The organism is Lacrimispora indolis DSM 755 (assembly GCF_000526995.1).
Classification (GTDB): Bacteria; Bacillota; Clostridia; order Lachnospirales; family Lachnospiraceae; genus Lacrimispora; species Lacrimispora indolis.
In genome coordinates this window covers 5900684-5958354 of the sequence record NZ_AZUI01000001.1, presented here as the reverse complement: position 1 = coordinate 5958354, position 57671 = coordinate 5900684, and the positions used below count along the sequence as shown (strand labels likewise).

The 57671-nt window shown below is 44.3% G+C and carries 50 protein-coding genes and 1 pseudogene (1 of these 51 cut by a window edge); 46 read left to right on the top strand and 5 right to left on the bottom strand.

Annotated features, from left to right (window positions below):
• The 15 genes from nifE to K401_RS34015 all read left to right on the top strand — a co-directional run.
• A protein-coding gene (gene nifE, locus K401_RS0128910) for a nitrogenase iron-molybdenum cofactor biosynthesis protein NifE (protein WP_024296217.1) crosses the window boundary here: on the top strand, positions 1-802 show its 3' portion. It extends 542 nt beyond the left edge of the window; only the last 802 of its 1344 coding nucleotides appear in the window; its start codon lies beyond the left edge, outside the window; its stop codon occupies positions 800-802.
• Between the two features lie 29 nt (positions 803-831).
• Positions 832-3498, top strand: a complete 2667-nt coding sequence (locus K401_RS0128905; RefSeq protein ID WP_024296216.1) for a nitrogenase component 1 — start codon at positions 832-834, stop codon at positions 3496-3498.
• 14 nt (positions 3499-3512) lie between these two features.
• Positions 3513-3821, top strand: a complete 309-nt coding sequence (locus tag K401_RS0128900; RefSeq protein WP_024296215.1) for a 2Fe-2S ferredoxin — start codon at positions 3513-3515, stop codon at positions 3819-3821.
• 23 nt (positions 3822-3844) lie between these two features.
• Positions 3845-4816 carry a homocitrate synthase/isopropylmalate synthase family protein gene (locus K401_RS0128895; RefSeq protein ID WP_024296214.1) on the top strand — a complete coding sequence of 324 codons (972 nt, stop codon included), beginning with the start codon at positions 3845-3847 and terminating at the stop codon, positions 4814-4816.
• A complete protein-coding gene (locus K401_RS0128890; protein WP_024296213.1) occupies positions 4809-5639 on the top strand; it encodes a hydroxymethylglutaryl-CoA lyase-like TIM-barrel protein in 831 nt (276 codons plus the stop codon). The genes K401_RS0128895 and K401_RS0128890 overlap by 8 nt, the downstream gene beginning before the upstream one ends.
• The gene (locus K401_RS0128885) at positions 5617-7023 is read left to right on the top strand and encodes a TCP-1/cpn60 chaperonin family protein (protein ID WP_024296212.1); all 1407 of its coding nucleotides are present in this window, start codon (positions 5617-5619) and stop codon (positions 7021-7023) included. Before K401_RS0128890 ends, K401_RS0128885 begins: the two co-directional genes overlap by 23 nt.
• Positions 7013-7303, top strand: a complete 291-nt coding sequence (locus K401_RS0128880; RefSeq protein WP_024296211.1) for a PqqD family protein — start codon at positions 7013-7015, stop codon at positions 7301-7303. The genes K401_RS0128885 and K401_RS0128880 overlap by 11 nt, the downstream gene beginning before the upstream one ends.
• A 4-nt stretch (positions 7304-7307) precedes the next feature.
• Positions 7308-7919, top strand: a complete 612-nt coding sequence (locus K401_RS32130; RefSeq protein WP_024296210.1) for a Fe-only nitrogenase accessory AnfO family protein — start codon at positions 7308-7310, stop codon at positions 7917-7919.
• Between the two features lie 15 nt (positions 7920-7934).
• The gene (locus K401_RS0128870; RefSeq protein WP_024296209.1) at positions 7935-8912 is read left to right on the top strand and encodes a hypothetical protein; all 978 of its coding nucleotides are present in this window, start codon (positions 7935-7937) and stop codon (positions 8910-8912) included.
• 51 nt (positions 8913-8963) lie between these two features.
• Positions 8964-9176 (top strand): hypothetical protein, encoded by a 213-nt coding sequence (locus tag K401_RS0128865; protein ID WP_024296208.1) that lies wholly within the window; start codon positions 8964-8966, stop codon positions 9174-9176.
• 389 nt (positions 9177-9565) lie between these two features.
• The gene (locus K401_RS0128860; protein ID WP_024296207.1) at positions 9566-10267 is read left to right on the top strand and encodes a response regulator transcription factor; all 702 of its coding nucleotides are present in this window, start codon (positions 9566-9568) and stop codon (positions 10265-10267) included.
• Positions 10264-11655 (top strand): sensor histidine kinase, encoded by a 1392-nt coding sequence (locus K401_RS0128855; RefSeq protein ID WP_024296206.1) that lies wholly within the window; start codon positions 10264-10266, stop codon positions 11653-11655. The genes K401_RS0128860 and K401_RS0128855 overlap by 4 nt, the downstream gene beginning before the upstream one ends.
• 163 nt (positions 11656-11818) lie before the next feature.
• A complete protein-coding gene (locus tag K401_RS31620; RefSeq protein ID WP_024296205.1) occupies positions 11819-13495 on the top strand; it encodes a VanW family protein in 1677 nt (558 codons plus the stop codon).
• Between the two features lie 257 nt (positions 13496-13752).
• Positions 13753-14013, top strand: coding sequence for a hypothetical protein (locus K401_RS0128845; RefSeq protein WP_024296204.1), 261 nt, complete (start codon positions 13753-13755; stop codon positions 14011-14013).
• A 381-nt stretch (positions 14014-14394) separates the two neighbouring features.
• Positions 14395-15018 (top strand): chorismate mutase, encoded by a 624-nt coding sequence (locus K401_RS34015; RefSeq protein ID WP_084493022.1) that lies wholly within the window; start codon positions 14395-14397, stop codon positions 15016-15018.
• Between the two features lie 223 nt (positions 15019-15241).
• On the opposite strand, the gene K401_RS0128835 is transcribed toward K401_RS34015, so the two are convergent.
• The gene (locus tag K401_RS0128835) at positions 15242-16177 is read right to left on the bottom strand and encodes a LysR family transcriptional regulator (protein ID WP_024296202.1); all 936 of its coding nucleotides are present in this window, start codon (positions 16175-16177) and stop codon (positions 15242-15244) included.
• Positions 16178-16403: 226 nt separating this feature from the next.
• Here K401_RS0128835 and K401_RS0128830 point away from each other — a divergent pair, with 226 nt between their 5' ends.
• From K401_RS0128830 to K401_RS0128795, 8 genes are all read left to right on the top strand, one after another.
• On the top strand, positions 16404-17849 hold the full coding sequence (locus tag K401_RS0128830) for an aspartate ammonia-lyase (RefSeq protein WP_024296201.1): 1446 nt from the start codon (positions 16404-16406) through the stop codon (positions 17847-17849).
• Between the two features lie 252 nt (positions 17850-18101).
• Positions 18102-18410, top strand: coding sequence for a PTS sugar transporter subunit IIB (locus K401_RS0128825; protein ID WP_024296200.1), 309 nt, complete (start codon positions 18102-18104; stop codon positions 18408-18410).
• Positions 18411-18414: 4 nt separating this feature from the next.
• Positions 18415-19653 carry a PTS sugar transporter subunit IIC gene (locus K401_RS0128820; protein ID WP_242837919.1) on the top strand — a complete coding sequence of 413 codons (1239 nt, stop codon included), beginning with the start codon at positions 18415-18417 and terminating at the stop codon, positions 19651-19653.
• A gap of 14 nt (positions 19654-19667) precedes the next feature.
• Entirely contained in the window at positions 19668-20069 is a 402-nt protein-coding gene (locus tag K401_RS0128815) for a PTS sugar transporter subunit IIA (protein WP_024296198.1), read from the top strand.
• Positions 20066-21514, top strand: a complete 1449-nt coding sequence (locus K401_RS0128810; RefSeq protein ID WP_024296197.1) for a glycoside hydrolase family 1 protein — start codon at positions 20066-20068, stop codon at positions 21512-21514. The genes K401_RS0128815 and K401_RS0128810 overlap by 4 nt, the downstream gene beginning before the upstream one ends.
• Positions 21502-22407, top strand: coding sequence for a DMT family transporter (locus K401_RS0128805; RefSeq protein WP_084493020.1), 906 nt, complete (start codon positions 21502-21504; stop codon positions 22405-22407). The genes K401_RS0128810 and K401_RS0128805 overlap by 13 nt, the downstream gene beginning before the upstream one ends.
• Entirely contained in the window at positions 22404-24329 is a 1926-nt protein-coding gene (locus K401_RS0128800; RefSeq protein WP_084493018.1) for a BglG family transcription antiterminator, read from the top strand. Before K401_RS0128805 ends, K401_RS0128800 begins: the two co-directional genes overlap by 4 nt.
• Positions 24330-24337: 8 nt before the next feature.
• Positions 24338-24598: an HPr family phosphocarrier protein gene (locus tag K401_RS0128795; RefSeq protein ID WP_024296194.1), complete on the top strand. Its 261-nt coding sequence runs from the start codon at positions 24338-24340 to the stop codon at positions 24596-24598.
• On the opposite strand, the gene K401_RS0128790 is transcribed toward K401_RS0128795, so the two are convergent.
• Positions 24581-25531, bottom strand: a complete 951-nt coding sequence (locus tag K401_RS0128790) for a helix-turn-helix transcriptional regulator (protein WP_024296193.1) — start codon at positions 25529-25531, stop codon at positions 24581-24583. The two genes, K401_RS0128795 and K401_RS0128790, sit on opposite strands and share 18 nt — an antisense overlap.
• A 301-nt stretch (positions 25532-25832) precedes the next feature.
• Here K401_RS0128790 and K401_RS0128785 point away from each other — a divergent pair, with 301 nt between their 5' ends.
• From K401_RS0128785 to K401_RS0128740, 9 genes are all read left to right on the top strand, one after another.
• Positions 25833-26789: an ABC transporter permease gene (locus K401_RS0128785; RefSeq protein WP_024296192.1), complete on the top strand. Its 957-nt coding sequence runs from the start codon at positions 25833-25835 to the stop codon at positions 26787-26789.
• A 13-nt stretch (positions 26790-26802) separates the two neighbouring features.
• Positions 26803-27717 carry a carbohydrate ABC transporter permease gene (locus K401_RS0128780; RefSeq protein ID WP_084493015.1) on the top strand — a complete coding sequence of 305 codons (915 nt, stop codon included), beginning with the start codon at positions 26803-26805 and terminating at the stop codon, positions 27715-27717.
• 34 nt (positions 27718-27751) lie between these two features.
• Positions 27752-29419 carry an extracellular solute-binding protein gene (locus K401_RS0128775; RefSeq protein ID WP_051464104.1) on the top strand — a complete coding sequence of 556 codons (1668 nt, stop codon included), beginning with the start codon at positions 27752-27754 and terminating at the stop codon, positions 29417-29419.
• A 127-nt stretch (positions 29420-29546) separates the two neighbouring features.
• Positions 29547-30599 carry a glycoside hydrolase family 88/105 protein gene (locus K401_RS0128770; protein WP_024296189.1) on the top strand — a complete coding sequence of 351 codons (1053 nt, stop codon included), beginning with the start codon at positions 29547-29549 and terminating at the stop codon, positions 30597-30599.
• Positions 30600-30651: 52 nt separating this feature from the next.
• Positions 30652-32811, top strand: a complete 2160-nt coding sequence (gene gnpA, locus K401_RS0128765) for a 1,3-beta-galactosyl-N-acetylhexosamine phosphorylase (protein ID WP_024296188.1) — start codon at positions 30652-30654, stop codon at positions 32809-32811.
• Positions 32812-33427: 616 nt separating this feature from the next.
• Positions 33428-35335: a PTS fructose transporter subunit IIABC gene (locus K401_RS0128755; protein WP_027352272.1), complete on the top strand. Its 1908-nt coding sequence runs from the start codon at positions 33428-33430 to the stop codon at positions 35333-35335.
• Between the two features lie 124 nt (positions 35336-35459).
• Positions 35460-36224, top strand: a complete 765-nt coding sequence (locus K401_RS0128750; RefSeq protein ID WP_024296185.1) for a DeoR/GlpR family DNA-binding transcription regulator — start codon at positions 35460-35462, stop codon at positions 36222-36224.
• A gap of 152 nt (positions 36225-36376) precedes the next feature.
• Entirely contained in the window at positions 36377-38647 is a 2271-nt protein-coding gene (locus K401_RS0128745) for a pyruvate formate lyase family protein (RefSeq protein WP_024296184.1), read from the top strand.
• Positions 38640-39542, top strand: coding sequence for a glycyl-radical enzyme activating protein (locus tag K401_RS0128740; RefSeq protein ID WP_024296183.1), 903 nt, complete (start codon positions 38640-38642; stop codon positions 39540-39542). Before K401_RS0128745 ends, K401_RS0128740 begins: the two co-directional genes overlap by 8 nt.
• 182 nt (positions 39543-39724) lie before the next feature.
• Here K401_RS0128740 and K401_RS34140 read toward each other — a convergent pair.
• Positions 39725-39934: pseudogene (locus K401_RS34140) on the bottom strand (transposase zinc-binding domain-containing protein); the annotation flags it as partial.
• A gap of 538 nt (positions 39935-40472) precedes the next feature.
• On the opposite strand from K401_RS34140, the gene K401_RS0128725 reads away from it, so the two are divergent.
• The 6 genes from K401_RS0128725 (at position 40473) to ulaA (ending at position 47464) form a co-directional block, all read left to right on the top strand.
• Positions 40473-41231: an EFR1 family ferrodoxin gene (locus tag K401_RS0128725; protein ID WP_024296181.1), complete on the top strand. Its 759-nt coding sequence runs from the start codon at positions 40473-40475 to the stop codon at positions 41229-41231.
• Positions 41232-41985: 754 nt separating this feature from the next.
• Positions 41986-42699 carry a GHKL domain-containing protein gene (locus tag K401_RS0128710; protein WP_024296180.1) on the top strand — a complete coding sequence of 238 codons (714 nt, stop codon included), beginning with the start codon at positions 41986-41988 and terminating at the stop codon, positions 42697-42699.
• A 617-nt stretch (positions 42700-43316) separates the two neighbouring features.
• Positions 43317-45413, top strand: a complete 2097-nt coding sequence (locus K401_RS0128705; RefSeq protein ID WP_024296179.1) for a BglG family transcription antiterminator — start codon at positions 43317-43319, stop codon at positions 45411-45413.
• Between the two features lie 9 nt (positions 45414-45422).
• The gene (locus tag K401_RS0128700) at positions 45423-45857 is read left to right on the top strand and encodes a PTS sugar transporter subunit IIA (RefSeq protein WP_024296178.1); all 435 of its coding nucleotides are present in this window, start codon (positions 45423-45425) and stop codon (positions 45855-45857) included.
• Between the two features lie 15 nt (positions 45858-45872).
• Complete coding sequence (locus K401_RS0128695; protein WP_242837920.1) at positions 45873-46145, top strand: PTS sugar transporter subunit IIB; 273 nt, start codon at positions 45873-45875, stop codon at positions 46143-46145.
• A 23-nt stretch (positions 46146-46168) separates the two neighbouring features.
• Entirely contained in the window at positions 46169-47464 is a 1296-nt protein-coding gene (gene ulaA / locus K401_RS0128690; protein WP_024296176.1) for a PTS ascorbate transporter subunit IIC, read from the top strand.
• Between the two features lie 64 nt (positions 47465-47528).
• Here the strand turns inward: ulaA and K401_RS34420 are convergent, their stop codons facing one another.
• Positions 47529-47594 (bottom strand): DUF6783 domain-containing protein, encoded by a 66-nt coding sequence (locus K401_RS34420; protein ID WP_496196607.1) that lies wholly within the window; start codon positions 47592-47594, stop codon positions 47529-47531.
• Positions 47595-47719: 125 nt separating this feature from the next.
• On the opposite strand from K401_RS34420, the gene K401_RS0128685 reads away from it, so the two are divergent.
• The 3 genes from K401_RS0128685 to K401_RS0128675 are packed head-to-tail and all read left to right on the top strand — an operon-like array spanning position 47720 to position 50196.
• A complete protein-coding gene (locus K401_RS0128685) occupies positions 47720-48724 on the top strand; it encodes a phosphotriesterase family protein (protein ID WP_024296175.1) in 1005 nt (334 codons plus the stop codon).
• Positions 48721-49452: a creatininase family protein gene (locus K401_RS0128680; protein ID WP_198018293.1), complete on the top strand. Its 732-nt coding sequence runs from the start codon at positions 48721-48723 to the stop codon at positions 49450-49452. The genes K401_RS0128685 and K401_RS0128680 overlap by 4 nt, the downstream gene beginning before the upstream one ends.
• Positions 49453-49455: 3 nt before the next feature.
• Positions 49456-50196, top strand: a complete 741-nt coding sequence (locus K401_RS0128675; RefSeq protein WP_027352273.1) for a sugar isomerase domain-containing protein — start codon at positions 49456-49458, stop codon at positions 50194-50196.
• A 134-nt stretch (positions 50197-50330) separates the two neighbouring features.
• Here the strand turns inward: K401_RS0128675 and K401_RS0128665 are convergent, their stop codons facing one another.
• Entirely contained in the window at positions 50331-51137 is an 807-nt protein-coding gene (locus K401_RS0128665) for a helix-turn-helix domain-containing protein (protein ID WP_027352274.1), read from the bottom strand.
• A gap of 177 nt (positions 51138-51314) precedes the next feature.
• Here K401_RS0128665 and K401_RS0128660 point away from each other — a divergent pair, with 177 nt between their 5' ends.
• From K401_RS0128660 to K401_RS0128640, 5 genes are read left to right on the top strand one after another with little or no spacing between them, the layout of a single operon-like run.
• Positions 51315-52502, top strand: coding sequence for a hypothetical protein (locus K401_RS0128660; protein WP_024296171.1), 1188 nt, complete (start codon positions 51315-51317; stop codon positions 52500-52502).
• A 1-nt stretch (position 52503) separates the two neighbouring features.
• Positions 52504-53862 (top strand): ABC transporter substrate-binding protein, encoded by a 1359-nt coding sequence (locus K401_RS0128655; RefSeq protein ID WP_024296170.1) that lies wholly within the window; start codon positions 52504-52506, stop codon positions 53860-53862.
• An 8-nt stretch (positions 53863-53870) separates the two neighbouring features.
• Entirely contained in the window at positions 53871-54788 is a 918-nt protein-coding gene (locus K401_RS0128650; RefSeq protein WP_024296169.1) for a carbohydrate ABC transporter permease, read from the top strand.
• Positions 54775-55626, top strand: a complete 852-nt coding sequence (locus K401_RS0128645; RefSeq protein ID WP_024296168.1) for a carbohydrate ABC transporter permease — start codon at positions 54775-54777, stop codon at positions 55624-55626. The genes K401_RS0128650 and K401_RS0128645 overlap by 14 nt, the downstream gene beginning before the upstream one ends.
• A gap of 42 nt (positions 55627-55668) precedes the next feature.
• The gene (locus K401_RS0128640; RefSeq protein ID WP_034620066.1) at positions 55669-57441 is read left to right on the top strand and encodes a glycoside hydrolase family 2 protein; all 1773 of its coding nucleotides are present in this window, start codon (positions 55669-55671) and stop codon (positions 57439-57441) included.
• Positions 57442-57671: the final 230 nt, after the last annotated feature.

Here is a 57671-nt window from a genome sequence, read left to right as displayed (position 1 = left end):
CCATAAGACAGAGGTAAAACAGAAAGCCATTAACATTCTGGGAGATTTTAACCTTGCAGGAGAGATGTGGATCATCAAAAATTACTTCAAGAAGATGGGAATCGAAGTGATCTGCGGATTTACCGGGGATGCAGACTATGATGATATGGTGAAAGCGCCTGAAGCGTCCTTAAATATTGTCCAGTGCGCCGGTTCCAGTACCTATCTTGCCCAGCAGATGGAAGAGGAGTTTGGAATTCCATATATGAAAGTCAGTTTCTTTGGCGTGGAAGATACAACCGCCTCCCTGATCCGGGTGGCAGAAGCCCTTGGAGATGAGGCGGCCAGGGAAAAAGCAGTTAAGTTTTGCTGGGAAGAAACGGAAAAGCTGCAAAGCTTTCTGGACAAATACACAAAGAGCTTAAAAGGAAAGAAAGCAGCTATCTATGTAGGCGGCGGATTTAAAGCCATTTCCCTGATACGCCAGTTTGCCGTAGTGGGAATCCAGACGGTGCTGGTGGGAACCCAGACAGGGAAAAAAGAGGAATATGAGGTCATTGAAAGCCTGGTGGATCAGGATACGGTTATCCTGGATGATGCCAATCCGGCGGAGCTTGAGACATTTATGAAGGAAAAGGGAGCAGATATCCTGGTGGGAGGTGTCAAGGAGCGCCCGCTGGCCTACAAGCTGGGTGTGGCATTCTGCGATCACAACCATGAGAGAAAGCATCCTCTGGCAGGATTCGAAGGGGTTTATAACTTTACGCGGGAGATTAACCGCAGTATGAATAATCCGGTTTGGGAATATGTGAAAGTCCTTTGAAAAACTGGCGGCGGAAAGGTGGTATGGTTATGAAAAGTGAAGTAAAACCGCTTGTAAATATGAACGTTAACCCATGTAAGATGTGCATGCCCATGGGGAGTGCAACAGCATTTTACGGAGTAAAAAAATGCATGACAATCCTTCATGGCTCACAGGGGTGTGCAACATACATAAGACGCCATATGGCGACCCATTACAATGAGCCGGTGGATATCGCTTCTTCATCCCTGACGGAGCAGGGAACGGTTTACGGAGGAAGCGCAAATTTGAAAAAGGGACTGAAGAATCTGATAGAACTGTATCATCCGGATGTCATCGGTGTGATGACCACCTGTCTGGCGGAAACGATCGGAGAGGATGTTCCGGGGATCATCGATAATTTTTATGAAGAAAATCCGGAATACCGGGATATTCATATCATCCCCTGCCAATCACCGGGATATGGCGGAAGTCAGTATGAAGGATATTTTGAAGCGCTGTATGCCATTGTATTATCCGTAAAGATGGAAGCTGATAAAAATGACAGAATCAATGTGGTGACGGCTCCTTTAAGTCCGGCGGATACCAGGTATTTAAAACAGGTGTTCCGGATGTTCGGACTGAAGCCGGTTCTCCTGCCTGACATCTCAGACAATCTGGATGGAAGCCATGCAAAAGAGTATAACCGTCTCCCCCAGGGCGGCACTGATATAGGGGAGATCCGGAAAATGGGCGGTGCAAGGATGACACTGGAACTGAGCGGGCTGACACATAAACACTCTGTGGGCGATCTGCTTCTGGAAAAATATGGAGTGCCTTGCAAAAAGCTGAATCTGCCGGTGGGCCTGCGGGATACGGATGCTTTTTTTCACGCTTTGTCAGAACTTGCAGCCATTCCGGTTCCGAATGAAATTAAGTCGGAACGGGGAAGATATTTGGATGCCATGATTGATTCCCACAAATATAATTCTGCCGGACGCGCCGTGGTATTCGGAGAACCTGATCTGGTGCTTTCCACGGTCCGAATGATGTGCGAAAGCGGTGTCATGCCGGTTGTATGTGCTGCCGGCTCTGTCTGTCCGGAGCTGAAAACACTGCTGTTGCCGGAACTGAAAAAGCTGGCGGATATGTACTTTGTGGAAGATTATACCGTTGTAGACCGGGCAGATTTTAAGGATATTGGACAGATGGCTGAAAAGTACCATGCCAATATGATGGCAGGAAATTCCGACGGCAGGAGAGTTGCCGAAGAGGAAAAGCTGCCGCTCATCCGCCGCGGATTTCCCATCCATGACCATGTAGGCGGACAGCGGCTCCGGATGCTGGGGTATGAGGGCAGCATGGAATACTTGGATGAAATCACCAATGCCCTGATTGATACGACAGAGACAACATTCCGTGAACAGCTTTATGATACTTATTACAAAAACTCTCTGATTGATAAGAACGGTCCGGCGGCTTCTGCCGGGGCGGAATCGGATCTGGATATCATGGAGAAAAAGACAATGGAACACCCCTGCTACAACTGCGGCGCTCATAAATATGCCAGAATTCATCTTCCGGTAGCACCGGCCTGTAACGTGCAGTGCAATTACTGCGTGAGAAAATTCGACTGCCAGAATGAGAGCAGGCCTGGGGTTACTTCCAAAATTCTGACTCCCACAGAGGCACTTGAGCGGTACCGGCTGGTGAAGGAAAAAATGCCGAACTTAACGGTGGCAGGTATCGCAGGGCCCGGTGATGCCCTTGCTAACTGGGAAGAAGTGAGTGAAACCTTCCGTCTGATCAGGGAATATGATCCTGATGTGACTTTCTGCCTTTCTACAAATGGACTGCTCCTCCCCTGGTATGCAAAGGAGCTGGCAGAACTGGGGGTATCTCATGTGACAGTGACGCTGAATGCAGTAGATCCTCATCTCAGCGGCCAGATATATAAGTATATCCGGTTCATGGGCCAGAATTATGAAGGAGATGGGGCCGGGGCCATCATGGTGTCCAATCAGCTGGCAGGAATCCGTATGCTGGTGGAAAGCCACATCATTGTTAAAATCAATATCGTAACAGTACGGGGAATCAATGAAGAGCATATACCGGAAATCGTGAGGACCGTAAAGGATATGGGGTGTTATATCACTAATATCATGCAGCTGATTCCGGTAGAAGGAAGTATTTTTGAGCACCTGGAGCCAATTCCATTAAAACAGATTCAGGAGATCCGCAGGGAATGTGAAGCAATTATGCCCCAGATGTATCACTGCCAGCACTGCAGAGCGGATGCCGTGGGGACCCTGGATCATGACCAATCCATTGATTTACGCGGTGCAGTGAAACCGGTGGAGGAAGCTGCCCGGGACTTATCAGAAATAACGAAGCCGGCAAAGGCGGCCGTTCGTTTCGCAGTGGCCTCCAAAAGCGGTATGATTGTAGATACTCATTTTGGCCATGCAAAGGAATTCTATATTTATGATTATGCAGATGGCCAGGTCCGTTTCATTGGAAGGCGCAGCGTGGAGCAATACTGCAAAGGTGTGGAAGAATGCGGTGAAAAAGAAGATCATATTCAGAAGATTATCACGGCCCTGTATGGCTGCAATGGCGTCATTGCCATGAGGATCGGCGCAGAGCCTAAGGAGAAACTGAATCAGAAAGGAATCATGGCGGTCAATACCTATGATGTGATTGAGGATGCGGTAAGAAAAGCAGCATCCAGCATGTAAAAAGGAGGAGCAGGATGGTACAGCCCAAATATCATGTGTTTATCTGCACGAGCTGCAGAATCAACGGAACTCAGAAAGGGTTTTGTTTTCAGAAAGGAAGCGTTGATCTGGTGCAGTCTTTTATGCAGGAAATTGAGGACAGGGAACTTTCCGGTGAAGTGGTTCTTAACAATACCGGATGCTTTGGAATCTGTGACAAAGGACCGGTTGTTGTGGTTTATCCGGAGGGTGTCTGGTATGGGAATGTGACAACAGCTGATGTGGAACGGATTTTCGATGAACATTTTGAAGGAGGGAATCCAGTGAAAGATCTGATGATTTAAATTCCCGAAAGGAGGGAAACCGTATGGTTAGGATTATCGATGGGACACTGACGATGCTTAATGGATACATGGTCACTGCTGCTCAGGCACAGCGTTTCCTGGAGCTGCTGCTGGAAGTCGGAATTGATGCGGCGGCGGTTTCTCCTGAAATATATGAGCTTTTGGGAGGAAGGATGCCGGAACGGATGATAAGTTACTTAGAACAGATGGGAATGCCTGCAGAATATAAGGAATACCCTGGTGTCCAAAATATCATTTCCACATACTGCAGCGGCAGAGGAATCCATATTCGGAATTACCAGATTAATGAACTGGCAGAATTAAGAGGAATTCCCACAGATGACCCGGAGCGGAGATTCCGGCTGACAGGCCTGGATGATTTACTGACCTACGAAAGCGAACGGATTTATGAAAGGGCCATGGAGGAGCTGGTAAAGATTGCACCCATCCTGTATCCGGAGAACGCGTATTACTGCGCAACGGCCATTGCGGTCAGTTATCTGCAGCGTAATAACAGCGGGACAGTGATGACGACTTTTACCGGAATCGGCAGCAAAGCTGCGACTGAACAGGTGATTGCTGCCATGCGGGTGATGCAGCGCCATAAACCCAACCAGGATCTTACCGGGCTTAAAAAGCTTCGGCAGTTATTTGAGGAGATGACCGGCACTGCGGTTGATGCCCATGCTCCTGTGATAGGAGAACGGATTTTTTATGTGGAGTCTGGTATTCATGTGGACGGAGTCCTAAAAAAGCCTTCCAATTATGAATCCTATCCTCCGGAGCTGGTGGGAGCCCGCCGGGAAATCGTTCTGGGCAAACATTCCGGAAAGGCCTCTGTCCGGTATAAGCTGAATGCGCTGGGGCTTGATGAGGCAGAATATGATAAAGCCAGGATTCTTGGTCAGATTAAACGTCTTAGTATAAAGAAGGGGAAGGATGTAACGGACCAGGAATTTCTGGAGATTGCAGGGAGGTGCAGGAACAATGCGTAAGGCGGTCAGTATGGTGGATACCACGCTCCGGGACGGGGAGCAGCGTCCGGGAATCACCTTTTCCATTGAGGATAAAATCCGATTGGCAGGGCTTCTTGACCAGGCGGGAGTCTATGAAATTGAAGCCGGATTTTACGATGCAGGGATGGAGGGGCGTGACTATATCCGGAGAATCATGGAAAAACGGAAGAAAGCGCTGGTTTCCGTATGGTCTCTGTTAAATCCTGAATGTGTTGAGCAGGCTGCACGGCAGAAGCCGGACTTGATTCATATTGGAACCCCAGTGTCATATGTCCAGATTTACCATAAGCTTAAAAAGAACAAAAAATGGGTGGAAAGGATGCTCCAGGACTGTATCCAGGTGGCAAAGGACTATGGTGTGGGTGTAACAGTTGGACTGGAGGACGCTACCAGAGCCGATGTGGCATTTATGAATCATCTGCTCCGGACAATGGAACAGCAGGGCGTGGAGGCTGTCCGGCTGGCGGACACAGTTGGAATCCTGTCTCCCCAAAGGGCCAGAAATATGGTACGGGAACTGAAAGAAGTGGTTCCGCTTAAAATAGAGATACATGAACACAATGATTTTGGAATGGCCGTAGCGAATTCCATTGTCATGGCAGCAGCAGGTGCGGATATGGTTGATGCCACCCTGTTCGGAATCGGAGAACGGGCAGGCAACTGCGATTTGTACCAGTTTGTACATGCGGCAGGCAGAAAGTTTGAGCTGGATATGAAGAAAGCAGAGATCAGACGGGCGGAGATCCTGTTAAAAGAGATGATGGCAGGAGGTAAGAATCATGATACGGCAGATAGCATATGAGGAAACCGGAAGAAAAAAGCTGGCAAAGGGGATCCGGAAGCTCTGCGGCCTACTGGTCTGTGACGGCGGAATCCTTGTGAATGGCTCTTATACCATGTCGGCAGCAGAGACAGCCAGGTATATGGAAGGCGAGGATCTGTACATCAATCAGGGCATTCGGCTGGCAGCGGGAACCATAGGGGAAATCAATGCCAGAACCGGCTGCGGTACGAAAGAGGCGGCTTCCATGCTGCTGGTCCAGCTGACAGCCTGTGAAAAGGCGGCGGCCTCCGGGATCAATCCCGTTTATCTATCACAAAAAATCAGAGAAGCAGCAGATTGGATGGCGGAGATGGCAGAAAAGGCTGCGGTTCATGAGTGGGTCCATCTGAAGGAGGAGCTGGTTAAGATCACGGCCGAGGCAGAACTGGCTGAAATGATTCTTCAGGCATTGGAAGCAGGCGAGGTGATAATCAAGGATTCTGTGCAGGTAAAGACCAGAATGGAAGTAATAAAGGGAATGACAGTCAGCGGGCAGCTTCTTGTGGGAAAGGCGGCAACATTAAAAGAGGTACAGGTGCTGGTTACCAGCCGTAAGCTGTCCTCTTTTTCCGATTTGCTTCCTCTGCTGGAGAAGCTGGGAAACTGTCCTCTTTTTCTGGTGGCAGATGAGATTGAGGGAGAGGTCCTGACCCTGTTAAGAGCCAATATGGAAAAACGCAGAATTGCTGTCTGGGCCGTAAAAGCGCCCGGCATCGGAAAACGGAAGGCAGATATGCTGGCAGATTTAGCAGTACTTACCGGGACTAAGGTATATGGAGAATACGACTTCTTATCATGGGAAGAACTTTCCCCAGACATGTTGGGAAGAGCAGATGCCATAGAGGTGACGGAAGCATATTCCGTGGTAGAAGGCAGAACCGGTGAAGCAGCAGCCCGGCGGATCACTGAGATACGAAAGATGATTGATGACCCGAAGACAAATTTTTATGACCAGCAGGTTCTAAGGGAGCGGATTGCCTGGCTGTCCGGCCGTGTTCCGGTGATTTATGCAGGCGGTGAGACGACCATGGAAGTCAAAGAAGTAAAGCTGCGGCTGGAATATGCAGCTGCCTATGCTCAGTCAGTGAAGAAATATGGGATGCTTCCTGAAAGCTTTGCAAACGGAATTTCTGCTGAAACGGAGGCGGAAAAAATCGTTCTTGCAGGAATCAGAAAAAGTCTGGATGACAAAGAAATCAGCGCCGGGCTTTTTATTCTTCTTTTACTGAAAATCACCAGTCTGACAGCCATGTGGCTGACGGCGGGAGCTGTTATGGTGAGCACCGGCTATGACAGGGAAGACTTAGAGCTGATGAGGAGCGGAGTGGATGTAGAAAGGCTTAAGGGAAGCGATGGATATTAAAAACGTAAAATTAAAGCCTGGCTATATATTAAAAGAGCTGGGGGGAGAATTCTGTATTTTTGATGAAAGGGACAGTCAGAGCGGTTCTCTTGATGGTCTGCCCTCGGTCAATGAGACCTGCATCTTTCTCTGGAATAATTTAGAGCGGGGAGCAGCCCTTTCTGATTTGGTTAAGCTTCTGGAAGAAAAAGATGGGATAGACGAGGATGAGGCCTGGCTGGAGCTGGAGGAATTTCTTGCAAAGCTGATAAATGGAAATGTAGTGGAAGTAGAGAGGTGATTCTATGGCGAAAGTTGCAGTATTTTTAAAAAACGGAAGTCTGGCTCCGTTTATGGAGTGTAACATGGTGTGCATCTATGAAAAGGTGCAGAGTGGCTGGAACCTTTTGGATACCGCATCATTTCCTCCTGTACCGGGGGGAACCATCAGGGAAACACGGATGGGAATGAAAGAAATTCTTCCTCTTGCAGAGGGATCAGATGCGATTTGCAGCAGGGAAATCACCGGGATACCCTTTGCTGAATTCGACCGGGCCGGTTACTGCATCTTTTCGGTTGATGCGGTAAATGACCAGACGCTGGACGGAATTCTGGAGGATATTGAAGCAAGTGATGAAAAGAAACGGCTCCGGGATGAAATCATAAAGAATGCCAGACCGGCAGAGACGGAAGAACCAGGAGTATACGTTCTGGATTTAATCATGCTTCAGAAGGAATGCCCTGAGATATCCTCGAAAAAAGCCCTGCGGGAATTCTTAGATACGGTGCCTTTTCTGGAACTTCGTATAGACTGTGCCCATATCCCACCGTGGCTGGAACGGGAAGACCGGTTTGAACTGAAATCCCAGTCCGGGGATGGAGCCGTGCGTGTGGTCCTGACGAAAAAACAATGCTGATACGGAGGTGGAAGTATGCAAAATTATATGTGGCTTGAGCATGGATATCTGCAGACATCCTATGGCATTTTTGCCGGTGTGGATGGAATCAGTACATACACAGGCGGAGAAGTGGAAAGTCTGCGCTTATCGGAACGCAATGTAATCATGACGGAAATCGGGGAACTGATTCCTGCTTATACGGAAAATAACCGCCGGAAAAATAAGGCATCGGTAGAATTTGACCGCCAGGGCCTTGTAACCGGAGTGCTGTTGGAGGAAATGCAGGAGGTGCAGACACCTATCGGAGAGCTGCCTGCAGAGCGGGTTAAGTTTTATTCCACGGGAGAGCTTTACCGTCTGTTTATCCTGGACGGCCAGATCAGCGGATTCTGGTCAGAGACTGACGAAAGGGAAATGAATATTCCCTTGAGCTTTCATTTAGGCTTTACTTCTTTCCAAGCCATGTTAAATGGCATCTGCTTTTACCGGGAGGGAGGAATCCGCAGCATCACCCTGTTTCCGGGCGAACGCATCACGGTTATGACGCCTCTTGGGGAGGTGGAGACCGGTGTGGGCCTGTCGTTATATGAATCAGGAGCACTCTGCTCGGTGGAGCCTGCAGAGGCCGTGGCGGTTGAGACGCCCATCGGGCAGCTGACCGCTTATGATCCTGAGCAGAACGGACTGAATGCGGACAGCAATTCCCTGGTATTTACAGAAGACGGAAAGATAGGCGGTCTCATTACCTGTGAAAATCTGATCTATGTACAGACGGAGGAAGGGGGGTTGGAGACGTTTACGCCAAAGGTGAAAGTTCATCCATTATATGACGATACCATTACTGTGTCAGGGATGCATGTGGAGTTTGATTATAAGAACGATGAGGTAACCATTGACGGCCATGTATTCAGCCTGTCAGAATGCGGCTTCACAGCGGCACCCTTTGCCAGACCAGGCATGCACTGCACGCCGGCGGACTGCGCAAGCTGTTCTGTTTGCAATAAAGGTTAGGATGTGCCGGTAAAACGGCCGCTGGAAAAATGATCACAGGAGGAGTAAGTTATGACAGAGAGAGAAAAACTGGAAGGCTTAATCGGAGATGTGTACGTGGATACACATGAATTGGAGAAAGAATTAAAGAAAAAGCTGGAGGCCTATGAGGTTTACTGCGAGGGGAAAAGAGTGTTTGTCCTGTTTGAACGGAGGGGAGAAGAGTATGAACTGGAACTGGACGTAAAGGATAAGTATTATCATGTTGTTGCGGTGAAAAAATAAAGAAACAGCAGCTGCCAGGATGAAATTTATTTAGATTTCATCCTGGCAGGCTTTGTCAGGTTCTTCTTTGCAGATTCATGCTGTATTCATATTTGCCGGCTTTGGGTCCGATTATGACATATTCAAATGGGCTTTGCTCAATATAGGTGTTTCTGTTTCCTGGTAAATTGTTTAAACTCCTGCAAGAGTATTAAGAACATGTGGGAGATATGAGAATTGGTAAATAAAAAATTACAAGATAGTCTGTTTAATAGTCATATAATCCTCACATCTCTGTGATAAATTATAATGGAAATGTAATAAACCAATACTTTCTAATAGACGTTTCCTATCATATAATTTAAAGGCAGGACCGGGAATGATAAAATCACAGATGAAGGGGAAAATATATGAAAAAAAACAGAACTATTCTCATTGTGGATGACGAGGAAAAAATAATAGATGTATTGCGGGCATATTTAGAAAAAGAAGGCTATCAGGTATTAAGCGCTTATGATGGAACTACCGCAATGGAATTATTTAAATCCAATGATCTTGCTCTGGTTTTACTTGATTTAATGCTGCCGGATATTATGGGAGAGCAGGTTTGTCAAATGATACGCATGAATTCAAGGGTTCCGATTGTTATGCTGACAGCGAAAACAGAAGAGACAGATTTGATAAAAGGGCTTCAAATGGGTGCAGATGATTATATTTTTAAACCGTTCAGCCCCAGAACTATCGTTGCAAAAGTAGAGGCTATTTTAAGGCGGATGGAAAGTGATGAGCTTACCAGCATTCCGGTCTCATATAATCAAGGATATCTTCTCATTGATTTTCAAAACGGAGAAGTCAGGGTTCACGGTAAGGATGCAGGCCTGACGCCGACAGAATATAAAATACTGGCAACCATGGCCAAGGCTCCGAACCGGATATTTACCAGAGAGCAGCTGATAATCTACGCTCTGGGTGATGATTTTGACGGATATGACAGAAGCATTGATACTTATATCAAGAGCATACGAACAAAAATAGAAAAAGACCGTAAAAAACCGAACTTTATTCTTACTGTTCATGGAACCGGGTATAAATTTGCAGGAGCAGAGTCATGAAAAAAACTTTGAAAGGCACTCTTATCATTTCATATTCCGCCATAGCAGTATTAATTGTCCTGTGCCTGAGTCTTTTCTTTCATGTGACAGCTGACAGTATTTTTGAACATTATGCAAAAACACAGCAGAAGAATCAGATTGATCAAATCATTTCCCAAATCAATCAGCTGTATAATTCCAAAACCGGTTCATACGATTTGAAAGGGATTGAAATTATTGGATATGCAGCCTTGCAGAATGGTATCATTACACATGTGCAATCAGTCAACAAAGAAATTGACTGGGATATCCAAAACCACAGGGCAGAAGAATGCGAGATGGTATTACAGCATGCTGAAAACAATATGAATAAAAAATATCCTAATTTTAGAGGGAGCTATACGGAGGAAGTCTATCAATTAGAGAACGGCGGGAATATTACCGGAACACTGAAAATAGGCTATTACGGTCCATACTCCTTGAATGACGAGGAACTGGAGCTTTTAAAGGAGTTGAATAAGTCGCTTTTGCTGATTGGAAGCTTTTCTCTTTTTGTAGTCATTATTCTGGGTGTACTCATTGCTCGGGCAGTTTCAAAGCCTATTACCGGCGTCATTCAAGTAGCCCAGAGGATAGCAGGCGGTGAGTATGGGGTACAGGCGGAAAAGAAAACTGCTATGGTGGAAACAACGAATCTGGTGAAATCCATTAATGAGATGTCTTTAGCGCTTCGGGAGGACGAAAAGCAGAAACGGCAGATAACCGTAGATGTAGCGCACGAGCTCCGCACGCCCCTTACAAATCTTCAGTCACATCTGGAAGCCATGCTGGATGGTGTCTGGGCTGCAGACGCCGAGCATCTGGAGAGCTGCCATGCTGAGATACTCCGCCTGGTTGAGATTGTGGGACAGCTGCAGGAGCTATATACTCTGGAGAGCCGGAAGCAGACACTGGACAAGGCAGATCTGGAATTTCATGATTTATGTGGGGCTGTATTCCGGGATTTTGAAATAAAGAGGCAGGATAAAAATATCAGCCTTTGTATGGAAATGCCGGAAAAAACGCCGGTGTACGCCGACTATTACAGATTGAAACAGTGTATGGTAAACCTTCTTTCCAATGCCCTGACTTATACTCCGCCAGGAGGAACGATTACGGTGGAGTACAAAAAATCAGACAGTAAGATCATAATCAAGGTAAAAGACAGCGGCTCCGGAATTCCAGAGTCAGATCTGCCATATTTATTTGACCGGTTTTACCGTGTAGACAAGTCCAGAAGTAAAAAAACCGGAGGCATGGGAATCGGACTTTCTATTACGAAAGCAATTGTAGAAAAGCATGGGGGAGAGATTTACGCAGAAAGTGAAAACGGACAAGGGGCTATGTTTACCATGGTATTTCCCGGCTAACGGTGTAATAGAAAAAGTCCAGTAAAAACATTTCAATAAACAAAACAGCACTGCCAGTTATGGCAGTGCTGTTTTGCTGGAACTCATAAAATCCACACATTCTTTTTGTATGATTAATATATGACTTGGAATAAAGGCGGTAATAGGAAGGAGAGCATGAAACATGAGGGAATACAGGAATGGGGGAAGAAGAAGCCGAAAAAAAAAGAGGGTTCATCCCTATAAAGAAAAATGGTTTAACATCAGTATGATTATACAGGGTGCGGTTATTTTGTGTTTCTTAACTGCTGCATTTTTTTATATACCGTCATCCCTCCGAAAAGGAAGAGGAGCCGGCAATGTGGAAGTACAGTCTTCTGTTAAAGAGATGATTGAGGAGACAACTCCCCCGGAAACAGAAACGAAAGCTCCTGAAAGAGTGGTAAGAGACATTAAAATTGATGATATATCTATTATGGGATTAACAAAAGAAGAAACAAGAGAAAAGCTTTTAAATACTTATACGTGGAATATTCAGCTGAAATACGGCGAAAAAGTTGAACCCATAGAAAATCCGCTGCCGCAGAGGGTGGAGGAATTAGTGGAAAAAATATATTCTGAAAATGAGAATAAAGGGAATGGAGTATACCGTTTGGATTTGTCAGATATCGAAGGTGTTATAAGAGCTCAGATAGAAAAGGCAGCTGCCAAATGGGACAAAGCGCCATTAAATGGACAATTAACAGGCTGGGATAAGGAAAATAAAAGATGGATTTACTCGGAAGGAGAGAATGGTGCAGAAATCAATCAGGAAAAAGCAGTTCAGGACATTATGAATGCTGTGAAGAATAAAAAATTTGAAGAAATCATTCTTGTGGACCATAGTAAAAAGGCTCCTGAGCTTTCGGCAGCCGGGGCAAAAAAAGAATATAAAGTAATCGGAACATTTTCCACGGTGGCTACCAGTAACCAGAATCGAAACAATAATATCCTATTAGCAATAAATGCTTTAAATGGATTGGTGATTTTCCCTGGAGAGGAGTTTTCATTTAATAAGACGACAGGTAACCGTACCATTGAACGTGGGTATAAACCGGCCGGTGCTTATCGAAACGGAGAATTTGTTGAAGAGCCTGGCGGAGGTGTCTGCCAGGTTTCCTCTACGTTATATAACGCAATTATCTTTTCAGGTATCAAAACAACAGAGCGTAATCCTCATAGCTTTGAACCTTCCTATGTAACTCCAGGCGAAGATTCCATGGTCAGCTACGATGGTTACAGCGGGCCGGACTTGCGGTTTGTAAACAAACAAAACACATCTGTTGCAATCCGCGCTGTTTTTGAAGATAAAAAACTGACGGTTTCAATTATTGGCATGCCGATTCTGGAGGATGGAGTTAAGGTGTCCATGCGGTCCGAGAAGACGAAAGATTATGACCCGCCTGCTCCAAAGTATGAGGAAGACCAGACTCTGCAGCCTGGGCAGGAGGTAGAAACAACAGAAGGAGTGAAGGGCAGCACCTGGAAGACCTATCTGGTTACATCAAAGGATGGAAAGGTAATCAAAGAAGACTATTTCCATACCAGTACCTATCGAGGAAAGGCTGGTGTTGTAAAGAGGAATACTTCCGGAATTGTGATTCCTGCTGAAACAGAAGCACCTCATACAACAGAACCGCCAGTGGAGTCTGCTGGCGCCGCTGAGACGGTTTCACCCGATGAGAGTGCTGCAGAGACAATACAGGAAAGCCAGGCTCCTGAACATAGTGACAGCAATGGAACGCAAAATCCACTCCCAACACCAACAGAGACGGAAAAAAAGCCGGTAGGGCCCGGAATCGCAGCAAATGAAACAGAGTAAGGAATCTGAAAGGAACTGAAATTTCAAAGAAACCTGAGAACACTGTAACGAAGCGCGTGCAGTACGAAGGCCTGATTATTGGTGAAGAAGGTGAAAGTGTTGAAAGAGTGCAGAGCCTGCTGAGCGAGTTTGGGTATCTGCCTTCTGGGAAATGGCAAGGTGATTGATGCCTCATCAGGTAATGGAAAGGTCGTCTATCGCCAAAGAACGAAGTGGTGGAGAGATAATTTTATAGTGGTATGGAGGATTTTTTTGTTATGCGTGGTGTTTCCTATTATGGCTCATGCAATGAACCGGAACTGGCGGAGGCTATGGATGGATTATGCAAAAAGTATGGAAGTTTAGACAAAAAAGCTTTAAAAGACCTTTATCCTGTGGGGGCGCATGTTGCCTATTATAAGAAATTCGGCAGCAGCTATCATCTGTTACCACAATTGGAATCCGTACTAAAAGGGAGAAAAGACCTGCATTTCAAATCCGGGTTGCTACCGAATCTACAAAGGAAGTTCTTTTTCTAGTTTATGCACCGCCCGGCATCAAAACGGATTACATTGAAAAAAGTCTTATGAAGCTGGAGAAACGCATTAGAAATTTTTCATCTTCTGCAGCAACAGAATTGCTGCGGGTTTATAGTTAAACAGCTTAAACGTTGTTTGGAGGAAAGCAATTAAAATTGCTGATGCCGGCTGGTTTAGTCCGTTCCCTTACCCTGTAATTAAGCCTTATTATGAAATGATGAGGACCGGTTACTCAATTTAATACTCCAAAAGTCTTTTTTAGAACATAATGATTATATTATGTAAGCGGATATATTATTATTTTAAAATAACTAGAGTAAGATCATTCGGTATGAGATTCATCGAATGTGGAGTCTCAAATTTTAAGAAGAGGGATTGTGAATGGTTATAACTACGATGGCAATAAATGAATATTTAGATAACATGGGAGTCAAACATACCTACGCTGGCTACAAATATTTGGTTGAAGCAATCATGTTAGGAGCTGAGCGCACTCATGCAATTGGGATCATGAAAATATATGATCAGATTGCACAAATTCATAATACAAAAAGCAGCTTGATTGAAAGAGCGATAAGGTCGGCTATCACTTCATTCGGATTGAGCAACAAAGAATTTATTTCAAAAGCAATAGATGACATAATTTATAGTCCTGAATTTATTGGAGATTATGAAGAATATGAACAAAAACAAGAAGCAGGTAAAAGCAGAAGCCCTGCTGCAATGGAATGCAGTGGTTTGGATGAGGTTAGAAAAAACGTTGATAGAATTGATAATGAGATAGTCAGGCTTATATATGAGAGGCAAACATACGTTATTCAGGCTTCTGCCTTTAAGAAAAGTGAAGATGAGGTAAACGCTCCTGACCGTGTTGAAGCAGTTATCTCTAAGGTTCGTACAAAAGCGTCAGAGCTTGGAACAAATCCAGATATGATAGAAGCTTTGTATCGTAAAATGATAAGTTGGTTTATTGATGCAGAAAAGAAGGTATTTTATAATGACTGATATAAATGGTTAAAATTGATTTAATCAGGCGTTATTATTGATCCCTTATAATGTGCGAAATTCTACATAATGATATAATTGCATGCAATTTAAGGACAGGGACTGGGTTCAATATACGGTATCCCTGATAAAGTTTTTATTTGGCATCAGAGTTCCGAAAGATAAAGGCAGACGTGTAGGCTCAGCCTCCGTTATATTGAACCCTCCGTATGAAATATAAAATTTACTTTTGCATTGAATTTAAGAACTCTTTCATTGCCCTTGTAATATATTTGCTGGTTTTATGATAAAAGTAAATGTTTCTCACCGTATGTACGCTGTCGATTTTATAATATATGACACGGGGATCTGGTAAGGTTTCTTTTACCAGTGTATCACTGATCAATGTTATTCCCATACCGTTGCAGGCAGTGTGGTATGCGGTCGCCAATTGATCCAATTCCAGTACGATATTGGGTTTGATCCCGTGTTCTTCAAATATTCTGTCCGCTCTGGTACGTGTATCATTTCCGAATCGCAGCAGTATAAACGGGGCGTCTTCAAATTTATCCAAAGGGACTGCAGGAATAGATGAATGTAAATGCCTGTTATTTACAATATCTTCTGTAGTCAGGCAGTATTTTTTTGCATTCTTGTTGTAATGGAATTTCACTGGAACCGCCAGTATCATTTGTTCCTGATAAAAAAAGTGCTTTTGGTAGATAGCTTCATTAAACGGATAATTATCTATAATCAGATCTAATTCACCGGCATGAAGATATTTTTCCAGATGTACGGTATTAGCTTCGATCAAATTAACAGCTACCCGCGGATATTTTGACTTGAATTTTGTAATGATCGGAGGAAGAATATAAGAAGCAAAGAAATTACTGGCCCCAATTGCCAAAGTACCTGATTTCAAGTCACTTAAATCACTTAAATAAGTTTCAAAGCCATTTTCTATATCCATTATTTTCTCGACACATCGTATATATTCCTCACCACAATCAGTTAATCGTATGGGCGTCGTACTGCGATCAAATAATTGAGAGCCAATTTGTGTTTCGACTTTTTTTATTGTCAGGCTTAATGACGGCTGGGTGATAAATAATTTTTCAGCTGCCTTGGAGAAACTTTTAGCTTTATAAACTTCATAAACATACTCTTTATTGGAAAACATATCTGCCTCCTATATCCCATAAATAAAAATTTATATTGTCAGTAAATATATTTATATGTGTTTAATATACTGCGTGATTTATTAATAAGCAAGTAGTAACACGGGTTATTAATTTTTATTTATGATTCTCATATTCATATTTATATTTGTTTTTGGAAAACGGCGACTATATAATGAGGTCTAGAGAAAGCCATAAGCTTAAATAGAATGAAAGAGGTAATTGATAATGGATAAGGAAACGGTAGTTGAGACAAGGCAGGAATATGATTCCATAGGCACCAAGGAGGTTCCTCTTAATGCATATTACGGAATTCAGACACTCCGGGCAGCAGAAAACTTTTATATTACCGGTTTAAATATGCATCCAGAAATTATTAACAGTATTGTGCAGATAAAAAAAGCTGCCGCAATCACAAATTTCGAGGTGGGGCAGCTGGATAAAAAATGTGCAGACGCCATTGTGCGTGCCTGCGATGAAATCCTGTCGGGGAAATTTTATGACCAGTTTATTGTAGATCCTATTCAGGGGGGTGCAGGAACATCACTTAACATGAATGCCAACGAAGTAATCGCCAACCGTGCGATTGAACTGATGGGCGGTAATAAAGGCGATTATACTCTGGTGAATCCCAATGACCACGTGAATCATGGGCAGTCTACAAATGATGTATTCCCTTCCTGCGGACGAATGACGACTTTAAAGCTTCTGAATAAAGCCACTGTGGAGCTTGAACGGCTCTATCATGTTTTATCCCAAAAAGCGGAGGAGTTTGACCATGTCATTAAGATGGGACGGACACAGCTGCAGGATGCGGTTCCGATTCGTTTGGGGCAGGAGTTTCGGGCTTACAGTACGGCAATCAGAAGGGATATTGCCCGTTTTGAAAATGCGAAAAAGGAAATGAGCGCCCTCAATATGGGCGGTACCGCAATTGGTACGGGCCTCAATGCTGATGTAAAATATATGCAAAGGGTCGTGAAAAACATGGCATTAGTTTCCGGCCTGGATCTTATACAGGCATTTGATTTAATCGATGCTACACAAAACTTAGATGGCTACACATTTGTGTCAGGTACAGTAAGAACCTGTGCGGTAAATCTTTCCAAAATGGCAAATGATCTTCGGTTGATGTCTTCCGGCCCAAGAACCGGATTAGGAGAGATTAATCTTCCGCCAAAGCAGCAGGGATCTTCGATTATGCCGGGAAAAGTGAATCCTGTAATTCCCGAGGTTGTCAACCAGGTAGCCTTTAATATCATTGGAAACGACACGACCATCACCATGGCAACAGAAGCCGGGCAATTAGAATTGAACGCTTTTGAGCCGATTATATTTTATAATCTGTTCCAGTCAATCGAAACGTTGACTTATGCAGTACGTACCTTGATTGACAACTGTATTACCGGAATAACAGCCAACGAGGAACATTGCCGAAGCATGGTTGAAAATAGTGTGGGCATCATTACAGCCATCAGCCCATATGTGGGATACAATAAGGCGTCTGCATATGCAAAAGAAGCCATACATACAGGGGTATATGTCAAAGATTTAATTTTAAAAGAAAAGTTGTTTTCCAAAGAGGATCTGGAACAGATATTAGATCCTTATTCCATGACGGAACCGGGAATTTCAGGCAAACTTTTGAGTAAATCTCAAAATGCGGTGGTCTAGGAGTAGGCAACATAAAGGATTTATATTAACTTATAAAGTTAACGCAACTGCTTTGCAGTGCGTACCAGATAAGTGTTATCAGACTTTTAATGGATTTATTCTAAGGTTCGTTTGCCGGAATAGATGCATTAGAAGTCTTTTTGTTTATAATGGAAGGGTATTTTTTTGCACCGAAATGCGGAAAATGCATATTTGAGATCCATTGAAAAAGAATATATACTGACATAAAAAGAGAGAAAGGAGGAAAAAGGGATGAGGAATATTCTGCTTGCGTGCGGAGTCGGTGCTTCCAGCGGCTTTATAGCACAGAAGATGAGAAAGGCGGCTGAGAAAAAAGGTCTGGAGGTAGAAATCAGAGCCGTCAGTGACACGGAGATTCTTGAGAATATTGAAGGGGTCGGAGTTCTGCTTATCGGCCCGCATTTGAAACACAAATTTGAAGAGATCCAGGAAGAAGTGAGCGGTTATAAAGTAAAGGCGGCCATTATTGACCGGAAATACTATGCCACACTGGATGGAGAAGCAGTTTTGAAAACAGCACTGGATATGATGGGGGAATAAACATATGATGGAAAAATTCATGAACTGGATGGGGGATGTTGTGGCCCCGAAGATGGAAGAATTAACTGGAAATGCATGGCTTTCCGCGCTGCAGAAGGCAATTATCAAGACCCTGCCAATGGTTTTGGTGGGTTCTCTGATCACCATTTACAACGTTATTAAAAATTTTATCCCGGCACTTCCTGTATTGACGGATTTAAGAAATTACACCTTTGGACTGATTTCGATTTTCATGGTATTCCTGATTCCATATTATGTTCTGGAATTAAAGAAAAACAATAAGATGAAGCTGACGGCCGGATTTACCGGCATTGCGCTGTTTATGATCATTGTAAATCCGCAGGTGACGGACGCGGGTTACATATATCAGTTTACAAGCTTTGGGGCGGGCGGCATGTTCGTGGCAATTGTGGCAGGACTGTTCACGGCGGCGGTGATGAATCTGTTTGCTTCCTTTACCTTTTTCAAGAAAAATTCCGTGGTTCCGGATTTTGTGAAGGAATGGTTTGATTCCATGATCCCCATTGCGACAGTTGTACTGATCGGTTGGTTTGTGGTGCTTCAGTGCCGTTTTGACATGTACAGCTTTATTGTCAACTTATTCTCACCGTTAAACAGCATTGCCCAATCCCTGCCGGGAATGATCCTGCTTTATCTGATTCCCACCATATTGTACTCCATGGGAATCAGCGGCTGGGTATTCCAGCCAATCTTAAATCCCATCTGCCTTGTGGCGATCACAGCTAACGCGGATGCGGTGGCTTCGGGAATGGCAGCCACACAGCCCTTTACCAATGAGGCGACGTATGCGTGGCTGAGCCTTGGAGGAAGAGGAGCTACCCTGCCATTGTCCATTATGCTGTTTTTTGCGGCGTCAAAGCAGCTTAAGGCCCTGGGCAAGGCTTCCATTGTACCAAGCCTGTTGAATATCAATGAACCCGTTGTGTTTGGCTGTGTAGCATGGAATCCGCTTCTGATGATACCCATGTGGATCACCGCGATCGTCCTTCCGGTCATCACCTACCTGGCTCAGGTCTCAGGACTGGTGGCAATTCCGGCAGAAGTTTTCAATCTGTGGTATTGTCCGGTATTCATCAGTTCCTGGCTGGTTAACCACAGTTTATCTGGCCTGGTGCTGACAGCAGTCAATCTATTGGCGGCAACTATTATATTTTTCCCGTTTTTCAAACTTTACGACAAGAGACAGTCTGAACTGGAAAAACAGGAGGAAGCAAAAGGTTAAAAGGAGAAATCGCTATGACAGCAGAAGACAGACATGAAATATTAAACGAGACGGATAATGACCAAAGAGAACAGACTGCAGCGGTTGCCATGCAGATCGTTATTCGCGCAGGAGATGCAAGGAACCTGATCATGGAGGCGCTTGACTGTATAGGGGAGAGTCAGTTCAGTGCTGCTCAGGAACGGTTAAAAGAAGCCCAGGCTGAGATCCGCCAGGCGCACATTGCCCAGACTGAAGTGATCCAGGCGGAGGCAGGAGGAAAAGAATTTGCCTATTCCATGCTTTTTACCCATGCTCAGGATACGGTAATGACCATCAATACGGAATTGAATCTGGCAAAGAAACTGTGCAGTATGTTTGAAAAGATGGATATGCGTATCTCGAAGCTGGAACATGGCGGAGGGCTGGCAGTATGAAAACTGTAAACCGGGAATTTCCCGACAGCTTCCTCTGGGGAGGGGCAATTGCCGCCAATCAGGCGGACGGTGCCTCCCTTCTGGGAGGAAAAGGTTTTTCCATTGCGGACTATCATCCATATATAAAAAAAGAAATGAGAGACGACAGAAGAGAGGATGCGGCAATCAGAAATGATGAGAACTGCCTGAAAATAGATTCCGGTCTGTATTACCCGAAGCAGTATGGCATTGATTTCTATCACCGGTTCCGGGAGGATTTAAGGCTGATGAAGGAAATGGGAATGAAATGCTTTCGGACTTCCTTTGACTGGAGCAGAATATATCCCAGAGGCGATGAGAATTACCCCAATCAGGAGGGGCTTGACTATTATGATGAGCTGATCGATACCATCCGGGAGTGCGGGATGGAGCCGGTTATGACGATTTCCCACTATGAGATGCCCATTCACCTGGTAAAGGCGTACGGCGGCTGGCTTGGCAGAAAGACCGTGGAATGCTTTGAGCGGTACTGTGATACGCTGTTTAAGCGGTATCACGGAAAGGTCAGATACTGGATCACCTTCAACCAGATCAATCTTCTGACCTTTAATTCCCTGGGGATCCTGGGGGACCGGGCGGATAACTTCAAGGAGGCTGTTTATCAGGGCGTTCACCACCAGTTTGTGGCATCCGCTATAGCAAAGAAGACGGCATTGTCCTATTCCGGTGATCTTCTGGTGGGGACCATGGTCAGTGACAAGATCGCCCATCCGGCCACCTGCAGGCCGGAGGATGTTTTATTCAATTTAAGAAAGAACCAAATGCAGTTTTTATTTTCCGACGTACAGATAAGAGGAGAATATCCAGGCTATGCGGCGAGATATTTTGAGGATGAGAATATAAAGCTCCGGATGGAACCCGGGGATGAGGAATTGCTGAAACAATATCCCATGGATTTTCTGTCGTTTAGTTATTATTATACGAAAATCAATGATTCCAGGAAAAATTCATTTGAAGCCATGGATAAAAGCAGCAATCCTTATCTGGAAAAATCGGAATGGGGCTGGGAGATTGATCCCCTGGGTCTGAGGACCGCTTTAAATACCTATAGCGACCGGTATCCTGGAATCCCTCTTTTTATTACGGAAAACGGTCTTGGGGCCAGGGACAGGCTGGATCCGGACGGAAGCGTTCACGATTCCTACCGGATCTCCTACCTAAAAGCTCACGTGGAGCAGATGAAGGAGGCGATCGCGGATGGGGTAAACCTGATCGGATATTGCTTATGGTCCCCCATAGACATTGTCAGCTGCTCATCCGCCGAGATGTCAAAGAGGTACGGCTGCATTTATGTGGATCAGGATGATGAGGGAAAAGGGAGCAAAAACAGGTACCGCAAGGACAGTTTCTATTGGTATAAACAAGTCATCCACAGCAACGGCAGATCGCTGGAATGGGAGGCATGATGGGAGGCAGAAAGAAAGCGGCGCTCTGGGCGCTGGCGGCAGGAAGCCTGTGGGGAACAATAGGCCTTTTTGTTAAGCTGTTGTCCGGTTATGGATTTTCTTCCATCCAGCTGACGGTGATCCGTTTTGTTGTTTCTGTCCTGCTTGTTACCCTGTTTTTCTGTTGGAAGAACCCTGGAGCATTTCTCATTGCCCCCAAGGATGTGGTCTGGTTTCTGGTGACAGGAGTGTGCTGCATGCTGTTTTTTAACATCTGCTACGCCGTGACCATTTCCAAGTCCTCCATGGCAACGGCGGCGGTACTTTTGTATACGTCGCCTGCTCTGGTTTCAGTGATATCCGTCCCCTTATTTAAGGAAAAACCGTGCAAAAGAAGATTTCTGTCCGTCCTGCTGGCTATCACAGGCTGTGCCTTTGTGTCCGGGATTTTTTCGAGCCAGATGCGGATATCTACGGAAACGGTTCTTTGGGGGCTTGGCGCGGCTTTTGGTTATGCTATGTACAGCATAACCGCAGGAATACTTCTGAAACGATATTCTTCCATGACCGTGCTTTATTATACTTTTGTGGCCGCAGCCCTGGCGGGAATCTTCATTGGACAGCCCCAAAATGCGGCGGCGGTCATCAGGGCTAACCCTGAGACCCTGATCATATTTGTACTGTTTTCGCTTCTTTGCAACATTTTCTCTTATTTCTGCTATAACCGGGCACTGGAGAAAATAGAAGCGAGCAGCGTTTCCATACTGGCCTCCGTGGAACCGGTGGTGGCGGCTTTACTGGGCTTTTTGATTCTAAAAGAGCCAATCACTTTGGCAGGAGTGGTCGGAATCTGCTGTGTCCTGGCGGCTGTGCTGATTCTGAATGGACCTGAAAAGGGAAAGGCGGAGGAATGATGAAAGGGAAGTTACTTGACGTAATCAGGAATTTATTAAAGGAAGATGAGCCGGTTACGGCAAAACAGCTTTCAGCCGTCTTAAAGATGTCTGAAAGAAGCATCAAAAACTATATAAGTGAGATCAATTATTTTGAACCCGGCCTGATTGACGGAAGCAGAAAGGGATATCGGATTAATAAGGAGAGGGGAAAAGCCGCCTTGCTTGGGCAGAATATCCGCATTCCGGAAACACCTGGAGAGAGAATCGGCTTTATTATCCTTAAGCTTCTTGCAAAGGATGGGGAAGAGGTCCGGGAAATGGACCTATATGATATTGGTGAAAAGCTGTTTGTAAGCTATGAAACCGTGAAAAAGGATATGAGCAGGGTCCGGAAAAAGCTGAAGGAATTTGAGCTGTATATTAATACTGATGGAAGCAGGATCACAGTGGAGGGAAAGGAGCGGAACAAAAGGCGTCTGTTAAGCTCCGTGCTGTATGAGGAATTCAGCCGGAATGTGCTGAGCCTTAATGTGGTCCAGAAGGCATTTCCCGATTATGATCTGGAAGTGCTGAGAGAAATCATTTTAAAGCAGTGTAAGAAGTTCCGCTATTTTGTCAATGATTATGCCATGCTCAATCTGATCATGGATGTAGTCATAAGCATGGACCGGATCAGAAAAAAGCGCACGTTCATCACACATATTCCTGAAAAGAGGATATTCGGAACAAGGGAAAAAGAATTGTCAGAAAGCATCATCCGGCAGATCGAAGAAATTTACGATATTGTTTATAATAAGCTGGAAAGAGAGGAGCTGACAGGTATTCTGGTCAGCCATTTCATGAAGGTGGATTTCGGAAGCTTAAATCAGGGCGGGCTCATAGAAACTGTGGGAGCCGAGTGCTATGAGGTGGTGTGCCGTCTTCTGGACTATCTCAAGGAGAATTATCTCATTGACGTGGAGAATGAGGATTTTACCATTAAGTTTACGCTTCATATCAGCAATTTGCTGTCCAGGCTGAAAAATCACTATTCAGCCAGGAATCCGCTGGCGGAGCACATCAAGAATACCTGCCCCCTGATTTTTGACTGCGCGGTCAGTTTGGCAGACAAGCTCCATGAATTGACCGGATACCGGGTAGGGGAAGATGAGATCGCCTATATTGCCCTTCATATCGGAGGAAATTTAACGACAGGAGGCAAAGGGCGGGATCAGCTGAAGTGTATTTTGCTGTTTCCCCAGTATTATGATTTTTCGGAACGCATCATGGAACGCATTAAAGAGGAATTTGGGGAAAGACTGGCCATAATGGCTGTAGTCACTGACCTTTGGGAAATAGAAGGTCTGGAAATACCGGATCTGGTCATTTCCACCCTTCCTGCAGAGGAAGCCGGTACTCAGGAGTGGGTGCTGGTCTCGCCCTTTTTAAATGACAGGGATATTGCGGGGATTAAGGAGAAGATCGAAAAGGTGAAGATGACAAAAAGAAAGCAGCATTTAAAGAAGCTTTTGATACAGATCGCCTCCGAAGAGCTCTTTTGTAAGAATCCGGAAGTGAAGGATCAAAAGGAGGCCCTGAGTTTTATGGTGAATTGCATGGAGCAGGCAGAATATGTGGAGCCGGGGTTTATTGATCAGGTGCTGGAGCGGGAAGAGCACTCATCAACATCTTTCGGACATATTGCCGTTCCCCATTCTCTGAAAATGGATGCCCATAAGACGGGAATGTTTGTCATGCTGTCAAACAGGCCCATACCATGGGGGGAGCACATGGTACGGATCATCCTGCTGTTTTCCGTGAACCGGGAAGACAGGGCTGTTTTTCATGAAGTTTTTGATAATCTGGTTGTCCTGCTTCTGGAAACCATTCATGCGGACCGGATACTGAAGTGTGATTCCTATGAGGAGTTTATTGATACAATCGTTGAATGCTTTCAATAGGAGGGCGTATGAGACAATTTCAGCATAAAATTCTCCATGAAGGAGGGCTGCATGCCAGGGTGGCCGTCAGCCTGGCCGGAATATGCAGGGACTATGAAAGCAGAGTATTCATTCAGAAAGGTCGCTTGGCCGGAGACTGCAAAGACGTATTTTCCATGATGAATTTAAAGGCGGGTCAAGGGGAAGTGCTGACCTTTGTGATCGAAGGAACCGACGAGGCAGAGGTGGAGGAGCAGATCAGTCAGTGGATTCTAATTTTTTCTTTTTAACAGTTCCGCATACATCCAACCATTATATTTTAAGATTGACTGGTCTTTTAAAATAGACATTTGATGCCGCCATTCCCTTGGGGTTGTATTCATTATTTCTGAGAAGTGGCGGTTAAAACTGGAGACAGAATGGAAGCCTACCCGTTCAGAGATATTGACCACAGAGTCTTCTGTCATGCGCAGCAAATCCGCTGCTTTTCGGATGCGTATGCTGTTTAAATGTTCCAGAGGGCTGGTGTGCATCACAGAGGAAAAGAGTCTTCGAAAATGTGTGGGACTGAGTCCGCATAAAGCTGCAAGATATTCCATTTGAAAGTCATCCATATAGTGGTAACGGACATAATTCAGAGCAGGAGCAATGACCAGGGCGTTTTTGGGCTGGTCATTGCCCCTGTTTTTTATGGCGGATGTAATTCTCATCAAGTTAGTAGCCAGCGCCAGGAAGAGGCCGCGGACACTAAGCTCGTACCCATCCTCTTTTTGCTTCATCTCGTCAATAATTCTGATGATTAGGGAGTAGATGATAGGATATTCCTCCCGGCTCATGATCAGACTAAGGTGATGCTCAGAAAAAGACAGGAGATCTATGTTCTGGATATCAGTTCCTAAGAAGAGTGGATATAATAAATCGGCTAAGTTCACAAAAAGGTAGGACCATTTACTGGTGAAGCCTGTGGTGCTGTATGTGGTATGGGGGATGTCGCAGGAAACAACTGTAACATCACCTGCGTGAAAAGGATAAGCGGTGTCCTCGAATTCCATTGTACCGCTGTCTGATTCACAGAAACCGATCTCCAGGCAGTTATGAATGTGGAGGCGCCCGGAAGGAATATCAGAAATCCGCCAATGCTCCCCAGTAAGCAAAAGGACTGGAAAATGCGACGGTAAATGATAATCTCTGTATTCAATGATAGATTTCTTAGGTCTGGCCATGTTACTCCTCCGTCTTTTCCTAGTGATACCTTGATTATATAATATAACCAATTGAATTTTCAACCATTTATATCTTTGATAATAAAAAGAAAGTTTGACAAAATGTTCAAAAAAAAGTGGGAAAGTAACAGATAGTTAACGAAAAAGATAAAATAGTACGGAATATCCAGCGATAAATGGTTGAAAATGAGCAGTTTTCGCAGGGGATCGCTTTGAAATGGGATTGTGATTTTCATATAATGAATCCATAAGTAAAACATTCAGGAAGTAAAAAAGTAATAAAGGGGGATGGAGACAGACTATGAAAAGATCAAAGACGCCTGCTGCCGCAGTACTTTATACTCAGAACAAACAGCATAGTATCGGTTGGTACTTGAGACGGGACTGGCAGTTGTATGCTTTGCTGGTACTTCCCATGCTGTTTATATTGGTATTTAAGTTTTTGCCTTATACGGGACTGTCCATCGCGTTTAAAGACTACAAGGTGGCAAAAGGATATGCAGGAAGTAAATGGGTAGGACTGGATATCTTCGGGAAAGTTTTTAAAAAGAGGGATTTTGGACAGTCGGTTTATAATACCCTGCTTTTAAATGTTCTGGATCTGTTATTCGGATTTCCGATGCCGATTATCCTGGCGTTGATCCTAAATGAAGTCAAAAGTAAATATTTTAAAAAGATAACTCAGACTCTATTATACCTTCCTCACTTCTTGTCCTGGATTATTATCGGAGGTATCGCATATTCCATGTTTTCCTTAAGCAATGGTGTGGTAAATGCTCTTATACAGAATATAGGACACAGTCCGGTTCCGTTTTTACAGGGAAATGGCTGGTGGCTGTTCAGCTATGTGCTGATTGGCGTATGGCAGTCCATGGGCTGGGGAACGATCATTTATCTGGCGGCAATCACTGGTGTAAATTCAGAACTTTATGAAGCTGCCAGGGTAGATGGGGCCGGAAGATGGAAGCAATGTGTACATGTGACGATTCCATGTATCCGGAGTACCATCGTAACCTTGCTTATTATGAACATGGGTAAGCTGATGGGAGGCTCCTTTGAGCGCATCTTTGCTCTCTGTAATGCTAAGGCGACACAGTACACGACTACCATTCCGGTTCTGGTCTATCGTTGGGGAATTGGAGACGGAAAGTTCAGTGAAGCGACGGCACTTGGGCTGTTCCAGTCGGTGATCGGTTTGATTCTGGTGCTGGCGGCAGACTGGGTTGCAAAGAAGCTGGGTGAAGATGGACTGATCTAAAGGAGGATCAAGTATGAGTCTGAATAAAAAGAATCATGACCGCAGATGGATCAATACAAAGACGAAGAATATGGCGATAGACATTATGTTTTATATGGTTCTGACCCTGGTGAGTCTTACTTGTGTGCTTCCATTTATACATATTTTTGCGAAATCGGTCAGTAATGAAGCATTCGTCGTAGCCAATAAGGTATTTCTGATTCCCAAAGGGATTAACTTTACGGCTTATAAAAAGATATTTCAGGATGTGTCCATTGTACGTTCCTTGTATGTATCGGTCATAGTGACTCTTTCTTTTACGGTCATTGGCATGGTGCTGACCATCAGTTCCGCCTATGCACTGACCAGAAAGGAATTAAAGGGCCGTAAGGTGATGAGCTTTCTGATTATGTTTACGATGTATTTTACAGCAGGCACCATTCCCGATTATTTGCTGATGAATGATCTTAAAATGCTGGATACCTGGTGGTGTATGATTTTACCGTTGTCATTTTCGGCGTATAACTTTTTAATTATGATGAATAATTTTCAGTCATCCATTCCCGAAAGCTTGATAGAATCAGCGGTTATTGATGGAGCCGGGCATTTTAAGATTCTGACAAAAATCGTGATTCCGCTTTCCAAGCCCATCATCGCCACCATTGCACTTTTTTATGCAGTAGGACGCTGGAATGCCTATTCCGATGCATTGTTCTATATCAAGCAGAGGGTGAATTTAAGACCTTTACAATTGAAACTATACTATCTGGTTGTGGCAGCCACGGAATCCTTTAAGGCGGAAGGAGTTGTAGCTACAGGACAGATCACGAACCCGGAGGTGCTTAAGGCATCCTGCATTATATTTGCAACATTGCCGATTGTCTGCATCTATCCTTTTGTACAGAAGTACTTTGTGCGCGGGACTATGATTGGTGCAGTCAAAGGCTGATGATAAAGCAAGAATATGAAAAGGAGGAAGTATTATGAGGAGGGCAATGACATGTAAAAGGCTGGCAGCTTTTGGTGCGGCTGTCATCATGGCAGCAGGCGCGGTAACTGGCTGCGGAGGCAAAAAAGAGGAGACGACGGCAACGACGGCAGGGGGCGGTGCCGCCACTGCGTCCACGGAAGCGGGAGGTGTTTCTGAGGCTGGAAGCTTCACGGACTATTCTGCTGGTTTCCCGGAGAATGTGACAATCAAAATTCCGGTTTATGACCGTGGATTTGAGGGCTGGGATCCGGCAAATAATTATTATACGAAATGGATCCAAAAGGAATTTGGGGATAAGTACAATGTCACTTTGAATTATGTAGGTATCAATCGTCAGAATGAAGTGACAGATTATATGCAGATGATCGCTGCGGGCAATGCGCCGGATATCATCTTTCATTATGATATGCCGCAAGCAGTAAACTACAATGGGGAAGGTGCCATGCAGGAGTTGAATCTGGATGAGATTCAGTACTATGCACCGGCCTATTATGATAAATTAGGTGATACCATCAAAAAATACGGACAGTTGGATGGGAAAAACACGTTCTTTTTCGCAGGAAGAAATGCTATTTATTACAACTATGTGCACCTGATCCGTCAGGATTGGTTAAATAAGGTGGGTATGGAAAAGCCAACGACAAGAGAGGAACTGGATGCAGTTATGGCTGCCTGGAAGGAAGCCGGTCTTGGGACACGCGGAGATTATCTGATCAACAAGAGCTATACCTATGAATATCCATTTATCGGGTCTGATCCAGATAAGAATGAACTGGCGTTATATCTGGATCTGAATGTAGCGCCTCTTACCTGGCAGGCGACCAAAGATTATCTGGTAACAATGAATAAAGAATTTAATGAGGGGATTTTAGATCCTGAATTCTACTTAAATACGGATGACGCTGCGTGGAAAGCAGATTTTGTAGCTGGTAATGTGGGGACTTACAGCTTTTATATTGCAGCCAATACGGATGTGATCAGCAGCTTGAAAGCCAACGATCCCAATGCGGAGGTTTCTGTTATGTCTCCAAAGGCTTTAGCCCCTGCGGGTAGTCAGCCATATTATTATGAATATCCGCCTTACGGTATGGTCATGGGAATTAACTCCACTGCCAGTGATATGCAGCGGGCGGCAATCTGGATGTTCCTGGACTGGATGATTCAGCCGGAGAATTTATTCTTCCTGCAAAATGGCATGGAAGGGGTAAATTATACGCTGAATGAAGAAGGCATTGCAGTTCCGGTACCAGATTTTGCAGGGGAGTCTAAGCTTTCCAACAATAACAATAAAGATTACTGGTGCCTGGTAGCCGAGGTGGCTGATTATGGTGACGAAACCAAGAATTTTAAGGCAAACTTAAAGACATTGGCTCCGGCAGGCTATGAGCAGCTGGTTCAGAATGCTTATGATTACGACAAGGAAATTAAAGAATATGGGATCATCAGTCCGATCTTTACAAAAAGTATTGAAGCTACGAATGAATACAAAGCCGATTTAACAGCAATGTGGCAGGAATTCTACGTTGATATGGTTACCTGCAAGCCGGAAGAACTTGAGGCCAAGTATGATGCATACTGCAAGGAATATTTGGATAACGGATATCAGGAAATTCTTGATGAGAAACAGGCATTGATTGATGCCGGGGATTATATCAAATAGTTTGGCAAGGAATAAATGAGACGAAGAATGGAAAAAGGCTGCTGCAAATTTGCGGCAGCTTTTTAACCCCATCAAACAGGTTCGCGGATCGCGATGATCCGATTGACCCAAAAGAAAGGATGAAACTATGGCTGGACTGGTGTATGAGAAAGATAAGATAGAAGTACTTGTAGATCGCATGGTAAAGCGCACCATGCGTATGGATATGACATGGGATTGGCCGTGCGGAGTTGCTTATTATGGTATTTGCAAGGCATATGAAGTGACAGGAAATGAAGAATATATCAATCTGTTGAAAGATAGAATTGATGAGTTCATAGAATTGGGAGTGCCCAAGGTTTGGACAGTCAATACATGTGCCATGGGGCATTGTTTATTAACTTTGTATGAAGTGACCAATGATGAACGGTATTGGAGTCTGGTAATGAGTAAAGCAGAGTATTTACGAAAGGAAGCTCTGCGCTTTGGTGAGAATGTGCTTCAGCATACGGTCTCAGCGGGGAATGATTTTCCGGAGCAGTGCTGGGCGGATACCCTTTTTATGGCGGCATACTTTTTATTGCGGGTAGGGGTGAAGCTTAAAGAGGATGCACTGATCGACGACGCACTGAACCAATATTACTGGCACATCCGTTATCTACAAAATCCGGATGCCGGACTGTGGTATCATGGATATAACAATATCAAAAAAGACCATATGTCCGGATTTTACTGGGGAAGAGCCAATGCATGGGCTTCCTACACCATGTCCCAGGTGGGCATTTGTCTGCCTGAGTGCTACTTATATCCCCGCTTTATGGATGTGGCAGGTTCTTTGAATGAACAGTTGGCAGCATTGAAGCTTCTTCAGACTGACAGGGGACTCTGGCGAACCATACTGGATGATGAAGAATCTTATGAGGAGGTATCGGCATCTTGCGGAATTGCGGCTGCCATGATTGCGAAAGGGAATCCCCTTCATATCAAATACATAAATAAAGCCATTGCCGGAATTGTGAATGAGATCAGCGAAGATGGAAGAGTTCTTCATGTGTCCGGCGGAACTGCGGTAATGAGAGACCGTGACGGGTACCGGAATATATCAAGAGACTGGATCCAAGGCTGGGGACAAGGATTGGCACTTGCTTTTTTCGCAGGCATACTGGATTATGACAACAGCAGAAATGATGGGGCATTATGAGACAGTGCCTGATGGGACCGGCAGAATAATAAAGAGGTAAAAGGAGACAGATATGACGGAAAAACGAACCGGGAGTTTTACGCTGCCAGGGGAATCCGGATATGAAAAATTGACACTGGAGTTAGCACAGCGTTGGGGCGCAGATGTGATCCGGGATAGTGATGGTACTGTGCTTTCAGAAGAAATAACAGATGCCGGTTATGGCATTTATTCCACGATCTGTATCATCAGGGATCATAATGAATGGGCAAAGCAGCATCCGGAACAGCTGCAGCAGACCTTTCTGATGACAGAAGGGAAGATGGCGGCCGGAGAATCTCTGGTATTTCACCTGATGGAAGATTTCTATGAGGATCAGTTTGCAGTTAATGACAGCATGGAAGGCATGAAATACTGGCAGGTTTTTGACCGGACGGATAATCAGGCGGTGCCCCGGGGGTTATGGAAATATGCCCGGGAATCCGGTAATGTGATCCTGAGGAATGCGATTCCATGGCATAAGTATACGGTTAGTTTTCTGGCCTACCGGATCTGGGAAGAGATATCTATGTATAACCATGTGACCAATCACTGGGAGAAAGAGCATTTAATGCCAGTAGATCCAAGACATCCGGAGACCAGGGAATATCTTTACGGTTGGCTGAAGAACTGGTGTGAAACTCATCCGTCCACAACGGTGGTGCGCTTTACTTCCCTCTTTTATAACTTCGTTTGGATATGGGGCCGGGATGAGCGGAAACGCAGCCTTTTCAGTGATTGGGGTTCCTATGATTTTACGGTCAGTCCGAAAGCGCTTGAAGAATTTGAACAGGAATACGGCTATGCATTGACGGCAGAAGATTTTGTCAATCAGGGAAAATTCCATGTAACGCATATGCCTCCGGGAGAAAAGCAGCGGGATTACATGGCATTTATCAATCGCTTTGTTGTTGCTTTCGGCAAAGAGCTGGTGGAATTGGTGCATAGCTATGGGAAAAAAGCCTATGTGTTTTACGATGACAGCTGGGTGGGCGCAGAACCTTACGGTGATGAGTTTCAGAAATTTGGATTTGATGGTTTGATTAAATGTGTATTTTCCGGTTATGAAGCCAGACTGTGTGCAGGTGTTGAAGTGGAGACCCACGAACTGCGCCTGCATCCCTATTTGTTCCCGGTTGGGCTTGGCGGGGCGCCGACGTTTTGTGAAGGCGGAGATCCAGCCGGGGAGGCTAAAAAATACTGGGTGCAGGTGAGACGGGCTCTGCTGCGGGAAAAGATCGACCGGATCGGATTGGGAGGATACCTTCATCTGGTGGAAGGATATCCGGATTTCTGCCGATATATTGAAAGCGCAGCAAATGAATTCCGCCTCATTAAGGAATTCCATCAGGCAGGAGAGGTGTATACGCTGGGGATTAATATCGCTGTGCTCCATTCCTGGGGGCGGCTCCGTTCCTGGACGTTGTCAGGGCATTTTCATGAAACGCATATGCATGATCTGATACATATCAATGAGGCCCTGTCCGGACTTCCGGTACATGTGAAATTCATTCGTTTTGAAGATGTAAGAAATAATGGATTAAAAGGAGTGGATGTATTAATTAATGCAGGTGCGGCAGGAACTGCATGGAGCGGCGGGGCAGCATGGGATGACAGCCGGGTGGTAGAAGCCATTTCTCATTTTGTATTTGAGGGAGGAGTGCTGGTTGGCGTCAACGAGCCATCGGCAGTGGAAGGATACGATACATATTTCCGTCTCGCCCACATTCTGGGTGTTGATGAGGACACAGGTGCAAGAGTGTGCCATGGCCGTTGGGACTATGAGGTGAAACCTGTGGCAGGGCTGATTCCGGAAAAAGCGGGAGTGAAGGGACGCCAGGGGCTTTACTTAACCGATGGTAATACCCGTGTACTGGCGGAAACGGATGGGATGCCAACCATTGCAATGCACAAGACAGGAAACGGTTGGGGAATCTATCTCAGCAGTTTCCAGGTGAATCCCCGGAATACCAGAATGCTTTTAAATCTGATGCTTTTTGGAAAAAACATGCCTTTGAAGCAGAACTACCTGACGGATAATCCGGAAACAGAATGTGCATGGTACCCGGCAGACAAAAAGTTGGTGCTCATCAATAATAGTACATGTCCGCAGAAAACTGTGGTTGAAACGGAATATGGCAGATGTGAAGAGATGCTTGAGTCTTATGAGACCAGGATTATTACACTGGGATAAAGGAAAGCCGTGTACAAAGACAGGGGCGGAAAGGGAGCGGACTGCTTAAGTCTTACAAGGTAAAAATAGAGAATGGCGTGGTGACCGTTCTCTATTTTTGTGCGGAAAAAGAGAGAATCTCTCCTAAGTTATTTTATAGGATGCCGGCCACATGCCAAAAGGTGCTGTGCCGAATAATGCCGTGATAGACGGATAGAGGAGCTATCAGTTTATCCGGAACGAACAGCAGATCCTTTTCTGCCTGTTTCATCAGATCGCAGGAATAATCGTTGATACACCAGTCAATAATCACGCCCGTGCCGGCTGAAAGGGGACACCGTAAGCAGCTGCATTCGTTACGGTTGCCAGCCATTTGATATTTGAAAAACATGCATTACTTTCACCGCTGCCAGATATTGCTGTGAATCGTAAAGAACTAATATGATTCAATATAAATCAAAATGATTGACATTGAATCAAAATAGTGCTATAGTTAATTCATTGAATACGGCGGGGAAGTGGCACCTGAAATTGGGCAAAGGAGGTACGGACAGCAGTATTGAATGGGTGGAGCCGGAACATGATACATAGAAAGATACGAAACCGCAGAAAATTATTATAATCAGGAGGATTCAAAATGGGGGATATAACAAAGTTTCTCTCGCCTAAGCTGATCAAAGTTAACATGCAGGCAGAGGATAAAAATGCGGCGATAGAGGAGTTGGCGGAACTTCTCTATAAGGAACATGTACTGAAGAATAAAGCCAACTATATTCAAAATGTATTGGAACGAGAGGCACAGGTGCCCACTAATCTGGAGAACGGAGTGGCTTTGCCTCACGGAAAATCCGATGCAGTACTGAGGCCGGCGGTGGCAATCGGAATATCCAAACGGGGCATCCGGTTTGAAGAGGGGAGCCAGCCCAGCCATATCATCTTTCTCATCGCAATGCCAAACAATGCGGACGACACGCATATCACACTGTTAAGCGGTATTACTTCCCGCTTGCTGGATTGCGATTGCCTGGAATATCTAAAGGAGGCAAAACGGCCGGAAGATATTCTTGCGGCACTAAGTACAGAAGAGGTACGGACAGAGAACAAAGGGTCAGAACGGTTTTTAATCGGGGTGACCGGCTGTACGGTAGGTGTAGCACATACGTATCTGGCGGCGAAAGCATTGGCAAAAGCTGCTGAAGAGATGGGCGTATCCATAAAGGTGGAAACAAACGGTTCCATTGGCACAGAAAATGTTCCCACCAGGGAAGAGATTGAAAGAGCTGAAGGAATTATCATTGCCAGCGACAAGGAGACGGACATGGAACGTTTCCGTGGAAAACAGGTAATTACCACCACTGTGAAGGAAGGAATCGACCATCCGAAAGAGCTGATCCGAAAGGTTCTGGATGGAAAGGCCCCGATTTTTGGCGGGAGATCCACAGAGCGTGTTCTGCAGGCGGCCAGCGGAAAGGCAGAAGAGCCAGTCAGTGCGCTTGGTGGAAAGATGTTATACAAGGCGTTGATGAACGGTGTCTCCTTTATGATCCCGTTTGTGGTAATCGGTGGTCTGCTGATTGCGGTCGCGCTTGCAGTGGGAGGAAAGCCAACACCCCAGGGGCTTGTGATCCCTGAAGGCAGCTTCTGGAATCAGATTTCTGCAGTGGGAAGCGCCGGATTTACATTGATGATCCCGATTCTGGCCGGCTACATAGCATTTGCTATCGGTGACAGGGCGGCTTTGGCTCCTGGCATGATTGGCGGCTGGATTGCCAACAACGGTTCTTTTTACGGAGCGTCAGCCGGAACTGGCTTTATTGGAGCAATTGTGGCTGGTTTTCTGACCGGATACTTTGTAAGATGGATGAAGAAGCTTCGTTGGCCGGAGATGATCAGGCCGTTGGTTCCGATCATGATTATTCCTATTATTGGATCTTTGTTTATCGCATTTGTATTTATATTTATTATCGGAGCACCCATTTCATCCCTGATGACGGCTCTTTACGCCATGCTGGAAAGCATGTCTGCCGGAAGTATGATTTTACTTGGCATTACAATCGGTCTGATGCAGGGCTTTGACATGGGAGGTCCCTTTGGCAAGGTAGCATTCATGTTCTCGGTTGGTTTAATTGCCGAAGGACAGCCTCAGTTTATGGGAGCACAGGCTATGGCGATTCCTGTTGCACCGTTAGGTATGGCACTGGCTACATTTCTAGACCGTAAGCACCAGTTGTTTTTGCCGGAGGAGACTGCCAACGGCAAGGCGGCTCTGGCCATGGGCTTGGTAGGGATCTCCGAAGGAGCTATTCCGTTTGCAGCGGGCGATCCGCTGGCCGTCATTCCGGCCAATATGATTGGATCCGTGGTGGCCTGTACGATGGGATTTTTATTTGGCATTACAGATTCTGTTGCTCATGGCGGTCCTATTGTGCTGATCCTGGGAGCAGTGAACAAGCCGTTTATGGGACTGATCTGTATGGCTGCAGGCACTGTGGTAACTGCAATTATCTGCATGACTTTAAAGCGTCTTAGATTAAAACAAAGATAAGTACATCAACTGTGGCAAGGATAACCGGAATGGAGCCATTACATCGGTTAAGATCGATCGAAAGAATGATAGATTGACATATGATTTCCTCCTCTGATATGATAATGGCGAAGGAGGTGACGTTATGCTATCACAGCAAAGGCTTTATCATATCATGAGTATCGTAAAAGAACAGTCTTTTGTAACCATAAAGGAACTGATGGAACAGTTAAATGTGTCAAAATCCACGGTAACCCGGGATTTAATTGAACTGGAGGAACAGGGGCTGGTCAGCAGGGAGCGGGGAGGAGCTATGTGCAGAGAGGTATCTTCTACACTGACGGTATTCAACGAAGTTCCTACCGTGAACAAGGAGAGCCTGTGTGCGGAGGCAAAGGAGCTTGTCTGCCGGCGGGCTGTCACAAATGTAAAGGACGGGGACTGCGTTTATGTGGACTCCGGCACTACCCCTGTATACTTACTGCCGCAGCTGCTGGCGCACCATGTAAAGATTGTAACCTCAAGCATTTACCTGATTAAGAAGATTCCCATTACGTACAAGGGGGATATCTATCTGCTGGGTGGTCGTTTTTCACCGGATTATGATATGAGTTCAGGATCCATGGCTGTGGATATGATTCGGAATTTTAATTTTGACCATGCTTTTTTCAGTACCAATGGGGTTAATACGGAAAGCGGCGAGGTTTACATTTTCGATATGGAGATTGGGACGATGAAAAAGGAGATCATGAAGAAGAGCCAGAACAACCATCTTCTGATCGATGACTCCAAGTATCATATTAAGGCAATGTTCTCATGGGCAAGTCTGGAAGATTTTACAAACGTGTATGTCAATCGTCTCCCTGACACAGGTGAGATACCAGATAATTTTACCGTTTGTCTCAGTTAAGATATATTGGCAGAAGAGGGGACGCAGTTAAGCGCCCCCTTTTTCGCTAAAAGTGCAGGACCGGAATAGGAATACAGAACGGGGCAGTAAGAAAAAAGCTAAGGAACATAAGTGATTTTCAAGTAATATCAGATAGAGGAGGAGACTCTGCAGTGAAAAAGAAAATTAACATTGACGGCGCTCAGAACGTAGAGGTGTCAATCCCAATCCCATGTGAAAAAACACCGCGGGAGCAGTTGTCTATTATGGAAGCCTATACAGAGGCGCATAGGAACGGTGAGGGGCTGGATAAAGCGAGAAGAGAGATTAATTGCTTAAAAACAATATACCCGGTTTTGTTCCGTTCGATTGAATGTGATGATCTGCTGGCAGGCAGACTTGATTTTTTGCCCATTGGCTTTGGCAGTGTAACAAGTATCGGAGGCGTAGGCCATTACTGCGTATTCCATAAGCTGAGGGCGTTTAAAGAAATGCTGTCCACCGAAGAGGAAAAAGCAAGGGTTGATACGCTTTACAATTACTGGCAGGATCATGATACGAAAGCAATTTACTGTCAGGAGGTATTGACAGAGGATACAGTCGGAAGGTTTATTGATTGCTCCTATCCTTTGATGGCAACAGCCAGGTTGTCGGGAATGATGTTGAATTATAAAAAGCTGATGGAATATGGAGTGGAAGGCTTAAAGGAACTGATCAGTTTAAAAGAACAAAATGAATTCCTGGAATGCAGTTATGAAAGCCTTTGTCTTTTACAGGAGGTAATGGAACGCCAGATGGAGCTGGTGAGAGAAGCAAGAAACGGTGCGGACCAGACCCGTTTGAAGGATTTGGAACTGATGGAAAATGACTTGCGGTATATTAAGAAGAATAAACCACGCACGTTCCACCAGGCTTTGCAGTTGTTTTGGATCTACGCCCTTTGTGCCGGAGTAATTAACTATGGGCGGCTGGATGACGTGCTGGGACCATTTTTGCAGCATGATCTGGATCATGGCGTTATTGACGAAGAAGAGTCTTACAGGTATTTAAAATCCTTGTGGAAGATGATTGAGAACAGGCGTACCACGGTTAACGGACGTATTATTGTAGGCGGTGTAGGACGGAAACATCCGAAAGAAGCAGATACATTTGCCCGTATCTGTATGAGGGTGTGCAAGGATACACGTTATGTGGAACCCCAGTTTACCCTGCGTTTTAGCAAAGACACTCCAGAATCCATTATGGATATGGCCTATGATTGTATCGGAAGCGGTGCTACCTACCCTACTTTATATAATGATGATGTGAATGTCCCCGCAGTTATGTATTCCATGGGTGTGAATCGGGAAATCGCTGAACAGTACGTACCATTTGGATGCGGTGAATTTGTCATTCAGGGTAAGAGTGTAGGAACGCCGAATATTTTATTAAACCTGTTAAAAATCTTAAATATCACCTTAAACGGCGGAACAGACCCTATGGATGGGAAACGAAAAAGCGGACCAGTGGAGATTCCGGAATGTTCCCAGTTCAAAACCTTTGACGAGCTGTTTGATAAATATAAGGAGTTATTGAATTATTACTTTGATTTAAGTATACAGGCTCAATACCGTTCTTATGAGATCATGAATGAAAAAGTATCCTTTCTGTTTACTTCTGTTTTGATGGATGATTGTATCAATCGAGGGAAGGCAGTGCTGGACGGAGGAGTAGAAATCCTTGGCGGAACTAATGAAACATACGGAAACATCAATTCCAGCGATTCCCTATGGGCGATTAAAAAGCTGGTGTATATGGATAAAAAATACAGTCTCAGTGAATTGCACCAGGCACAGCTTGCCAATTTCGAAGGATATGAGAGGATTCGAAAAGATTTATTGGATCAGGATAAATACGGCAATGACAAAACGGAATGCGATAATCTCGCAAATGATTTATTTGAATTTGTAGCCAAAGGGATCCGCCAGAAGGGGATTGATTATGGCATGGGATATTTTCTGATCGTTATTTCAAATAACCAGACTAATACAGATTGGGGCCATGGGACATTTGCCAGCCTGGACGGAAGGAAAACAGGTGTTTATTTGAATCCAGCTAATAATCCCCAGGGCGGAGCAGCTAAAAACGGGCCTACCGCCTGCTTGAATTCACTGGCTAAGTTCCAGGCAAAATATCATGGGGGAAGCGTGCAGAATATCAAATTTACACCCCGTATGTTCAATAAAGACAGAAAAAAAGTTAAGATGCTGTTTGATACATACTTTAAGAAAGGGGGATGCCAGCTCATGGTAACGGTGGTGGACTATGGCGTTCTTGAGGAGGCACAAAGGAATCCAGAGAATTATCCGGATTTAATTGTACGGGTGGCCGGTTACAGTGCGGTCTTTGTGAATCTGACAAAGGATATCCAGGAAGAATTGCTGAGCAGGGCATTGTATGATTAGAGTGACCAATATTGAACGCTTTGCCACCCATGATGGGCCGGGAATCCGCACCACCGTTTTCTTAAAAGGCTGCCCCCTGTACTGTCCATGGTGCGCCAATCCAGAGACACAGACATCTTATCCGGAACTGTTATACAACGAGTCGAAGTGTATCGGGTGCCGTTCATGCGAAAAGGGATGTGGGACTAAGGCTATTACCTTTGATGCTAACGGAGCGTTCCATTATAACAGGAACTTATGTACCGATTGCCTGGCCTGTGAGAAAAATTGTATGCGGGATGCAATCGAGTTTTATGGAAAAGATATGGAACTGGATTTCATCATGGAAGAAGTGATGAAAGATAAGGATTACTATGATAATTCCGACGGCGGGGGAATCACGGTCAGCGGAGGGGAGCCCTTTGTACAGCTGGAGGGGCTGATCGCCATTCTCAAAGCAAGTAAAGAAAGGGGATTGAATACGGCGGTAGAAACTACGGGGAATTATTCTTTAAAAACCTTGCAGGCTGCTGAACCCTATATCGACCATTTTCTCTACGATTTTAAACATCTGGATGACGAAGTACTTAAAAGGGTTACAGGAGGAAATGGGAGACAGATTAAAGAAAACCTGATATATCTGGTAAAAATGTGTCCGGATAAGTTAACTGTGCGTATGCCGATTATTCCTGGATTCAACTTTGACTCTGCATTAATAAAAGAGACTTTGCTATACTTACGGCAGCTGGGAGTTAAAAACATAAATCTTCTTCCTTATCATACACTGGGAAAAGCGAAATACGAGAAATTAGGAAGAGTTTATCAGATGACTGGAAAAATGCTTCATGAAGAAGATTTGGAGGAATATCACCAATATGCGTTGAAGATTGGGCTGGAATCCAGAATCGGAGGATAGAAGCAGAAAGACAGGAAGGAACGTGATATGAGTTCCTTCCTGTTTTTTACATTAAAGTCATCAAATTTATGTAAAATAGTCCATGTCCAATAGGTCGTCATCGCTCATAATGCGGACTTCATCATAATAGGAGGATGACAGTTGTATTTTTGCATAACCTTTTTGTATAATTCGTGCAAAGGGCGGAATGCTCTTTCAATGGTAAAAACACAGTGGCGGTTCGTAACATCAATGATCTTAAAGGAGGTGGAAGTGGTCCTGCCGATGAAGTACATGTTGCCACAGGTTGGACAGCAGCGGGAGTGGTAGCAAAAAGCAACAAATTTAAAGTTGCCGCATCTAGGGCAGGAATACATGGCTCCACCAAAGGCAGGATCACCGTAGTGAATCATTTCTTTAAACTGGTTAATATAGATATTTTGTTATCTATGGCAGGCTACGTGTATTGGAAAAAAGGTAAAGTGGTATGAGGAAAAGTTCAATAGTTCAATATTGCATCAGAAAGGTTGGGGTTATATAAATCTGTAGCTACTGGTATAGGAGTTTATGAAGAATAGATGTTATCCAATATAAAAAATAAAGCTTGCACAAGTGAAAGAATTATGGAACTTATTTGGGTGATAATGATGAAAAGCCTGATTCTAATTTCAACCATTATGGGCTTGGTTTTATAGGCTGACAGGAAGTGATTTATTTAATGATGTATCTGGTGTAATGGCAATGGAATCAGAGAAGCAACAGAAGGTATTGGACAAAAAGTAATAGTGATGCTAAGCTATTGTCAATATACTAACAATAGTTGCCTTATTTAGGTGTGGATATATACCATACTTTAACACACTTATAATACAACAGATTACGGGAAAACAATAAAAAATAAACGCATGTACTGATAAAACGGTACTGGATTTAAACGAGGAGAACATATTGATGAGTTGGGGAATTTGCATATTATATTTTTCTGGAGTAGGAAACACTCAAATGGTTGCTGAGGCTATATATGAAGAGTTAGATAATAAAGATAGCGTTGAAATACATTCAATTGAGAGTTTGCCAGGAAATTTTAATATAAATCATTATAGTAAGATTATTATAGGTGCGCCCACATACCACTCAGGTCCAGCACTGCCATTATTGAATTTTTTAAAGGGAATTTCTAAATTAGAAAGACCGGTTCCTGCGTTCTTATTTACTACATGTGGGCTCTATTCTGCTAATACCTTGAGGATAATGGCAAAGGTATGCCAAACTAAAAATATTGTTTCTGTTATGAGCAGCAGTTATCGCTGTTCAGCTACTGATGCCATTTTGATGGTGCCATTAATAAAATTTTTTTCTAGGCATGAAAAGAAGCTTTGGAATAAAATTAAATATGACGCAAATAAATTTAATTATCTAAAGCAGGTTGACTTACAAATTCCCCGCTTTAAATTATATAGTATTTTGAATTATCCGAATAAATGGATGGGACAACGACTATGTGTCAAAATACGTTTGCATAAAAACTTGTGTATACAATGCAAAAAATGTATAGTAAATTGTCCCCAAAAGACAATAGAAATAGATATGGCTGGTTTTCCAAGATGGAAAAGTAATAATTGTATTAACTGCTACAGATGTATCCATCATTGCCCCCAGCGTGCATTATCTCTATCAGAGAAAACAACCCCTAAAATGGTTTGGAAATAGAAAAAATATAAATATTTTCATATAAACAAAAGATCTTCTATGATAATTTTCATAGGGGATCTTTTATTTGTTATACAGAGTCCTAATATAACATGATTACCCTTTATAAGCGTTGTAATGGAAGTAACACGATTACATGCCATTTCCGAGACAATTAATGAAACTATTATCACTTGATATAAAAACTTGAATGGTGAACTTTTTATATAGGTTAGGAGAATTGACTATGACTTTTACTCCATGCAGGGTAATGCTTCCGGATTCAGGAAGGTTTGTTTTGCATACAGGTTTACGGGGGAATCTTATGATAGCGGGAGGCTGATTCCGTGCCAAACGCAGGTTTTCTGTTGTGAATAAGGCACTGGGCAGGGAAAAGGCGAAAGCCTCATAGCTTATTCAGCTGAATTCTTCTCGTTTTAAATTAAACTGCTTTCTACGAATAAATATATGCTCTCCTATCTGCTTTAGTATTTCTTTCATTTTTAACCCCGTACCATAGAAAGATTTTATCTGCTATAATATATAAAGCAACTATAGTATTTTATTAACCTATAGTATGCATGATTACGTCAAAATTAGTTAGAAGAGTTGATTTATAATTAATAATAAATTAAAATATAAAAAAGAAAGAGGGAGGGGGAAACAATAATGGAAACTTCCCAAAGTGTTATACAGGTGGCAATCTGTGATGATGAAAAAATAATATGCACTGAATTGGAAGTTTTTATTGCTCATTCCTCTATGTAGTATTGTAATGATACATTATTTAATAGTCACCCGCCGCCCTATGCATGATGTCAGGGTAATTGAAGGTGCAGGTCTTTTGATTATCAATATAATAACGTTTTATATCTATAGTGCAGTTGAAGAATCTTATCTAGAAAATATGGATAAAGAAATTGCAGTTCAGACCTCTATAATGTATGCAAACCAATTAGAACTTATTATGAGAACTCAGCAAGAGATAAGGTCTTTGCAGCATGATATGAAATATCATATAAGGGATTTAATGTCGATGGCAAAGGCCAGTAATTCTAAAGATATTCTTAGCTATCTTGAAAATATGAGTGAATTAGTCGATAATCCAAAAGAGTTAGCCTCTTCTGGAAACAAAGAAATTGATAGCAATATAAATTATCTTTTAAGATATGCCAGGGAAAAATTAATTGATGTTAACATCAATTTAAAAATACCTGAGGTTTTTTTTGATTCTTCCTATGACATAAGTGTAATTATTGGAACCTTATTGGAAAATGCTATTGTTGAAACAGATAAAACAGATGAAAAGATGTTAAGCATAAATATGGTAATGGAAACATCTATATTATATATAAAGATTATTAATACTTATAACTGTATCATAAAGAAGAGGGGAGATAAAATTTTAACCTCGAAAGATAATTCGGCATATGACAAAAACATTTTTCGGGTTGTTATTATGTTATATCTAACCGATACGATAGCATAATTTATTGATTTATCAGGCTAAAAAGGAATTGTAAACATTTAATAAAAAACATCGCTTTTTATGGGAATTCCCTGAAAAACGGTGTTTTTTTGTATCTTTAGCTGACCACTCCCAAGTGTTATGTACTATGGTTTGAATATCTGAACTGCTTTGCATTGAGAATACTAGTGTTGAAAAGGATAGCGCTCACTAGTCAGTCAGTGGTCATGGCAATCCGGATTCCCATGACTACAAAGCCTATTGTTATGTCCCTGCAACAGCGATCATTCAAATCCTGATGCCATTAGGAATATTGATATAAAGAATTTTCTGGTTCAGTTTAAAACTACTTTTGGCAGAAGCAAAAGGAAATCTTTTGTTCTTTCCTAAACAGGTAAAAAATTAAGACGGCAGTATTTTTATATAAGGCTAAATATGAACAGAGAAGCGAAGACAGATAAAGAGGGTTCTGGCATTCAGCAATATTTTTTGACAGAATTGTCAAAAATATAGAATATACAATATTTTATTTAGGGTATTTGTTGTAAAAAACACAGCCCAAGGATAACCTTTACATTAAAATTGCTATCCTATATTATAAAATAAACTAGTGGATATTAAAAGAATGGAGTTTAGCTATGTTTCAAATCGGAAAGCGGGAAATCGAACTTCTTTATCTGGTAAATTCATCGAAGGATGGGTTTATTTACAGAGAGTTAATAGAGAGATTTGGATATACGGAACGTTCTTTTAAATATGCTGTCGACTTAATCAATAGTTTTCTGAAGGAAAACTCTCAACAGGCCTGTTTCGTACTTGATAATAAAAGATGTTATTTAAAAAACCCCCCTCTTTCCATGAAGTTTACACTGGATCACATCACAAAAGAACTGTATTACCTTTCAAAGGAAGACCGCAGTGAAACCATCTTCTTTCGGTATTTGGCTGATTTACACTACACAATCGATGAAATTACAGACTATCTGGCTGTGAGTAAGTCTACGGTAAAGAAATCCCTTGCAGTTGTCAAGGAAAAATGCGGGGAATATGGTCTGGAGCTTGTAAACCATAAGAGAATGGGGATTGAGCTGAAGGGAAGTGAAACGGTCATCCGTTCAGCGCTTATGGATTTGCTTTATAAATACTGTGCTCTTTCAAACCAGGACAGTAAACACAGGAGGCTTGCTCTTCGCAACTGCAATCCTTATTTAAGAGAATGGATCGGAGCGGTTTTTAACCAGTTTCAATCAGAACAGAAAGCAGAGGCCTTATTTTCCTCCATATGGGAATATCTTCCGGTTATTCAGAATGATGAAATCTATATACTGGCCATGGTGAATCTGATCCTGATATTTTACAGAACAGGAAACGGGTGTTACGTTTCAGCAGATACAGAAGAATACGTTGGATTGGAAGGGAGAAAGCTGGCAGAAGCCATCAGCATTTCCTGTGAGAAAAACTTAAAGATCAAACTGCCCTGTGAAGAATTTTTTAAATTTGTCATTGTTCTAAACAAGGGTTATTCCATAGAAAGCAACGAAAAAGATCAGTATCTGTTAATTGGAAGTATGATCTGGATCCATCGCCTTGTTTCTGATTTACTTCAAAAATACACCAACCGGTCCTTTCAGTCATTATCAAATGAATACAGCTTAAACGAGGCGCTGGATATGCTCAACAACCATTTCTACGCAGCAGTGGAGAGAGTAAGGCGAAATATTTACATTCAGAATCCAATTCTTCAGGACATAAAAGAAGAATACAGAGAAGCGTTTCATGATGTTGAAAGCAGTTTAGAAGGGCTTGAAAATTATCTGGAAAAGAAGTTTTCACAGGATGATATCGGCTATTTCACTTTGCTGCTTGAAAATATTATTTCACAGGTCCGCAAACAGAAGAAAAGAGTACGCAGGATTGTTCTGATCTGTGGCTTGGGCTATGGAACCGCTCAGATGGTGAAAAATAAAATTATGCAGAAGTTTGATGTGGTGATCGAAGATGTGATCCCTTATTATAAGCTGGATGCTTATGTGGATAACCAGAATATTGATTTGTTCGTATCAACAGTCCCTGTAAAAATAAATACAATCAGCAATGTGGTGGAGGTGAATCCGCTGCTGACGGAGCAGGATACAGAAGCTTTGATAAAAGCTGGAATGGTCCGCGGGGGCAATGATTTATCCGCTCTGATGCAGCTAATAGAACAGAATGCAGTGATAACCAATCGTTCCCGTTTGGAAAAAAATTTAAAGGAATTATATGGAATCAGAGACCTGGAACATTCTAAGTATGAGATTTTACTGAAGTTTCTGCCTGAAACCAGGATCCTTGTCAATCAGACGTATCATGACTGGCAGGAAGCTATCTATGCTGCGGGCGGCCTTCTGGTAGAGACGGATTGTGTCTTACCGTCCTATGTGGAGGATATGATCAATAATATCAAAGAATTCGGTTCTTATATCACCATTGGCAACGGAATTGCCCTGCCTCACGCCAGAAATAAAAATAACGTGAAAAAGACCGCATTCAGTCTGATTACATTAAAAGAGCCGGTGGTATTTGAAAATGGGAAAAAGATTGATACGGTTATCAGCTTCTGTAATGTTGCAGGCAATGAGTATACAACAGCACTGACAGCTCTCATGGAGTTAAGTGAAAACCAGTCCTTCCTGGACTATAAAAAAGAGGTGAAAACGCCGAACCAGCTATTGGAATATATAAAAAAATTAAAGTAGGTGAATTGTATGAGTATTATCAATGAAAAATGTATTGCATTAAGGCTTGATGCCTCTGATGCACAGGAAGGAATTGTAAAAGCCGGACAGGTGCTCCTTCAAGAAGGGTATATCAGGCAGGGGTATATTGATGCAATGCTGAAAAACTTCGAAAAGAACGGTCCTTATTTTGCCATTGCACCTGGTTTTGCCATGCCCCATGCAAGGCCGGAGGAGGGGGTCATTCAATCCGGAATATCCTTAATTACCCTTAAAAATCCGGTTTCTTTTGGAAGCAGCAATGATCCTGTGAAGCTGATTATGGCACTTGCAACCAGCAATGACAATGAGCATCTTGAGTTTATGACGAAAATAGCCGGACTTTTAGGCAAAGAACGTGTGATAGAAAAACTGTATCAGTGCAAAACAACTGATGAGGTGATGTCAGTGTTAAACAATAATTAAGCAAAGGAGATGAAAATGATGAAAGTATTAGCAGTTTGCGGATTGGGAATGGGATCATCCCTCATACTTCGGATGAATATTGAGGAGGTTTTTCAGACAGAGGGAGTAAAAGCGGAAGTGGAACACAGCGATGCTTCTGCAGCAAGCGCTGAAGCATGTGACTTCATTGTTACAACAAAGGAAATTGCACAGTCCCTTCAGAATCCGCGGGGAAAAGTAATTATTCTGGATAATTTTATAGACAAAGAAGAAATTAAAAGAGTTTTAAAGGAAAATAATGTTTTCTAACTACCTACGGAGGAGGTTTCGTTATGGCAGCTGTGAATTGGATTGCAACTAATATTTTCGGGAATGCCGGCTTTTTATTAGGAATTATCGTTATGTTGGGGTTAATTCTCCAAAAGAAGTCATTCAGTCAGACGGTCCAGGGAACGATTAAAGCGATTATTGGTTTTCAGATTATAGGAATCGGTTCGGGAATTGTGGTTTCTTCATTAAATGTTTTTCAGCCTATGTGGGCTGAGGTTTTTGGACTGGAAGCCCAGAGTCTTGGTACTTACATGGGGCAGAATGACTTTGTTAAGAAATTCGGTACCGTTGTTACCCTTTCTATGACATTCGGATTTCTGATCAATGTGCTGCTGGCACGTTTCACAAAATTTAAGTATATCTACTTAACCGGTCATATGATGTTCTGGACTTCTCTTATTTTTGCAGGAATCATTTTTGATCAGAATATCAATGCCAATACATTTGCAGTAATAGTATTTTTATCAATTGTACTGGGCGTTTATTGGACATTACAGCCTGCTTTGACACAGCCTTTCTTAAGAAAGATCACGGGAAATGACAGTGTGGCACTGGGACATACATCAGCCTCTGTTGCATTTTTAGGTGCAGTGGCCGGCAAATTTGTGGGAAATAAGGACAAGAGCACGGAAGATCTGGTTATCTCTGATAAATGGGGATTCTTAAGGGATTCAAATATTGTTACCGGAATTACCATGGCAGTTTTGTTCATCATTGGTACCGTTCTTCTTATGATGAAACAGACAGAGGGTGCCGGAGAGATTCTTGCAACCTCAGGAGATACAAGCTTTATCATATACTCCATATTAACCAGTTTACAATTTGCAGGCGGTATTGCTGTGGTGCTTTTCGGGGTCCGCATGTTTATTGGTGAAATGGTACCTGCTTTTAAGGGAATTGCTACGAAAGTTGTTCCAGGTGCAGTACCTGCCCTTGATTGTCCCATTGTTTATCCTTATGCACCAAATGCGGTTATTATCGGATTCCTGGGAGCATTTGTAGCAAGCTTAGTCTGGCTTGTGGTTTTAGGAAATACCGTAGGCTATGTGTTTGTTCCAACTATGATTGCTATTTTCTTCCATGCAGGAACAGCAGGAGTCTTTGGAAATAAAACAGGAGGAATCAGAGGTGCGCTGTTTGCAGGTGTGATTACTGCAACTGTCATTGCAGTTGGTCAATATATCATGGTTACGTTCCTGGCTCCATCGACGGTTCCCGATGTGGTAATGTGGGCTGCTGATTCCGATATGTTTATCATTGGGCCGATTATCCGGTTCATTGCCGGCTTTTTATTCTAGGGAGTGTCTGAAAACTCATTGCCCCAATCTGCGCGCTCCACTTTGCGGCATATTTGCTCCAAATTCAGTTGGCGTAGCCCACTACGCCGCCTTCATCTGGAACAAATCTCCCACAAAGTGTAATGCACATCTTGGAACAAGCAATTTTCAGACACACCCTAAAAGAATATGATTTTAATGGTATAGCCGGAGTTTTTTTTAAACTTACGGCTATGCTTTCCCGTATAAATGCATGGACAGACAGGAGGAATTATCATGAATTTTGTCAGAACGATTTTCGGTGATATTTCACCGGAAGAAATGGGAGTTACTTATTCCCATGAACATTTGTTGTGCGTACCGCCTTATTGGAAGGAGAAAAATGCAGATGACCTGCTTCTTGATGATCCTGAAAAAACAAAAGGGGATATGCAGGATTTTAAGGATTTAGGCGGCTGTACTATTGTGGATGCTACTGCCATTGACTATGGAAGAAATATTTCCGGAGTTGCAGAACTGGCAAAAGAACTGGATATTCAGATCATTGCAACAGCAGGGTTTAATAAGTCCTTTTTATGGGATGCAAAGCTGCCGGAGCATTTAATTCCCATTGTAGGAAATTATCATACTTACCAGGAGTGGATGGAACAGGCAACCGTTGACCAGCTGACGGATCACGTAATCCGTGAAGTTGAAGTGGGGCTGGAAGGAACGCCTTACAAAGCAGGGCAGGTAAAAACCGGTACAGGCTATAACAGCATAAATCCCTTAGAGGTCAAGACTATTGTTGCTATAGCAGCAGCCCATCATGAGACAAAGGCTCCTGTTCATCTCCATACAGAGGCAGGAACCATGGCGCTGGAGCAGATTGAGATTCTGGAAAGGGAAAAGGTGGATATCAGCCGCGTTTCCTTTGGGCATATGGACCGGAACCTGGATTTATATTATTATGAGAAAATTTTGTCCCACGGAGGATTTTTAAGCTTTGACGGACTTGGGAAAATAAAATATGCACCGGAGTCTGCGAGGATTCACGTAATTTTGGAGCTGTGTAAAAGAGGGTATGAAGATCACCTTTTGATCAGCCATGATCTCGCCAGAAAATCCTATTACAGAAATTACAGCTACGGAATCGGCTTAAAGTTCATATTAGACAAGTGGGTCCCCAGATTCATAGAGGAAGCAGATACAGCAGGCTTAGACGGAAGGGCTCTGGCAGATAAATTCCTGATAAACAATCCAAAAGAATGCTTCACCTTTCGACAGGAGGGGGGAAAATGAGCAATAAAATGAATGAACTGGATGGAATGTCGGTCAGAGACTTAATTCCAACCCATGATATCGCCCTGCTCCCATTAGGCGCTGTGGAAATCCATGGTCCCCACCTGCCTATAGGCACGGATTCCTTTCTCGCTGAAAGGCTATGTGAAAAGCTTTCTGAGCGGGTTCCTTCCCTGATCCTTCCTGTGATTCATTACACCCAGGTCTGGAGTCTGGGAGAAATGAAAGGATCCATCAGTATCAGCAATGAGCTGTTGACACAGCTGCTCTGTGAAATTCTGTTGGAAACAGAGCGAAACGGTTTCCGTATGGCTGTTATGATCAATACTCATCTGGGAAATAACGGTGCCATAAAGGAAGCTGCCAGAAAGGTACTGAAAGAAAAACCAAATTTTAAGATCCTGTATTTCACCTATCCCGGTGCAGGAGAAATTCTGGGGGAAGTGATGGGAGCAGGGAACTTTCACGGTGGATTTTTCCATGCAGATGAAATTGAAACCTCGTATATGCTGTATTTGTGCAAGGATCATGTGGACATGTCAAAAGCAGTCAATGAAACTCCTCTGGTGCCTGAACTCATAGACGTGACGCCTATCCGGTGGAGCGAATTTACTCAGACCGCTGTCATGGGGAACGCAAAGGATGCAACAGAGGAGAAAGGCCGTAAAGTCATCGAATATGTGTTGGACCGGATGGTTTCTCTCGTGGAAAAGGCAAAGGAAAGGTGATTCATGAACGGTATTAAGACTTATTTTAAAAATATTGAACGGATTCTGGATTCCGTACTGGAAAGCCAGGGAGAGGCCATGGAAGCTGCTGCAAAGTGCTTTGCGGATGCAATCCGGCAAAAGCGTTCCATCTATGTGTTCGGCTGCTCCCATGGAGCTATTTTATCAGAAGAAATGTTTTACCGTGCCGGCGGCCTGGCAGTGATCAACCCTTTGTTTAATCCTTCTCTTATGCTCAATGTCCGCCCGGTTACTCTCACAAGCAGATTTGAAAGGCTGGAAGGTCAGTCAAAGGCTCTTCTTCAAGAGTCCAGTGCAAAAGATGGAGATGTGATTCTCATTCATTCTGTTTCAGGAAGAAATGCTGGAATTGTGGAAATGGCCCTGGAAGCCAAAGCCAAGAATATGACTGTGATCGGAATTACCAATAAGGCATATTCTGAGAAGAGTACTTCCCGCCACGGCAGCAGAAAACGGCTTTTTGAGCTGTGTGACATCTGCATCGACAATGGTGGAGAGTTTGGAGACGGCTGTGTTTCAATCAAAGGAATTCGGGAAAAGGCAGGAGCCACCTCCACTGTAATCGGAGCCTCCATTGTCAATGGCATTTCCGTCAGAACTGCTGAAATTCTGGCTGAAAGAGGAATCAGGCCGCCTGTCCTTCACAGTGCAAATGCGGATGGAGGAGATGAGATCAATAAGAGAATTTTTGAAGAATACAAAGGCTGTATTCACTATTTATAAAGGGAGTAAATCCCGATAGAGTAAACTGCTGCGGGCTGATTTGTTTGTGCCTGCAGCAGTTTTTTTATTATGGGCTTTGGCTTTGTGAATATGGAGGATTTTCTCTTTAGCTGCATCAGTATTGTGCGGCTTTTTCAATGTACAATTCTGGAACTGTTCCTATACCTCTTCGGCGTCATCCCATTATGCCTCTTAAAAAACCGGGTAAAATGGCTCTCATCGTAAAATCCCAGCCGTTCGCTGATCTCTCTCATGGACAAGTCCGAATTCTGCAGCAAAAAGCAAGCCCTCATCAGCCTTAGCTTACTATAATACTCCACCGCACTGCATCCAAATTCTTCTTTCACCAGCCGTTCCAGATGCGTTTTGCTCAGATTCAAATATCTGCACATCTCTGCCAGCGACATGTTCAGCTCTTCGTCATGAGCGATCATATCAAGAAACTTGTCCCGAAAATTATTGTTGGGGGACTCGGAAACTTCCTCAATAAAAAGCAGTACCAGGGATTCTGCCCGGTTCTGGAGCTTCAGAAGGTTAAGCCTTGTCAAGTCATGGGAGCCTTTCACGAATTTGTCAAACCGGTCAGAGCGGATATGCAGGTTTTGTATGTGGAAGCCGGTTGGAAAGGTCTGTTTCAACAGCGCGCACATCTCATAATGCTCCGGCTCATCCTCAACATCAATACCTATCTGTGCATATCCCGTTTTAGAACTTAACGTATGGGGAAGATAAGGCGGCAGAATCACCGCCTGATTTTCATGTATGGAATACGTCTGATTTTTCACCATTATATCCAATGTCCCCGAAGTGACAAAGATAATATGAAAAAAGCTATGGCTGTGCAGACTCAGGGAAAAATCAGCCGGCCTCTCCAGCATATGAATCAGCCGCAGAGGCGGCTTCAAGTCAATCATGGTTCCCACAATACTGAGTTTCTCCATCTTCACATCTTTCCTTTCAAAAAAGAAGCAGTAATTATGTAAAAAATAAATGGTCTGAATATACAAAAACGTGGTCCGTTTTTGAATTGCAAAACATCTGATATTGCCTTATATTTATAATAAATTAAAGAAATTAAATGTCAATAACAAATAATCATTTTAGAGGAGAAATATACAATGAAAGGTATTTTAGATGCAACCAATGTCAGGATCACCAGACTATCGCCCAAGGATGGGAAACAATACTTTTTCGGCTATTACGACATTCCTGCATTTCATCCATATAAAAAACTGCATCTTTGCCATCAGGTGTCCTTCATGGACCGCCTGCCCGAACTTAAGGATGTCTGCCGTCTGGGTGTGCTGGACATGGGGACGGGGGAATTTAAAGAGCTGGCCCGAACAACTGCCTGGAATTTTCAGCAGGGCGCAATGCTGCAGTGGAACCCCTTAAATTATGAAGAAATCATCTACAACATATATGAGAACGGCAATTACCGGGGAATGATTAAGAATATCAAGACCGGAGCTGAGCGCAGGCTTGATCGTCCAGTGACAAACGTTTCTCCTGACGGCCGCTGGGGCTTGTCTGTCAACATGAGCCGTATCTATGATTTCCGCCCAGGCTATGGATACTGCAATCAAAAGGATCCATTGGCCGGGGTGCACATTCCCGGGCAGGACGGAGTCTTTCTGATTGATATGCAAACAGGGCAGTCAAAGCTGATCTTGAACTACCGGCAGATCAATGATGCCCTGCCCCAGCCATGGTCTCCGAATAAAAAGATCGTCATTAATCACATCACCTTTAACCGGGAATCCGACCGGTTCCTGTTCTTGGTCAGAGTGTTTCCTGAGGCAGATGGAGAATGGAAAACCGCCTTGGGAACCAGCGATCTGCACGGTAATGTCTATCCTTTAAGGCCTTACGCATATGCGTCCCATTATCACTGGGGCATCGGTGGCCGCCTGATGATCTACGGCGGCTGGGGTAATGGGGCCGGCTTATATATTCTGCAGGATGAAACGCAGCAAGAAGAGCGCTATGACTCTCCATTGTTTCGTAAAGACATACACTGCAGCTACTCGCCGGACGGCGAATGGGTAATCGGTGACGGGTATCAGGACGAAAAAGAGTATCGGCCAGTATATCTGTACCATATCGAAAGTAAACAGGGGATGATGATTGGCAGATTTCATTCCCCTTATCCCCCTATTACGGATATTCGCTGTGACCTGCACTGCCGTTGGTCACCGGAGAGCGATACGGTTTCTTTTGATTCTATTCACGAAGGTTTTCGTGGCATATATAGAATGGAACTAATTGATGCAATGAAAGAAATAAGAAAATTGGGAGGAATTTGAAATGAGGAAACGTACAACAGCGATGCTACTGATTACGGCCATGCTGATTACTGCCTGCGGCAGCAATTCAGCTCCGCCCGGATCAACGGACACGAAAGGGGAAACGCCGGCCAAGTCTGGGGCTGACCAGGATACCGGCACATCAGCGGCGGCCGTTTTAGATCCGGTCACCATCACCATCTGGTATGAGGGTAACGACTCCCGCCTGCCATTCTTCAAGGCCGCTGAAGCCGAGATGCAGAAGGAATATCCCAACTTTTCCATCAACGCGGTTACCTTTGACAACGCGACACTGACCACCAAGGCGCTCCAGGCGGTAACCACCAATGGCGGAGTGGATCTGATCTTTAATGAGGCCTCTCGTCTGCTGGTCACCCATCAGCAGTCCAACGGCGGCTTTGAGGCACTGGACGATGTTTTGGCTGCGGCACCCAATCAGGAGAAGGTAACGGATGCGGACAAAAAGGTTATTTCTGCCAATGGACAGATCATCGCGTTCCCCATCAACCGCTCGGTAAACGGACTGGGATATAAGACTGATGTGCCCGGTGTGGAAGTTACGGCAGAGAAAGTTCCTGACACCTTTGAAAAATTTGTGGCCCTGGGCAAGGAGTATCAGCTGGCTGGAATTGCCGGTTGGACCCTGCATCTGGGAACCAGTCCGGATCAGATCTTTAATCTCTTTATAACCGGAGGAAACGGACAGAATGATGTGTGGATTAACAGCGTACCAGAGAGCCAGATTCAGAAAAACGCGAAGTATTTTGAGCAGCTCATCGGCCTTTACTCCGGTCCCGATGCCATCTGGGACAAGGATGCAATTAATGAGGATTTTTCCGCAATGTATACCAAGATCCAGAGCGGAAGCGTGGGCATGTTCCGGGTCGGTAACTGGAACGCGGCCGGCTGGGATCAGCCGGACAGCGGTGTCGGAGAATACGAGGTGACCACTTGGCCGTCCTTAGACAACAGCGGGAAGGGCGGACTCTTCCTGGGCGGAGTCCGGGGACTGGCGATGCCGAAGAACGCGCCGGAGAAAGAGGCTGCTAAGGTATTCTTATCCTACTGTCTGTCGGAGGCTGCTCAAAAGGCCAGCTTTGATACCATGGGTTCCTGTATGGATTATGATGTGGTGGATCAGAATCAGCTGAGCAAGAACCAGAAAATATTCTTTGACTCCTCGATTCCCATCTATCCAAGTGATTCTTATGTTGGAAGCTTTACGTATTATCCCGAGCTGCTGGAAACCTACGAAAAGGGGCTGACCGGCGCCTATCAGGCAAAGGATGAGGCAGAGATTAAAGCCGCGGTAGAAAAGCTGCATGAGGATCTGAACAGAGTGATTGAGCAGAACAAGTGAGGTGTTTCATGAGATCACGAAACAATCTGGCCTCCCATTGGAAATGGGGGGCTGCGTTAAAAAAATACTGGATACTGTATCTGTTTATCGGCCTTTTTGGCCTGCTCTCGGTCGTCTTTGGCGTTTATCCCATGTTATCCAGTATCTTTTATTCTTTTTTTAAGACCAATACGGTATTGACGAAGCCGGAATTTGTTGGGCTGGGCAATTATCTTAAGCTGTTTCAGGACTCCTACTTCTGGGATTCCCTGAGGGTGACCCTGTTGTTTACCGTCATCTGTGTGCCCTTAAATCTTGTGGCGGCATTGGCGCTGGCCCAGCTGTTAAACTATCATGGGCTTTCTTCTCCAGCGCGCCTGCTCTTTAAGCTGGCGGTATTTATCCCGTTTATCACGCCGGACGTGGTCAGTGCGGTCGTGTGGAAGCAGTTCTTTAACAGCAATGGTGCGATGAACAGCCTGCTTAAGCTGCTGGGAATTCCGCCTCAGAGCTGGCTGACCAGCGGCGGACTGGCAATCGTGGTACTTGCCTTTGTGGAGCTGTGGAAGCATGTGGGCCTTTACACTATTATTTTTCTAACCAATTATCAGCTGATCGATAGGAGCATGTATGAGGCGGCAACCACTGACGGCGCCAATGGCTGGCAGATGTATCGCTACATCACCCTGCCCTCCCTGCGCCCTGCGCTGATGCTGAATCTGGTGTACGCTGTGATTCAGTTTATGAAAACCTATACGGTGTCCAGGATCATCACGTTCGGCGGTCCCAATTATGCCACCAATTTTCTGTCCTACTATGCATACAGCAAATACGAAAAAATGGACTTCGGCATGGCGACAGCTATTGCCACGTTCCTGTTCCTGCTGATCATTGGCCTGACATTTGCAGGCTCATGGGGAAGGAGGCGGTTCAATGAAAGCAAATAAGGTGGTTACCCTGTTGGTTTATCTGATTTTGGCCCTGATTTCATTTATAATGATTTATCCCTTTTTGTGGATGCTTTTCGGATCTTTTAAGACCAACCAGGAAATCATTAAGTACCCTCTGTCCCTGTTACCCAAACGCTGGGTGCTGTCGGGATGGCAGGGGATCATGACTTTGTCGGGCAATCCCATTGGGCATTACTTTAAAAACAGTGTGATCATCGCCGGAGGGAGCACGCTTCTGGTGGTGCTTGCCACGTCACTGGGTGGTTATGCCCTCTACCGGAGAGCTGATCTGCCGGCATTTTCTGTGATTGAGAAATCTTTCAGCTTAGGCCTGATGTATCCGGCGGTGCTGCTGCTCATTCCGCTGTATGTGATCGTGGTGCAGCTAAAGCTGTACGGAACCGGCAACTTCTGGGGAATCATCTTTGCCTCGTCCACAGGCGCGTGGGGCGCGGCCCTGCCGTTTTTCCTGTTTAAAAACTTTTTTAAGTCCCTGCCCTATGATCTGATCGAATCGGCAACTCTGGACGGGGCCGGGGAGTTTCAGCTGTTTTTCCGGATTGTGGTGCCGGTCATGTACCCGGTGTTTACTACGGCCACACTAATTTCTTTTTTGTCCAGCTGGGGATTATGGCTTCCGGTGCTGATGCTGTCCAAGGATATGAGCACTTATAATCTGGCAGCAATGCTGGTAAACTTAAATTCTGACCTGGGTGTTGATATGTCCATGACCGCAGCCTTATCCACCACGATTTCACTTCCGGTGGTTTTGGTGTTCCTGGTGACTCAGCGAAAGGTTATGGATGGGATTGCCGCAGGCAGCGTAAAAGGTTGATTGATAAAATGATGAATGCAGAGGGAAGAAAGAGGAATGATTATGAATAAGATGGAACAGAATTATGACAGTATCCTGAATCTGGATTTTGACAGGAAGAACAGGATTTCTTTGCTCACGGCCAGGGATTTTATCTTTACCCATAAACGCCGTCGGGAATCGCTGGATGGAGAGTGGGGGTTCACTCCTGACGTGTTTCAGACCATAACCAGAAAACAACTGTTTTCGGCCCTGGATAAGGATGACCAGGGGAGATATGTGCCCATGGATTTAGACTTTTCTCACTTAGAAAAGGTGTCAGTGCCAGGATGTTGGAACTGTATCCGCGACCAATACTGGTATTACGAGGGTGAATCCGCCTATTTCAGAACCTTTATTTACGAAAAGGAGCAGGAGGGAGAACGGGTATTCTTAAGAGTTGGGGCTGCTAATTACGAGTGCCGGATCTGGCTGAACGGAACCCTGCTGGCCAGACACCAGGGTGGTTTTACACCATTTTGCGCGGAACTTACCGACGAACTGGCGGGAGAGAACCGGCTGATGATCACGGTGAACAACCGCAGGGAACTGGATCAGATTCCATCCATGAACTACGACTGGTTCAATTATGGAGGCATCACCCGTTCCGTGGAATTATTCCGTCTGCCCCAGGTGTTTATTCAGGACTTTTTCTGCAGCCTGGTCCCGGATACAAACTTTGAGAAGATTGAAATGAAGATTACTTTGAGCAGCGCATTGGCTGGACAAAACTGCCGGTTTTTCATCGAGGAACTGGGGATTGATGAGCCGGTTTTCACTGATGAGAACGGGGAAGCCGTTCTTCGCGCTTCGGCCCGTCCGGAACTTTGGAGTCCTGAGAATCCTCGGCTGTACACGGTGGCAGCGGTCTGCGGGTCTGACCGGGTGGAAGACCTGGTCGGTTTCAGGGAGATAAAGACTCAGGGCAAGAAAATTCTGCTCAACGGACAGGAAATTTTTCTGAAAGGTGTTTGCTGCCATGAGGAGAGCCGGGCTGGCGGCCGGACTTTGAGCGAAGAAGAGCAGATGGATATCATCCATACCGCCAAGGAAATGGGATGCAATGCCTTGCGTCTGGCCCATTATCCCCACAGTGAGAAAATGTCACAGCTGGCGGACCGGTACGGTTTGCTGCTATGGGAGGAGATTCCTGTGTACTGGGCGGTGGATTTTACTAACGAAGAAACGTTTCTGAATGCGCAGAATCAGCTGCTGGAGCTGATGAAACGTGATAAAAACCGGGCCAGTGTGATTATCTGGAGCGTGGGCAATGAAAATCCGGATACAGAAGAACGGCTGAGCTTCATGAAACGTCTGATTGATACCTGCCACGAATATGATCCATCACGTCCGGTAAGCGCGGCCTGCCTCGTGGATCTGGATACCATGTCAGTGAAGGATCGACTGGCCGCGTTTGTTGATATCGTCTCGTTTAATGAATACTATGGATGGTATTACCGGGATTACGAGGGTGTTGCCAGGATCCTGGAGAACACGGTCATTAACAAACCGCTGGCAATTACTGAGACCGGCGCCGGAGCCAGGACCGGGCATCACGGAGGAGCGGAAGAGCTTTTCACAGAGGAGCATCAGGAGAAAGTATACAGAAAGCAGATTGAATACACCATGGGCAGACTGCAGGGATTTTTTCCGTGGATACTGTTTGATTTTATATCACCAATCCGCAAGAACCCGATGCAGGGCGGGAAAAACAGCAAAGGGCTGGTGGACATGGATAAGAATAGAAAGAAAAAAGCGTTTTATGTAATGCAGGAGTATTATCAGTCAATGGAATAGGCTTGGAAACTTGTTTAGAAAGTTAAAGAACTTTTCATTTATCATGACTCCTTAAATTGCAAAATATGTGAATATGACAAATAGAGTGCGTTTCCAGGATTGGAGCCGCACTTTATTTGTATCATTATGAAATCAAAGCAGTAACATATTCAATCGCAAAGAGAGGGGGAATACCGGCTTGACAAATTCATAAAACTCGTTTACAATACCGGTTAGGCAAAACTAACTAA

Excerpts from the sequence above, each read along its gene's own strand:
- K401_RS0128905 (WP_024296216.1), top strand. The coding sequence starts at position 832 with ATGAAAAGTGAAGTAAAACCGCTTGTAAATATGAACGTTAACCCATGT.
- K401_RS0128900 (WP_024296215.1), top strand. The coding sequence starts at position 3,513 with ATGGTACAGCCCAAATATCATGTGTTTATCTGCACGAGCTGCAGAATC.
- K401_RS0128895 (WP_024296214.1), top strand. The coding sequence starts at position 3,845 with ATGGTTAGGATTATCGATGGGACACTGACGATGCTTAATGGATACATG.
- K401_RS0128890 (WP_024296213.1), top strand. The coding sequence starts at position 4,809 with ATGCGTAAGGCGGTCAGTATGGTGGATACCACGCTCCGGGACGGGGAG.
- K401_RS0128885 (WP_024296212.1), top strand. The coding sequence starts at position 5,617 with ATGATACGGCAGATAGCATATGAGGAAACCGGAAGAAAAAAGCTGGCA.
- K401_RS0128880 (WP_024296211.1), top strand. The coding sequence starts at position 7,013 with ATGGATATTAAAAACGTAAAATTAAAGCCTGGCTATATATTAAAAGAG.
- K401_RS32130 (WP_024296210.1), top strand. The coding sequence starts at position 7,308 with ATGGCGAAAGTTGCAGTATTTTTAAAAAACGGAAGTCTGGCTCCGTTT.
- K401_RS0128870 (WP_024296209.1), top strand. The coding sequence starts at position 7,935 with ATGCAAAATTATATGTGGCTTGAGCATGGATATCTGCAGACATCCTAT.
- K401_RS0128865 (WP_024296208.1), top strand. The coding sequence starts at position 8,964 with ATGACAGAGAGAGAAAAACTGGAAGGCTTAATCGGAGATGTGTACGTG.
- K401_RS0128860 (WP_024296207.1), top strand. The coding sequence starts at position 9,566 with ATGAAAAAAAACAGAACTATTCTCATTGTGGATGACGAGGAAAAAATA.
- K401_RS0128855 (WP_024296206.1), top strand. The coding sequence starts at position 10,264 with ATGAAAAAAACTTTGAAAGGCACTCTTATCATTTCATATTCCGCCATA.
- K401_RS31620 (WP_024296205.1), top strand. The coding sequence starts at position 11,819 with ATGAGGGAATACAGGAATGGGGGAAGAAGAAGCCGAAAAAAAAAGAGG.
- K401_RS0128845 (WP_024296204.1), top strand. The coding sequence starts at position 13,753 with ATGCGTGGTGTTTCCTATTATGGCTCATGCAATGAACCGGAACTGGCG.
- K401_RS34015 (WP_084493022.1), top strand. The coding sequence starts at position 14,395 with ATGGTTATAACTACGATGGCAATAAATGAATATTTAGATAACATGGGA.
- K401_RS0128835 (WP_024296202.1), bottom strand. The coding sequence starts at position 16,177 with ATGTTTTCCAATAAAGAGTATGTTTATGAAGTTTATAAAGCTAAAAGT.
- K401_RS0128830 (WP_024296201.1), top strand. The coding sequence starts at position 16,404 with ATGGATAAGGAAACGGTAGTTGAGACAAGGCAGGAATATGATTCCATA.
- K401_RS0128825 (WP_024296200.1), top strand. The coding sequence starts at position 18,102 with ATGAGGAATATTCTGCTTGCGTGCGGAGTCGGTGCTTCCAGCGGCTTT.
- K401_RS0128820 (WP_242837919.1), top strand. The coding sequence starts at position 18,415 with ATGATGGAAAAATTCATGAACTGGATGGGGGATGTTGTGGCCCCGAAG.
- K401_RS0128815 (WP_024296198.1), top strand. The coding sequence starts at position 19,668 with ATGACAGCAGAAGACAGACATGAAATATTAAACGAGACGGATAATGAC.
- K401_RS0128810 (WP_024296197.1), top strand. The coding sequence starts at position 20,066 with ATGAAAACTGTAAACCGGGAATTTCCCGACAGCTTCCTCTGGGGAGGG.
- K401_RS0128805 (WP_084493020.1), top strand. The coding sequence starts at position 21,502 with ATGGGAGGCATGATGGGAGGCAGAAAGAAAGCGGCGCTCTGGGCGCTG.
- K401_RS0128800 (WP_084493018.1), top strand. The coding sequence starts at position 22,404 with ATGATGAAAGGGAAGTTACTTGACGTAATCAGGAATTTATTAAAGGAA.
- K401_RS0128795 (WP_024296194.1), top strand. The coding sequence starts at position 24,338 with ATGAGACAATTTCAGCATAAAATTCTCCATGAAGGAGGGCTGCATGCC.
- K401_RS0128790 (WP_024296193.1), bottom strand. The coding sequence starts at position 25,531 with ATGGCCAGACCTAAGAAATCTATCATTGAATACAGAGATTATCATTTA.
- K401_RS0128785 (WP_024296192.1), top strand. The coding sequence starts at position 25,833 with ATGAAAAGATCAAAGACGCCTGCTGCCGCAGTACTTTATACTCAGAAC.
- K401_RS0128780 (WP_084493015.1), top strand. The coding sequence starts at position 26,803 with ATGAGTCTGAATAAAAAGAATCATGACCGCAGATGGATCAATACAAAG.
- K401_RS0128775 (WP_051464104.1), top strand. The coding sequence starts at position 27,752 with ATGAGGAGGGCAATGACATGTAAAAGGCTGGCAGCTTTTGGTGCGGCT.
- K401_RS0128770 (WP_024296189.1), top strand. The coding sequence starts at position 29,547 with ATGGCTGGACTGGTGTATGAGAAAGATAAGATAGAAGTACTTGTAGAT.
- gnpA (WP_024296188.1), top strand. The coding sequence starts at position 30,652 with ATGACGGAAAAACGAACCGGGAGTTTTACGCTGCCAGGGGAATCCGGA.
- K401_RS0128755 (WP_027352272.1), top strand. The coding sequence starts at position 33,428 with ATGGGGGATATAACAAAGTTTCTCTCGCCTAAGCTGATCAAAGTTAAC.
- K401_RS0128750 (WP_024296185.1), top strand. The coding sequence starts at position 35,460 with ATGCTATCACAGCAAAGGCTTTATCATATCATGAGTATCGTAAAAGAA.
- K401_RS0128740 (WP_024296183.1), top strand. The coding sequence starts at position 38,640 with ATGATTAGAGTGACCAATATTGAACGCTTTGCCACCCATGATGGGCCG.
- K401_RS0128725 (WP_024296181.1), top strand. The coding sequence starts at position 40,473 with ATGAGTTGGGGAATTTGCATATTATATTTTTCTGGAGTAGGAAACACT.
- K401_RS0128710 (WP_024296180.1), top strand. The coding sequence starts at position 41,986 with ATGATACATTATTTAATAGTCACCCGCCGCCCTATGCATGATGTCAGG.
- K401_RS0128705 (WP_024296179.1), top strand. The coding sequence starts at position 43,317 with ATGTTTCAAATCGGAAAGCGGGAAATCGAACTTCTTTATCTGGTAAAT.
- K401_RS0128700 (WP_024296178.1), top strand. The coding sequence starts at position 45,423 with ATGAGTATTATCAATGAAAAATGTATTGCATTAAGGCTTGATGCCTCT.
- K401_RS0128695 (WP_242837920.1), top strand. The coding sequence starts at position 45,873 with ATGATGAAAGTATTAGCAGTTTGCGGATTGGGAATGGGATCATCCCTC.
- ulaA (WP_024296176.1), top strand. The coding sequence starts at position 46,169 with ATGGCAGCTGTGAATTGGATTGCAACTAATATTTTCGGGAATGCCGGC.
- K401_RS0128685 (WP_024296175.1), top strand. The coding sequence starts at position 47,720 with ATGAATTTTGTCAGAACGATTTTCGGTGATATTTCACCGGAAGAAATG.
- K401_RS0128680 (WP_198018293.1), top strand. The coding sequence starts at position 48,721 with ATGAGCAATAAAATGAATGAACTGGATGGAATGTCGGTCAGAGACTTA.
- K401_RS0128675 (WP_027352273.1), top strand. The coding sequence starts at position 49,456 with ATGAACGGTATTAAGACTTATTTTAAAAATATTGAACGGATTCTGGAT.
- K401_RS0128665 (WP_027352274.1), bottom strand. The coding sequence starts at position 51,137 with ATGGAGAAACTCAGTATTGTGGGAACCATGATTGACTTGAAGCCGCCT.
- K401_RS0128660 (WP_024296171.1), top strand. The coding sequence starts at position 51,315 with ATGAAAGGTATTTTAGATGCAACCAATGTCAGGATCACCAGACTATCG.
- K401_RS0128655 (WP_024296170.1), top strand. The coding sequence starts at position 52,504 with ATGAGGAAACGTACAACAGCGATGCTACTGATTACGGCCATGCTGATT.
- K401_RS0128650 (WP_024296169.1), top strand. The coding sequence starts at position 53,871 with ATGAGATCACGAAACAATCTGGCCTCCCATTGGAAATGGGGGGCTGCG.
- K401_RS0128645 (WP_024296168.1), top strand. The coding sequence starts at position 54,775 with ATGAAAGCAAATAAGGTGGTTACCCTGTTGGTTTATCTGATTTTGGCC.
- K401_RS0128640 (WP_034620066.1), top strand. The coding sequence starts at position 55,669 with ATGAATAAGATGGAACAGAATTATGACAGTATCCTGAATCTGGATTTT.